Origin of the sequence: Leptolyngbya sp. FACHB-261 (assembly GCF_014696065.1) — a bacterium.
In the GTDB taxonomy this organism is placed as follows: domain Bacteria; phylum Cyanobacteriota; class Cyanobacteriia; order FACHB-261; family FACHB-261; genus FACHB-261.
This window is the reverse complement of the sequence record NZ_JACJPL010000027.1, coordinates 115,344-173,014: the sequence shown is the minus strand read 5'-3', so window position 1 is coordinate 173,014 and position 57,671 is coordinate 115,344. Positions and strand designations below refer to the sequence as shown.

Below are 57,671 nucleotides of genomic sequence, written 5' to 3'. Positions count from 1 at the left end.
GTATTGAGTTACTGGGGCGGGTTGATTTGGAGGCAACGGAGTACACGCTGGAGGGGCTCACCGAGGTGATTGTGGCTGGGGCCTCTGAGCCGAGGTCTGAAGCTCATGCCTGAGCGACCGGGCCGGATTATTGGCTTAACCGGCGGCGTGAGCACTGGCAAATCCACGGTTTCAGCCTATCTCAGCCAGAGGCACCAACTGCCGATTATTGATGCTGATTTGCTGGCTCGTGAGGCAGTGAGGCCTGGCAGCCCAGTCCTCCAGCAAATTGTTGAGCGCTACGGCAACAGTATCTTGCTCACTAATGGTGAACTGGACCGGCGACGCTTGGGCGAGATTGTGTTCGCGACGATGCCGGAGCGGACCTGGTTGGAGCAGCAGATTCATCCTTATGTGCGTGACCAGATGCAGACACAACTGGCGCGACTGGCAACCTGTCCACTGGCGGTGTTGGTGGTGCCGTTGTTGTTTGAAGCGCGTATGGATGATCTGGCAACCGAAACCTGGGTGGTGTTCTGCCCGGAGCCGATGCAACTCCAGCGCTTAATGAACCGAGATCAGCTTGATGCTGCCCAGGCCCAAGCCCGGATTGCCGCTCACATGCCTCTGGCTCAAAAAGTTGCCCATGCCGATGTGGTCTTGTGGAATCAAGGGGCGTTGGAAGATCTGTATAGCCAAGTTGATCGAGCCTTAGAGATCTAGCTCCCCTCTAACGATGACCTCCAGCCTATGCAGTATTGGTACTTTCACGGTTTTGCCTCTGGCCCTAAGTCGCAGAAGGCAGTGTTCTTTCAGCAACAGTTGGCAGCGTTGGGTTTGGAGCTGCATCTACCCGATTTGAATCTCGATGATTTTTCACGGATTAGCTTGAGCCGTCATCTTGCTTACGTGGAGCAACAGTTGGCTGGCTCTGAGGAGCCAGTGACGCTGATCGGTTCTAGCCTGGGAGGGCTGTTGTCTGCCCTCTACGCCGAGCGGGACCCACGAGTTGAGAAGATGATCTTGCTAGCTCCGGCCTTTAAGTTTGCCCGCTACTGGCAGGCGCGGTTGGGGCCAGAGGTGATCGCCCAGTGGCAACGGCAGGGCACCTACGAGGTGTTTCATTACAGCCAGGGGCGCAACCGACTACTGGAATATGGCTTTCTAGAAGATGCGCTGAGCTACGAAGATGCCGAGTTCACGCGCTCTGTCCCGACCTTGATCGTGCATGGCCGCACCGATGATGTGATCGATTATCGGGTGAGTGTGGACTATGCCCAGTCTCGACCCTGGGTGGATTTGAAGCTGCTGGACAGTGACCATGCTCTGACTGATTGCCTGGCTGAGATTTGGGCGTACAGTCGGTCGTTTCTGGAGTTGGCGTAGTGCAAGCGCCCTGCTTGCGTGAGATCTGTGCCTAGCCCTGAAATGCGACCTGGCACAACTTGGCGGCGTTGTCGCTCAAGTTGGTAGCGCTGTCTCTCAGGTTGGTAGCGCTGTCTCTCAGGTTGTGGGAATGTGCGCTCAGCCCGTAGGGAACTGCGCTCAAGTTGGTGGCCTTGTCGCTCGGGTTGGTAGGAATACTGCTCAGACTTGGAAAACTAGCGCTCAGCTTTGACAAACTTCTGCTCGCGAGGTTGGGGGCTTGGCGCTGGGCGGGGAAACCCCGCCTCTACCGGGAATGCATTGGGATTTGGGTAGAGAGGGACCCTGCCCCCACCCCACAAAACACACACGACTGGTAGGGGCGGGGTCTCCCCGCCCTTGTCCCCTTATCCCCGCTCTGTCCCCTTGTCCGCGCCTGTCTCCTCGCCCGCTCGAAAGCTCTAATCCTCGGCGTCTTGAGAGTGGTGGATGAAGTTCTGCACTAAGGTGCGGTATTTACGGTTATTTTCCTCAACCCAGGTGCGGTCAGCGCTGTTGGCATAGATGTGAACCAGAGGGTCGCCTGCATCAGGCAGGACCAGCAGCCAGCTATCCGCTAAGTAAGGGTCGAAAATCTTGACGCCATCCACTAGCTCTATTTGATCAGCTGAGTGAGTTTCGACTAAGTGGCGCATCAGGGCTCCCTTGGCGCTCCAAGGGCAACGAACCACCTGAGCCCGATGGTAGATCCGAGGCAAATCGGTGCGAATCTGGGCCAGAGTCCGCTCCTGCACAGTCAGGAACTCGATAATCTTGGCAACTCCAAACATCGCGTCATAGCCTGGGTGCAGCTCTGGGAAGATAAAGCCCATCTCTGCTGAACCACCCAGCACCACGTTAGCCGCCTCGTAGCAAGTTTCCATAATTGCCGTAGGACTGGCCTTGGTGCGGATTACTTGACCATCGTGGCGACGGGCAATCTGCTCTACCGCACCCGAAACATGAACCGGCACCACCACTGTACTGCGAGGGTTAGCCGTCAGGGCCATATCCACCATCAGCGCGGTCAGAATCTCACTGCGAACCAGCGCACCCGTATCGTCCACTAAGACAAACTGTTCGCCGTTGCCCGAAACCTGCACGCCAAAGGTTGCACCCAAGGCCTCTACCACCCGACCTAACTGATCTAGCAGCTTTTCGCGCTCTTCGACTGTCGGTGCAATCTGCGAGAGGCTGGCATTGAGCACCACCGCATCGCAGCCAAACTTACCCATCAATTGCGGTAGCACCGCTCCAGATAAGGCATAGGCATAGTCGATCACCACCCGTGCCTTGCTGGAGCGCACCGCCCGCACATTCAAGTGCCGCTCGAAACCTGTGCTGTAGTATTCCAACGTGCGCGAGGGATAGCTAATCTGGCCAATCTCCTCAACCCGACAGCGGCGGAAGTCTTCTTTGAAGTAAGCGCCTTCAATCTTTTTCTCTTTGGACTTGGAGAGATTAATGCCCTTGTCGTCGAAAAACTCGATCAGAACATGATCTGGACGGTCAGGATGGACCCGCACATGAATGCCGCCAGACACATTCAAAATCGGTGCCATTAGGCGGGCAATTGGAATTGAAGTCGCCTCCAGGTTTTGGACGTTCACTCCCACCGACATCAAGCCAGAGACTAGCGACCGAGACACCATCCGTGAAATGCTGCGCTGGTCGCGCGACACCATGACCTGAACTCCGGGTTTAAGGGTCGCGCCATAGGCTGCCCCCAACTTCACGGCAAACTCAGGCGTGATATCGACATTGGCCAAACCGGAGACACCCCGATGGCCAAACAGGTTGCGCTGGGCCATCGCGCCCCAGATCAAATTGATATTGAGAATTGCCCCCGATTCAATCTTCTTGCTAGGCCAAACCCTCACACCTGGGTTGACCTGAGCTTCTTCCCCCACGGTGGACAAAGGCCCGACCACAGCCCCTTCGAGGACATGAGCCCGTCGGTCTACCCGCGCCCCTCTTGCAATCGTGCAAGCCCGTAGATGAGCCTCTTCACCGGCAATTGCCCCGTTCCAGATAATTGGGCGCTTCAGATCCGCATCAGCACCAATCGTGACGTTGTCTCCGACCACCGTACCTGCGCTCAGCTGAGCCCGAGCCCCGATGCGACAGTTATCTCCGATCAAAACGGGTGGTTCTAGTAGAGCCTCCCCATGAATTGAGGTGTTAGAGCCGACATACACCCCCGGAGAACGCTCTGGATAGGCAAACTCGATCTTCACCTTGCCCATCAAGCCGTCGTACTGGGCCTGCCGATAGGTGTCTAAGCTGCCGACATCACACCAATAGCCTTCAGCTACATAGCCGTACATCGGCTCGTCCTTTGCCAGGAGCAAGGGAAACAAGTCCTTTGAGAAGTCAGACTCTTCGTTGGCCCGCAAGTAGCTCAACACCTCGGGCTCCAAAATGTAGGTGCCGGTGTTGACCGTGTCTGAAAAGATTTCGCTGCTAGAAGGCTTTTCTAAGAAGCGGGTGATTCGTCCCTCCACATCGGTAATCACCACGCCGAACTCCATCGGTTCGTTCACGCGCGTCAAGATCAAAGTTGCTTTAGAACCGCGCTCACGATGGAAGCGAATGGCTGCGGTCAGATCAAAATCAGTAATGCTATCGCCGCTAATCACCAGGAAGGTGTCGTCCAGCAAGCTGCCAATATTTTTCACACAGCCGGCGGTGCCTAGAGGCTTATCTTCCTCCACGGCATAGGTCATCTGCACGCCAAAGTCGGTGCCGTCTTGGAAGTAGTCCCGCATCACATCTGGTAGATAATGCAGGGTAGCGATCACCTCAGTAATACTGTGACGCTTGAGCAGATTAATAATGTGCTCGGCAATAGGGCGGTTGAGCACCGGCACCATTGGTTTGGGTAGGTCACAGGTGAGAGGACGCAGACGCGTTCCCGAGCCCCCCGCCATCAGCACTGCTCGCATTAGAGCCTCCTAGACATACAGAAATGCACCTGTAGACAAGCGTTCAGTCTCCCACAATCAAGGGTTCTGGCCCTCTCCCTGCGTAATGAGAGCGCCAGAGGCTAGACCTATCCAGCTTGTCTAGATTCACTGTACAGTGCTGCTGTTGAGGCAAGTGTATTCAAGACTCCGATAGAATGCCTATGCACGCCCCAATTATCGACTTCGTTTTCCATGTCCCCTGATGCTGCAACCAAGCCCTCTGGGTCTACTTCCTGGTCCGCCGTTTTAGGCAACTGGCTCAATACCTTTTTGATGCTGGACACCCTACTGGTATTCCTCAGCTTTGCCTGGTTAGTGGTAGCGGTGATCGGTGACCGTTCAGGCATTCCCCTGGGCTGGAACCTCTGGCAAAGTCTATGGCAGCCCTTGTTTACCCCAGCAATTGGCATTTTGATGGCCGGAGCACTAGTCAGCGGCATCCTCAGCTGGGCGCAACGTAAGTTGGCTGAATACCGCGAACGGACCTGAATTGAGCCCCAAAATTTGAACGACAAAACCCCAGAAATTTTAGGGTAATTGCCTCTGCTACAGGCTCTATTGCAGGGGGTTTACCCCGGTTGCAAGACTTAACCGCCGAATGTAGAGTATTGGGAGTGTGGATGGAGTCTCATGAGGAGTAATAATCACAGAATTGCCTTGCCCTATTTGACTCTGTATCGCGTTTTAGCCCCGTAGATCGCAGGGTTTTTAACTGAATAGCCTTGAACTTCTAGGTTGTTGGTGTTGAAGAGCTTCCAGATTGTCTAAGGCTTAATGTCTAAGGCATCAATGTAGTCAAACTGCTCGGTAAATATAGGTAGTTTGCTGACACAGCCTTTTTTACACAGTTGGTAGACTCGGAGCCTTGCATCAATAGTTACAGGGAAATTCGCAGTAGCTGACATCTAGGCTCTGCCGTTCTTCACCTGTCGCGAGGCGTTCTGCACAGTTGCGTCAAGTAACTGCTCAGACATCTCAAGCAACCTAAGCACCCAGTGCTGACCTGTTTTAGCGTGTTTTAGCGCCAAAAGGGCAAGAGGCCAAGGAAGAGTTAGGACAATGAATTCAGATTGCTAGCTCAGATTGCTAGCAACTCGGATCGCCAGAAGGTGCAGCCAGAGCAATTGAGTAGTCTAGTGTGAGTGGTCTGGTCTGAATGGTCCGGTGTGAGTTGATCAGTGTGTGGAGCGCCTTGAAGCTTTTATGACCCTGTCTCTGAAGATTCTGCCGGGTTGGCCGCAGGTTCACCGCTATTGGGAGCTGCTTTACGTACTGGCTGTACGCAATCTGAAAATTCGCTATCGAGGCTCGTTTTTAGGTGTCTACTGGTCGCTCTTAAACCCTCTGATCATGACGGGGGTCTATACGGCTATCTTTGGCGCTGCCTTTGCTTCTTACTATGGCAACTCAATTGCTAACTATGTCTTAGCTGCCTTCACAGGGCTGGTTGTCATTAACTTCTTCTCAGCTTCTACCTCTCAAGCTTTGGGTAGCGTAGTGAGTAATGGGTCTGTCCTAAATAAGATCCGTTTGCCTGTTAGTGTTTTTCCCGTGTCAATGGTTGCAGCCAACGTATTCCAACTCTCCGTTGGCGTTCTGCCGTTGCTCGCGATTGTCACGTTCATTAACTCAGAAAGCCTGGTCAATGTCCTGGCTCTGCTGCTGCCCTGTAGCGCTTTAGTTTTAGTCTCTTTAGGTATTGGCTTTTTAGTCAGCGCCTTATACGTATTCTTTAGAGATTTGTCTTACTTCTATGAGATGGTCGTGTTCGCTTTGTGGATTAGTAGCCCCGTTTTTTATCCCGCTGCCATTGTCCCGGAGCAAGTAAAACGTTTTTTGGGCTTGAACCCGCTCTCTGCGATCATCGAAAGTTTGCGCCAGATCTCTTTGTCGGGAACATCGCCAGATTTCCTGATCGCGTCCAAGGCACTTCTCAGTGGGGTGGTCGTCCTAGGATTAGGGTGGGTTTGCTTTCGCTGGTGGCGCCCTCAATTCATGGACCTGCTGTAGATGGAAATCGTTCGCCTAGACCAAGTCTCGCTGTGGCGGCGCACACAGGAAGAGTTTTCTTATGACCTGAAGAAAACCGTCCTGTCATTTCTGGAGGGCAAATATACAAAACCGGCTAGAAGATTGGTGCTCGACCAAATTGATCTAGTGGTAGGAACTGGCGAAAAACTTGGCATCATTGGTGCGAACGGAGCGGGTAAATCAACGCTCTTGAAAGTCATTTGCGGCATCCTCAAGCCAACTAGCGGTTCAGTGAGAGTTCGAGGGAGTATTGCCCCCCTGATCGAACTGGGCGCAGGTTTTGACCCAGGGATTTCAGCAATGGACAATATCGTCCTCTATGGAGTCATGCTGGGCTTCTCTCAAGCAGAGATGAAGCAGAGAGCCAAATCCATCTTGGAATTTGCAGATTTAGAAGATTACGCTCTGTCACCAGTCAAATCGCTATCCTCCGGTATGGTTGCCCGTTTGGGCTTCGCGATTGCCACGGATGTGCAGCCAAACATTCTAATTCTCGATGAAATTCTGTCGGTGGGGGATGAGAGTTTCAGGAATAAGTGTAAGCAGCGAATCCAACAGTTCTGGAATGCTGACGCAACCGTTCTAGTGGTCTCTCACGACTTGAGATTCATAAGGGAATCTTGTGAACGGGCCATTTGGTTGGAGAGAGGTAAGATTCGGTTTTCGGGTGAAACGAACGAGGCGGTAGACCGCTATCTCAGTGAAGTGAAAAGCAGGTCGCCCAAGCTGTAAGTGCTTTTCGGTTCGTTCCTCAGTTATTGAGATTGTGCGTCAAAGTGTCGGGCAATCAACGACCTGATGCTCTGTAGCTGTGTTCTGTTGCTATCCTGTTGTTGCACAGTGTAGTCAGGAAGACTATCTTGAGATGTCTATTAGGTTCACAATCAATTTCTAGGAACAAGACTCCAGAAGAGCCAGATAGAGATAAACAAAGACTATTAATAGAGGTCGGTTGCAATAGTGTAGCTTTCCAGTTCGAATGGCTCTGACTGCTCACTACAGAGCTACAGGGCTACAGGGCTACAGAGTAAATTGTCATTTGACAATCTAGAAATTCGAGTGAGTCGAGACACATGATCATCGTTGATATCGGTGCTAAAGACGGTCAAGCATTCTCAATACCGTTTGCGCAAGACGATAGTAGTAATATTGTCTATGCAACCGAACCGATATCGGAATTAGCAGAGCAGCTCCGCTCTCACCAGCTGCCTAACCTTAATGTTTTCTGTCTCGCTGTAGGGGATGGAGAGCAGGCCTTTGATTCTAAGTTTAGTCATCCAGACTCAGCCAAGACTCCGATCATTCGTCTCGATACTTTGCTTGAAAAGAACGCCATTGTAGAAATTGACTTCTTTAGAATAGATGGCAGAACCCACGATGCGCTGCAGGTTCTGAACAGTGCAGGCGAGTATGTGCATTGCATCAAGAAGATTTTCATCGAAGCCCAGACTGTGTCCTCAGCGGAAAGTCGAAAAGGCAAGGAACAAGTTATAGAGATCTTGACCAACAGAGGGTTTCGTTTAATCCATACTGCTTCATATAGTGCAGGCTCAGAAGAAAATTTAGAGTTCGACAGGATTAGTCGATATTCGATCAATAACCAGCAAGCAGAACATTTTGCAGTTGAAGTGCCTCATGTTGGTCTCTTGCAAATGCCAAAGAATGATCATGTGGGCCAGCTCCTAGAGGAGGGTACTTTTGAAGGGGCTGAGCAAGCTTTCTTGTGGTTGTACTTGAGACCTGGAGACACATTTTTTGACTGTGGGGCTCACGCCGGTTTATTCTCTTGCCTTGCCGCGAAACGACTGGGGAACAGTGGCAGGATTGTAGGGTTTGACCCCAATCCGCTGTGCTTCAGTCTGTATGAGCAAAATCTTACAGAGTTAGGCTACGAGTCCTTCACAGCCTTCAATCTCGGTCTAGCTGAAACAGGTGGCTACTCCAACCTGCTTTTGGGCAAGCCAGGTATGTCTGCGTTTAGTACCTTTGCGGAGGGGGCCAAGAGTAGCCCAACCGTGGGTGACGAAGTTTTCCGAGTGGAGCAGACCAGCTTAGATGATGTAATTCGCAATTTGGACATTGACAAGGTTGACTTTGTCAAACTGGATGTTGAAGGCTGGGAGAGCTTTGTGCTTAAGGGTGCGAGCCAATCAATCCGTGCTGGAAAACTCCCGCTCTGGATGATTGAGTTCACTGAAGCGAATGCGGCGGTAGCTGGCAGTAGCACGAGAGAGCTATATTCTCTGGTCGAGGGTTTTGGCTATACGCTGTGTCGTTTTGATGCCACTCGCTTACGAGTTGTACCTGAAGTACAGAAGCAACAATATCCTTACGATAATTTGTTTGCGGTTGCCGATATTGAAGCTGTCAATCAGCGTCTGGCGACTGCTGAAGCTGAGTTTCTAGACAAAGCCAAGGACATCATTGCTAAGTGGGATACGGCAGTGCGAGGAACTCGGTGGTGCTTTACAGCATTGCAGGAAAGGCAAACTGCTCAGACGTTACGTCAACGAGCGGAAGAAGCAGAGACAACTTTAGTTGAACAACAAGCAGCTCAACAAACAGCTCAACAAGCGGCACAACAAGCAGCTCAAAAAGCAGCTCAGGAGCTAGAGCAAAGAGTTCAGGCATTGGAAGCTTCTCTAGCAACGGCAGAGCAAACAACTACCCATTTGCAACAGGTGAATGATCGCCTTCGAGATGATTTTCGAGAAGCTGAGCTGACCCGCGCCCGCCTAAACAATGAGCTGTATCACCACAATCTCTTTCTGAAGCAAAAAGCTGACCAACTCTGGCAAACCAGAAACCACTTTCTGCAGGCAAACAGCGATTTACAGCGAGAAGTTGAATCTCTGGCAACGGGCAGAGCAGCCCTTAGAACCCTAATTAAGGTTTTGCTGAAAAAGCTCCGCGTGTATGATTTTGCGTACAGCAATTATGGGGTTTTTGTTCCTGTCTATAATGCTCTGTTCCGCGATCGCTGGCGTCCAGCAACGATCCCTCAAGCGGTTGTTGAGGCTGATACTCAAGGTGCTTTAGTCCCTACCTCATCCCCACAGGCTTCCAGCAGTCAACCAGACTTACGGACGGTTGGTGTCAACTCACCGACGGCAGAAGTCTTCGTCACGCTTAGAAATTTCGCTGAGGATGCCAGTCTTCAAGCGATAGAAACTTTTCAAGACTTCTTAGCGGGGGTTTCTAATGCTCTCTGCATTTATCCTGCGAAGGCTACCAAGCAGTTGTTGCCTCTGCTCTCCGACCTAGAGGTAAAGACAACTTGCGTGAGCTCTAAGGAGCAAAAGGTCGAAATTTCTGCTAGTAGCCACCTGGATCTTGTGGAGTTGGAATTAGGTGAGTACTTAGCGAAGACGAACAAACTGGATTTTCATACTCTGGATCTTCTAATCTTGGATGCTCAAGCGCCTCCTGAGGTATTCAAACTTCTGAAAGGTCGTTTGTCGCCCAACACTAAGGTTTTGTTCAGTGGCGCAAGCTCAAATGATCGTTTGTCTCAATTAAACTGGGGACCAGCATGGGCAGAGATTGGCAATTTATCTCTTTACAAGGCTCCTGACCTAACCTGGGTCGATCCGCTCTGGCAGGAGTCTCAGCGCAATGAACACTTGCAGTGGCCTTGGAACTACCGGCTTCCAAGGGTAGCAGCAACGATGCCCTCAGGTAAGCCTTGGCCCAAGATCTCTATAGTTACCGTTACGCTAAATCAAGGTGACTACCTTGAGGAGACTATCCGCTCTGTATTACTACAAGGCTATCCAAACCTTGAGTATATTGTGCTTGATGGTGGCTCTAGTGATAATACTTTGGAGATTTTAGAGCGCTATAGCTCTGAACTTACCTACTGGACCAGTGAGCCGGATAAAGGCCAATCTAATGCCTTGAATAAAGGCTTTAGTCGGGCGACAGGTGAGATTCTGGCGTGGCTAAATAGTGACGATAGGTATTTACCCGGTACTCTGTTCCGGGTAGCCCTGGCGTTTGAGAATTACGGCTCAGATATGGTGGCTGGTGGCTGCTCACTGGTTAAAGGCAATGCACAAAAACCTTTCCATACGCATCACAACGCTATGCCAATTGGTAAAGTTGTCCCCCTCCCCTTAGAACGCTTATTGGATATCGATGGTTGCTGGCAGAAGGGTGAGTTCTTCTATCAGCCAGAAGTATTCTGGACCAAGGAGCTATGGGAGCGTTCGGGCGCAGGACTTGATGAGAGTCTTTTCTACAGCATGGACTACGAGCTCTGGGTGCGTATGGCTTATCAAGAGGCAAAGATTGTCCACCTTCCAGATGCACTGACCCTGTTTCGTGTTCATGAAAAACAGAAAACCTACGGTGATAATATTCCATTTTTACCGGAATTGAGAAAAGTCAATGCTACGTTCAGGGAAAAAATCTGACGAGTTAATGGTCTTTTGAACCGGTCAACACTCCTCACAAAATAGGTAAAATTCTAATGAAACTTTCTGTTGTTATTCCTTGTTTCAACGAGCTTGGGACAATTTTTCGAGTTGTTGAAGCAGTGAAGGCCTCTCCTGTTAAGAATTTAGAAATCATCATCGTTGATGATTGCTCAACTGACGGCACACGAGAGATATTAAAGTCAAAGCTAGAAGCCCAAGTTGATCAAATAATCTACCATCGCAAGAATTGTGGCAAAGGGGCGGCTCTGCGCAGCGGCTTTGGGGCAGCCACAGGTGATGTTGTAATTGTTCAAGATGCTGACTTGGAGTATGACCCACAAGAGTACCCAGAAATAATCAAACCAATTCTGGACGACAAAGCTGATGTGGTTTTTGGTTCACGTTTTGTAGGGAGTCATCCTCATAGAGTTGTCTACTATTGGCATATGGTAGGAAATCGATTTCTGACGATGCTCTCTAACATGTTTACCAATATCAACCTCACAGATATGGAAACCTGCTATAAGGCATTCCGACGTGAGGTAATTCAGAGCATAGAGATACAGGAGAATCGTTTTGGATTCGAACCTGAAATTACTGCCAAGGTCGCGAAAGCAGGATGCCGGATTTATGAGGTTGGCATATCTTACTATGGTCGGACTTACAAGGAAGGCAAGAAGATAGGTTGGCGTGATGGCATTTGGGCTATTATTTGCATCGTCAAATATAATCTATTTTCTACGGTGAGGCCGTTTGAGAAGCAAGAGCTCAGAAGCGATGAGCTAGGTAGTGAGGGTGTGTTAGTACGCGGCCGGACAGAATAGCTGCTTTATGGCAATCCTTTTACTCTTTGCTTCATTTCTATTAATCCTCGCAATATTTTACTGGCAAGCGCAACCCGAGCAAAAGTTGTTTAGACTTGCCTTTGTAAAAGCTTCTGTTTTTTTGGGTTTACTGATTTCCATCTCAACTGAAAGCTTAAGCTTAGGAAGATCACTGGATTATGTTCATGTCACTCTATTCTGGGCAATTATCTCAATCATAAGCTTTGTTGTTCTGCTCCGCCTGAACCATGTTGGTTTTCAGCCGTATAGAAGCGCTAACTTCTTTTGGCCTTGGGCTGGTTTTTACCTAGAAAGACTCCCGAGACTTTCTGATCTTATTGTCATTGCTCCAATTGTTTTAATTTTAAGTGTTAGTTTGCTTATAGCTCTAGTTGCACCACCAAATAACTGGGACTCAATGGATTACCACATGCCCAGAGTGATGCACTGGATCCAAAATCGTAGCCTTGCTCACTACCCGACCTACGATTTACGCCAAATTTCATTTCCTCCAGGGGCTAGCTATATTGTTGCCCAGTTTCAAATACTCTCAGGTAGTGATCGTTTCGCTAATTGTGTGCAGTGGTTTGCTTTCTTAGGCAGTATTATAGCTGTTTCTCTGATCACTGATATTATTGCTGGCAAACGAGCATCTCTCATTAGCATGCTGGTTTGTGCTACAATCCCCATGGGAATCATGCAGTCCACTACTACGCAGACAGATTTAGTTGTATCCTTCTGGCTAGCCTGTTTTACCTATTTTATCTTTTCTACTAATAATTTCTCAGGGTCAGATGTATTCTGGCTGGCATCTTCACTTGGTCTAAGCTTAGTCACTAAACCTACAGCAATTATTTTTGGGGCACCGCTGTTTTTACTTCTTGCGTTCCGAATATTAAATGATGCTCTCGGTTTGAGAAACCGTTATCTGTTTGAGTTTTTACGCACACGTGCTGTAACGCTTCTTGTTGTTTTAGTGGGGGGGATTAGCCTCTCTATCCCAAGCTACTGGCGAAATTATCAAATTCTTGGTTCTTTCCTTGGCACAGATACAGGCACGAGGAGTACAGAGTTTGGGTTGCCACAATTTATTTCTAATGTTTTAAAAAATACGGCTTTAAACTTAACGGTCCCTGGCTTTAGGGAGTGGGTGGTTAACATTCACAAGAATCTGTTAGGAGTGTCCCTGTCGGATTCCGATTTAAGCCTTTCTTTCGCAACTGAGTTCTTTCAAGGACCAGCAGGAACTCCACTTACTCTGCTCGTTCCTCATGAAGACACCGTTGCTAATCCTATTCATTCTATTTTAATTATGCTATCCGTAATAGCTTTGCTGTTTAGACTCAGTAGCAAAGCATCAAAGGGATCCCGACGAGGAGATATGGCTCTATTTCAACTCTCGGTTGTGAACTTTTTAGGGATCGCCTTATTTTGCTTCTTGCTAAAGTGGCAGATATGGGGGAATCGTTTGCTGCTTCCAGAATTTATCCTATTCTCACCATTAATCGCTCACCATATTAGTACCTACATACAGAACAAAGTTTGGGAGGGTTTAGCTATTTTGATAGCTGGGGTCGCGATTTTCTATGCCCTAACTCCCATGAGACATCCTATACTTACTCTGCCTGCCAGTTTCACTGGGCGGATTAGTTTTGAACAATCTCAGTCCATTTTGTCTTTGGCACGGCAAGACATCTACTTTAGCGGTTCTCGCAAGGAACTAAAGGTGCCTTACCACGAAGTTGTTAATCTTATTACTACTAGAACTCGATGTAAATCCTGGGGTTTCCTCGTTCGTGGCTCTGCGATCTGGGAATATCCTCTTTGGGTTCTTCTAAAGCAGAAAATCGACTCATTCAAGTTCAAACACGTAGAAGTTCGAAATGAATCGGAGAGAGCTGAACCAGAGTTTTCAGACACAGAGATGTGTGGTGTTATAGCAGTCACAAACTCTGAAGATGTGAATAAACTACTACAGATTACAGGGAATTGGACAAATACAGTAGTTTCCTCTTCCCCTGCCATTGCGGTTTATATGAGAAAAGAGAGTAAGTGACGATAATTGGACTCCTCAGGGATTTATAGTATTTGAAGACTCAAGATGGTTAATTATCGTAGACTTAGAAATAAACTGGTAAAAAGAGAAAGATTGCGCGTTCTTTTTCTTAACGATCTAGGATTTCAATATGGGGCTGGAATTGCCTTTTTACGTCAAATTCAGTCTTTTCTGTTGATGGGGCAGGAAGTGGAAGCCCTTTGTTGGTGTCAGGGACCCATTGAAGGGGATATCCCTTTTGTTCCAGATGATGCGACAGGTCATTGGTTAGGTCTGACTCAACTGTCGTATTTAGATGCCAGGCAAAACCTAAGCCAATCCAGAATCATAGATAACATTGTTTTGGAGGTGAAACGTAAATCTCCGGATATCATCATCGTAGGTAATCTTCACGGGTCTAAATGGTCGCTTAAGTTACTACCTGCTCTTAAGAAATTAGACATAATGGTCATTGCCTTCATGCATGACTGTTACTTGTTTACGGGACGTTGTGCCTATACTGGTAATTGCTCTCTCTATGAGAAGGGTTGTAACTCTAGTTGTCCAACCTGGGATCAGTATCCAACTCTACCTCCAAACGAAATATTTGACGAATGGGCTTTACGCCGAGAAATTTTCTGTGGTTCTGAAGGCATTCCGCTAGTCGCCAATAGCTGCTGGACTCAAAGCATGGCTCAAAAAGCTCTGAAAGGGCTTTGCAATGTTGACCATATCTATTGTGGAGTAGACGAGCAACTTTTTAAGAAAGTTGACAAAGCCCTAGCTCGTCGCCTTCTAGGCATCCCCCAAGATAGCTTTGTCATTCTTGGTGGGGCAGTCAATATGGAGGACTATCGCAAAGGGGGACATATGTTCAAGGAAGTTGTCGCGGAGTTGGGTAAGGAGGCTTACTTTTTGGTGTTTGGTTCTGAATCTCAACAGCTCAAAGAGGTGCATGGAACCGGCTTTTTAAGAGATTATCGGAAGATGCCTCTGGTTTTTAGTGCTGCTGATATCTTCGTTGGAACTTCCCTAGAAGAAGCCTTCGGCCAAACTTTTTGTGAAGCGGCTGCCTGTTCACTACCTATTGCGGCCTTTAATGTTGGAGGTGTATCAGAGATTGCAAGACACAATGTCAATGCTCGCCTGTCTAATGAGACAAACACAAAAGGTTTATTGAGAGAAATCAAATTCTTAATGGCTAATCCAACTAAATGCCATGATTTTGGAGAAGCAGGCAGAACGATTGTAGAAGCAGAATTCACGCTTAAACGTCAAGGCGAGAATTGGATGAACTACATAGAGAACTCGGTATTGGCCACAAGTGGACAGCTTGTTTAGAACAGAATTCAATTCTTGGAAGATAAGGGAAGCTAGATATGGAGAGTACAATTGATTTTGGTAACTACACAGTTCGTCACGGGGCAGGGCAACAGAACCTTGGGGCTAACAGCTTTCCACTTTGCTCAGAGCAACAGCTTGAGAATATGGTTGCTGAGCTACGTAAGATGCTCCAGAATGATGGCTCTCCAGAGGTGCAATCAGCACTCAAGGGTAATGTAGCGAAAGGGATACAAGACTTTGGGGGCAATTGGTTTCAGCGGATTGATTATCCTGCGCACAACATCACTTCAACCTCTAATCACGATTGGGCTTATATTGATGAAGGTGGGTTAAATACTTTAGGTAAAAGGTTAACTAGCCGCGAAGCATCTATTCTTCGTCCGTGGCCTAAGTGGTTATACATTAAGCCGACTTTTCCAGAAGTGCAGGGTAAGTCGGTACTAGAGATTGGCAGTTCCAATGGTTTCTTTAGCTTTCGCTTCGCTGAATTAGGTGCAAAACAGGTGACTGGGGTAGAAGTGCTTAAACGTCAGCACGAAAGCTCAGTCTGGTCGAAAGAAGTGCTTGGCCATCAGAATGTTACTTTTGTAAATTCAGACATTCTGTTTGATCTCAGTATCCCAAAACACGACATTGTTTTCCTCTCAGAAGTTCATAACCACCTGTTGTTTCCCTTCTATGGGCTGCTTCGAATTATAAGCTTGGCCAAGGAGATGGTCATATTTGACACGGGTGTGATTGATACAGCTAGTCACACTATGAACTTGCACACAGGTTGGAGTAAAGAGGAGAATAGATTTATCTACCATAGCTTCCAGATTAGTGATGGTCTAATTACAGATTTCCTTGGCTTGATTGGCGTCGATTCCTCTAAAATCACTCGTTATAAGGGCATTAGCGGCGATCACATTCTCTATAAAATTGACGTTAGAGATTTGAATACAGAAGGAGCGAGGACTATCTATCCGGAATACCTGAAGCGCTCCCTGGAACTAGAATTCAGTGGTTTTGAACAACTGCAAAATCAGCTTAAGCAAACTCAGAGAGAACTAGACCGCTCACAGGCCGCAGTTCACCAAACCCAAGCAGAAGTGGCCGCAATGAAGACGAGCAAGTTCTGGAAGTTGCGCACCCAGTGGTTTAAAGTGAAAAAGTCTTTGGGCCTGAAAATTGATGACTAGCGTAGCAGAGTTCTAACTAGAGGCCTAATTCCGACAACCTTTGAGCCACTGAATTTCAAGATCCCGATCAGCTCTTAGTGGTGCATTACCTAGAAGGCATCAATGCGAATTGCAATTCATAATCCGTTCTACGGGGGCCTTTTTGCTGAAAAAGAGCTGTGTCGTCGCTTGGGCTTAGCGGCTAAAAGTCTGGGTTGGAAGGCAGTTGAGGTTGCAGGGAGAAGCGAGATCAATGAGCTTCAGCCGGATGCTGTTCTTGTGCTTCACCACTATGTGCCAAAAGTTACTGGTTACCCAACTTATGGCTGCATGTGGAATCCGATTGCTCATTTTGAGAGGTCAAACAAGTCTAACGAACTGATCAAAAATATCCTAAGTTACGACGGCTATCTTTGCGGTTCAAGTGTGGTCAAAACCTGGGTGCAAGATACTTTGTATTTCTTACCCAACAAAGTTGGTACTCTTCCCTTTTACCCTAGCAGTAATGAAACTCAATATCGAGAACCTGAACTCGCGGAGCCCAGGCTAGTTTATATCGGTTCCAATTGGGACACGGTGAGATTTAAAGACTTGTTCTTAGAGCTGGATAAAAAAGACTATGTAGATTTTTATGGCAGGCAAGAAGGCTGGCAGTATCTAGAATCCTCCTATCGAGGCTCGATTCCCTTCGATGGGGTTAGCCTGCTAGACAAGTTAAACCGGGCTGGAGTGGCTTTATGCTTGCACACTGAGGTGCATACTGAGTCTGAAGCGCCAACGATGCGTATCTTTGAAATTGCTGCGTCTGGTGCTCTAGCGATCTGCGGAGAACACGCCTTTATTCGAGAGAATTTTGGTGATTGTGTTCTATATCTGTCGCAAAATCTCAGCCTATCTGAGCAAGTAGAAGAGATCTCTAGTCACATTGCCTGGATTAAGAACAATCCCGAAACAGCTCTAGAGATGTCTAGGGAAGCACATCGCATTTTTGTTGAGCGTTTTTCCCTAGAGAATCTACTTCGATCTTTCAAAGATTATCACCAAGAAATAGTGCTTGAAAAGGGTTTCGCACCATCTCTGGGTGTCCAAGCTGCTGTAACTAAACAGCCCAAGCATGTCCAGCTTATTCTCAGAGCCAATAGCCACTCGGCTTCAGAATTTAAACAACACCTCGACAGTTTGGCAAATCAAAGTTATCAAGATTTTTCACTGGTTTTAGTGAAATCAGATGCAGATTCAGAGCTTGATGCTTTACTAGAGCTGTATAAAACCAGATTCGAGATAAAAATCATTGCTTTGGATAGCGTGCAGTGCCGATACGGTAGTAGTACCTTGTGGGCAGGATTGAGCGCAGTTACCTCAGAATACTTTGGTGTTCTAAGTAGCAGCCTGCTGCATAGAAACCATATTCATACTTTAGTCAAGCTTCTAGAGCGCTATGAGAACTTTGGCCTAGCCTACTCTGGTTCTGTTCTGGCTCAGGAGGTAAATACTGATGACTGTAATAGCTCTCAAAAGGATTTTGATGAACAGAATGGCGCGGATGTCACTTCACTTCGATTCTTTGAGCAGGCTGATTTGGTAGATGCAATAGAATCAGACAAGCTTTTAGGTTTAGGTAGCTTTATTGCTAAATCTTCGCTGCTTCAAGACAGTGACATTGCTATTGATCCCAAACTTGAGGTTGCTGAAGAGTTCTTCCTCTTGTTGTATTTGACTACAAAGACTCGTCTCGTCTTCAGTTATGATGTCACCCAATCTCATGACCAACCTGTCAGCGAAGATTCAACCCCTGAAGGCCAAATTTGGCAAAAAGCCATCCGTAGAATTGAGAAGATCATGAGTTCTCAGGGCTTTCCCTTTAGGATTAGCTTTGCCCGCTGGCACTCACTTCTAAAAGCTGAAGCTGAGCTTTTGGAGCGCGAGCAGGAATTGCAGAAACAAAAGGAAGAAGCAAAGCGCTTTTGGCAGAAATTTCGATCCTCGCAACAGGAGTTACAGCGTTGCCAGGAAGAATTGCAGAATTCTCAGGCGACTGTTGCTGAGCTGCAAAGCAGTAAGTTTTGGAAGCTGCGGGAAACCTGGCTTCGCCTCAAGCGAGTTAGGAGCTAGCAACCTAGGCAGCTCAAGTTGGGCGCTGCACATTTTTTGCTAAGGTTTTACTGACGTTGCTCTAGTCCAAGTCGAAGCTCGCCGATGCCTAATCCCAACAATGTAACAGCGCCTATTCTCTTGATTGGACCTGGGCGTTCAGGTTCTTCCTGGATGCTCGAAACCCTGGCCAAGCATCCTGATGTTCAGTGTGTCATTGAAACCAGTATCCTATCGACCCTACAACGGGAACTGTACGAGAGTTGGTGGGTTGAAAGCCATATCATCAGAGATTGTAACGAGCAGAGCCAGGAGCATGATCGTAAAGCTGCTGCTGCTGTCAGAGCATTTCTCTATGAACTTTTTCCATCTGACCAACCCCGCTGGTTTGCGAAAGCCATTGGTTATTTGCCAGTGGATTTTATGCGCAAAGTTTTTCCAGATGCCCGCTATATTCATTTAATTAGAAGCCCGCTCACGGCACTGCCATCAATTGTGGAGTACCTGGGTACTGTACCAATGTTTAGCACCATAGAATCGTCGGAGCGTCACTATATTGATGCACATCGCGATGCCTTAGCTATGCGGGATACTGGCGCGCCTTACCTTGCGATTCATCAAGAAGAAATTCAGAATAATCCGGTTGAAGTTTGGCAGAGATTTATAGAGTTCACAGGGCTAAGAGAGATTCCTCTATCTGTAGACGAGCTGAATCGGGAGTATAACGCTTCACGGTCAATGCGCGGTAAAGCTAAGAGTGGGCGACCACCGATGTTTTGGTCAGAGCTGTCGGAAGAGACCTTTGAACTCTGTCGAGAACTGGGTTATCAACCTCCTGATGATGCCCCAGCTAGAGCAACCCCGTCTCAGCTGACTTACAGCATGGATGAGTATGCGCAGCAGTGTGACCGCTTGCGGGTGCAGATGAAGCGATTAGAAGAGTCTTTGTCAACCACCAAGTCCAGGCTTGAGGCGATGGAGAGCAGCAAGTTTTGGAAGCTGAGAGCGGCCTGGTTTAAACTGAGACATGCAGTTGGCATTCAGGGAGATTGACTAACCTTCTCGCTCAGTTGCCCTCAGTATTTTGAGTGTCAGTGTTTTGAGTGTTGGTATGAAGCCTTATCCCAGCGTTGGGGAGTTTGTCCATTCTCTCCTACAGACTAAACAGCTCAATTTCTACAATCCCGTTGAGTCTGAGAATCCCTTCGTTTCGATTATCTCCTCGTTCTTCAACCAGCACCAATACCTTGAGGAAGCCTATCAGTGTGTCATCAATCAAACCTTTCAAAATTTTGAATGGATCATTGTTGATGACTGCTCTACAGATCCAGAGTCTATCGAATGTCTCAAGCTCTTACCCGAGCGCTCGGCCAAGATCAAGATCTATCACCATGAGAGTAACCGAGGGCCTTCAGCTGGTAGAAATACTGCGATTTCTAAGGCCAGCGGTAAGCACCTCTTTTTCATGGATTTGGATGATTTAATTGCCCTGACCTACATCGAAAAATGTGTTCTTTTTCTCGAAAGCCATCCTGATTTTTCTCTGGTTAATTCCTATTCGGTTGGTTTTCAAGCTCAGGAATATTGGTGGGAGTTTGGCTTTGATAAACCGATTCGATTTATCGAGCAAAATTGGGTTACAGGGAGGCTGCTCTACAGAAAAACGGACTTTGAACTGTTGGGAGGATACGACGAGCAACTGAGATGCTATGAAGACTGGGAACGATGGCTTAGGGCATTTACCAGCGGTCAAAAAGGTTGGACTATCCCAGAATACTTAGACTGTTATCGTCGCACCCAGTCGGGTCTTCTAGAAACTTCGAGAAAAAATACGCCTGAGGACAAACAAACTGCTGAACTAGTACGTTCACGCTACCAGCCTTTGTTTGCTCAAAATCTGGTGGAAGAAGAGACGTATTTGGTACGGCGTCCTTGCTTTGAGTGGAGTCTGAGACAAGTTGAACTGAAGATTGAAAACCAGATTGCTCGCAGCCCTGGATCTCGGCGTCTTCTCTGCTTTTTCCCCTGGTTAACAGTCGGGGGTGCTGATCGATTTAACTTAGATTTACTGACTTTATTATCTGAGCAGGGATATGACATCACCATCGTTACAACGATGAAGTCTGACCATCCCTGGTATAGATATTTCTATGCTCTGACGCCTGATATTTTTCATCTACCCAATATTCTGTCAGATGAATACTGGCTAGCTGCGACCCGATATCTAATTGAATCTCGTCGCATCGATTTGGTATTGATTTCTAACGCCTACGCAGCCTATTACCTTCTGCCTCTGCTCCGCTCAGAGTTTCCTCAAGTTGCGTTTGTTGACTATATTCACACCAAGGATATGGGCTGGCGGGGCAGTGGTTTTCCACGTATTTCCTGCCAATCCAGCCAGTTTTTGGATGCTCAAGTTGTTTCCTCCCAAGACTTGGCTCAGTTCTATTGGACGCTGAATCCTGAAACTAAAAAAAAGACGCAGGTTTGCTACACGAACATTGATGTCAATCAGTGGACTTTCGACCCAGAGCAACGCCGTGAAATTAGACAATCACTCAAGATTGCAGAGGATGCAATTGTCTTACTGTTTCCGGCGCGCATAGAGCCTCAAAAACGGCCACTGTTCTTGGTTGAAATTATCAAAGAATTAGTGCAACGTTCTCAGCCGGTAGTCCTTGTTTCTCTAGGAACAGGGCGTTTCATGGTTGACTATCAAACCCAAATTCAGGCTCTGGGTTTAGAATCAACTTTTCACCTTTTACCACCAGCCAGCCCTGAACAAATGCAAGGATTTTACTCAGCGGCGGACATTCTGCTGCTGCCTTCTGAATATGAGGGAGTCTCCCTGTCCATCTATGAGGCCATGGCGATGTCACTACCCGTTGTTGCTTCTGATGTCGGGGGGCAGAGAGAACTGGTCATACCGGGTACTGGTTATCTAATTGCTAAAGGAGGTAGTGATGCCCAAGAGGCTCACAGCTATGTGGAGGTTTTGGTAGAGCTGATTCAGAGCCCCGAACTGCGAAAAGCTATTGGTACAGCCGCTCGCCAACGAGTTGCGCAGGCGTTTTCCCTAGAGATCATGCGAGACCGAATGGAGGCAATCTTTACTGAGGCCCTAGAGCAACGTAGAAGTCAGCCTCAGCCCGCGATTGATCCTCACTTCGCTGAAGAGATCCTGACTTTGGGGCTGGAGTATCTCAACAAGGAGCGAGAATGTTCCGAGAGTGAGCAACGACGCCAGCAGCTTGAACAAGAACTCTACCGTGAGCTCTCGGATTTGAGATGGGAAAAGAAACTGGTTGAAGACCGAAAGCTGGCTATGGAATCTTCCAAATTCTGGAAAATTCGCACGGCTTGGATCGATCTTAAGCGTAAACTAGGTCTGGCTGACGAAGACTGACGAAAAAGTACAAGGAACTGCCCGGGTAAATGAAAATCTTTCTGATTGCTAGTGAATGCCCACCTGTCGCTGGTGGTATTGCTAGCTATGTCGGAAATACTGCCTCGATGTTTGCAGAGGCAGGGCATGAGGTAACCGTTTTTGCTCGTAGCCACAAAGCTGAAGTAGAGCAGCAAGGCAACTTGCGCTTCATTAAGATCGCAACCAAAGACATTAATCGCTTAGCCAGAGATGGGGCTCCCCCGCTCTCCGAGAAGCACTCATCATTTCCCTACAATGTGATGGGCTTCTGGGGGGCTTTGAGTTATCAGTTGGCTGATGAAGTAATTCGATATATTCGTAGCCACGGCAAGCCAGACGTTATTGAGAGTGAGGAATATAGCGGGTTAGCATACTTCTTACTACAACGGAAGTTGTTAGGATGCTCAGAACTCGCAGGCATTCCAATTGTGCTAACCCTGCACAGTTCTCAATACATGCTTTATCCAGCCAATAAGATGGCGAGCTATCAGCTCTCAAATTACTGGGTGGGCCGAATGGAGAAATTCTGCACCCTAGCTGCGGATGGTCTGGTTGCCCCCACTCGCTACATTGCTAAACAAGCAACTGATGCGCTAGGTCCGCAGTTAGACATTGAGATCATTCCACTGCCAGCCCCTAGAAATCTACTACAAGGCGATGAACTGCCCAAGTCCAGGCCGACGCCAAAGGATATTGTCTACTATGGCCGTTTGGAGGTCCGGAAGGGAATTATTCCTCTAGTCGAAGCCTGTCGTCAATTGTGGGATGAAGGGCTTGACTTTAACCTGACTGCTATTGGTGGCGATACCTGGTATTACTCACAGGGATGTCACGTCAAAGAGTACTTAAATCAGAAATATAGGCAATACATTAACAAAGGCCGATTAGTCCTTTCGCCGCCCATCCAATCGCCAAAACTCTTTGACCGAATTGCTCAGGCTTGGTGTGTTGTCATTCCTTCGCTATGGGAGAACTTCCCCAACACCTGCTTAGAGTCGATGTTTTTAGGCAAAGTTGTGCTGGCGTCGGCAGGCATGGGCCATGTTGAGATGCTCCAAGCGGAGGGGCAGCAAACAGGCTTTATCTTCGATTGGAACCTTCAGGGAGATTTCAGCAATCAGTTGAAGCAAATTCTGAGCTTATCTGAAGCTGAAAATCTAGCTCTGGGACAGAAATCCCAAGCTCTAATCGCTCGAATCTCTGGCCATAAAAATGTCTTGGAGAAGCGTATTAGCCACTTTCAACGCATGATTGAGGCTAAAAAGAGCGGCCAGAGAACTCTGTTTCCCTCTGTCAATTATCCCCCCCATGGCAAGATTGCTTATCCATCTGAGATTCAGACTTTGCCCGAAGAAAAAGGAATTGTTTCTGTTTGCATTCCTTTCTATAACAACGGCAACTATATTAGAGAAACTTTAGAGGCTGTATATGCTTCTAGTCATCCCAATCTAGAAGTTTTGATTCTAGACGATGGCAGCACCGATCCCAGTAGTTTGCAGACCTTAGCTGAGGTCGAGAAGCAATATCCAGGTCTCCGAGTTATTCATAGTAAGAATCAGGGAGTTGCCATTGCCCGCAATCAAATGGCTGAGCTGGCTAGAGGTGAGTACCTAGCTTTCCTCGATTCAGATGACAAGGTTTCAGCAAGTTTCTACCTAGAAGCTGCCAAGGTTTTGGATCAGTACACTAACGTTGGTTTCGTCGCGTCTTGGATCAAAGAGTTTGGCGATTCTCAGAAGGTCTGGGTTGCTTGGAATACCGAATTTCCCTACTTGCTGTGCCACAACACTCTGGGAGTGTGCACAGTCGTTCGTAAAGCGGCTTACCTGGCTTGTGGTGGTATGAACCCAGTGCTCGAAGAGAATCTAGAAGATTACGAATGCTGGATCAATCTATCGAAGCAGGGCTGGCTAGGCGTGATCATTCCTGAACCCCACTATTTCTATCGAATTCGCTCAGATTCCCGTCTCAGAAATAGCAATCGCGATCAACTGCTCTACCTCTACGATGTGATCGCTTCCTTGCATTCTGAGCTCTATGAAAAATACGCCACTGAGATTTACAATCTCTTGAACCAGAATGGGGCGTCCTGGTTGTGGGAAAATCCCTCTCTGGATTCAGGGTATGGCAGTACTGATATGACGGGCATGGAGATCGTAACCCTATTGGTGAACAAGCTGAAAAGGGTTTACAAGGACGGAGGCTCATCCCTAATTTTCAATCGGATTGCCAAGTTGACAAAATCGCTGCTGCCTAGCTCCGGGCCGAAGTGAACAGCAATTTACTTTCAGAGCCTTACCCTGTCTCTGTCGTCATTTGCACAGTCGACCGGTGTGAATCACTGCGTAGCGCTTTAGAAGCCGTCTCGAAGTGGCGTGCTTCTTTCCAAGAATTGATCGTTGTTCATGGCCCCTCTCAAGACACGACCGTAACCGTTCTTGACGCATTCCAACCGATCATCGACAAAATCATTTCTACTAGCAGTAGGAATGTTAGCGTTGCTAGAAACCTGGGACTCAAAGCGGCATCTCAGGAGATCGTTCTTTATTTAGATGATGACGTGGTGCCGCCACCCGATTGGTTAAGCGCCCATCTTGGGGTCTACACGGCTGAAGGAAAGCAATGTGGCTGTGTTGCTGGAGCGGTTAGAGACAAGACGAAGCCAACAGCCCCCTTGCAGTTTTGCCAAGGTGTTAACAGCCTCTTGAGTGAGTCTAGACCCATCCTAGATCAGCAAACGCAGAGCCAGTATTTGGCCAGTCCCTACTGGTTTAAGGGAGTGATGGGAGCCAATGCTTCTTATCGACGGCATGCCCTGTTAGAAGTTGGCGGCTTTGATGAGTTTTTTGAGTATTTTTTGGAAGAAACCGACGCCTGCCTACGCCTTATTCAATCTGGTTATGAAGTCTGCCATGTTGATACTGTTGTTGACCATTATCCGGCTAAGAGCCACAATCGCCAGGACCAGAAGCATTTAACCTGCTGGTATGAACTAGCTAAAAATACGAGCTATTTTGCTTTGAAACATGCTTCTAAGCAGCTGCCAACTGCTCTCTTAATGTCTCGCTTAACCTTGCTGCTTACGCGTCGCTGCTTGCTCAGAATTCTGCGACTCAAGCTCACCCACGGTCTATCAAATGCCGTCTTGACTCAGTACCTCCGGGAGGCTATGGCAGGTTTCCAGGTTGGGTATGCCGCAGGGCTAGCTCTGCACAAGGCTCTAGAAAAAGTTTAGAAAGTTTAGATAGATATTTAATAAAAATTCAATTGAGTGACGGATTCCTTGCTGGTCAACCTTTCCTTTCTGCTAGCCCAACCGACAGGCACCTCGACCTACGCGCTTAATCTCCTGCCCTGGCTGCGCCCGCTCAACCCTACCCTACTGAGTGCCCAGCCTTTACCAACTTACAACTGTTATTCTGTGCCTGCCAATCAGACTGCTGAGCAGGGTGCTAAGGGACATTTTCTGCGCTTGGCCTGGACTCAGTGGCAGTTGCCCAAAATTTATAGAAGCCTGGGGTCACCCCTCCTGTTCTCCCCGATTCCTGAAGCCCCTATTTTTTTAGGCTGCCGTTATATTGTTACGGTCCACGACTTAATTCCGATCCGATTTCCTAACCAGCGTTCTCCCCTCACCGCCTACTTTCGCTACTACGTTCCGCAACTGTTAGCGCAAGCTCAGCACATTCTCTGCAATTCGTTGGCAACTGCTAGAGACTTAAACGATTTCTTTCAAGTGTCTGCCCAAAAAATTACGCCAATTCTGCTGGCCCATGATAGCCAGCACTTCACTGATTTAAAGCTGCCTAAGCAAAACTATTTTCTTTATATTGGTCGCCACAATACCTACAAGAATTTAGGTCGGTTGGTTAGCGCCTTTGCCGCAGTTCAGCGACAGTTTGAGACTGAGCTTTGGATTGCTGGCCCCTTAGACCGGCGCTATACCCCCGAACTCATGGCTCAGATTCAGGAGCTAGGGGTGACTAACCAAGTCAAATTCTTAGAGTATGTTCCCTCCAACGAACTGCCAAAGCTGCTGAACCAGGCGCTGGCTTTGGTGTTCCCTAGCCTGTGGGAAGGCTTTGGTTTACCCGTTCTGGAAGCGATGGCTTGTGGCACCCCGGTTATCACCTCCAACTTGTCCTCGTTGCCAGAGGTGACTGGCGATGCGGCCTTGTTGATCGACCCCTACAACGTGGCTGAGCTCGTGGATGCGATGCGAGCGATTGCTAGTGATGCTACCCTGCGCTCACGCCTGCGCACGGCGGGTTTAGCGAGGGCCAGTCAATTTAGTTGGGCCAAAACTGGGCAGGCTACAAATGAGGTGCTTAAGCTATATCTTTAAAGTTTTTTTCTCAAGAGAAATTAAGTCTCAGACCAGGAAACATAGCAGACTTCTCAATCTAGTTACGGCGTGGGAATGAACAATTAATAGCAATTGCGGCGCTACAGAGCAGTATTAATTCCAAAGCTAGGAGGATTGCCAAGGACAGGGCCATAATAATAGTTCAGGTTGGATCTTGCCCAGCATAGGTAACGTTTGTAGCGTTGCTATGGTGTTTTTGCCACGTTGGTATGGCGTTTTAGCTATGCTACAACTGAACTCATTCGCTGAGACGGTTGTCTTGCAAGAGAGGTTTCTATGCTTCAGCCTCCCGGCTTTAGCCAGCGTTCGGTCCTGACCAAGCTTGGCTCTATGGTTTATTACACGGCAGAGGGAGAGTTATGGCCTGCGGCTGATAGCCTTGGCTCGGGCCAACAAAACCCAGACCAGCAAACCCTAGACCAACAAACCCTAAAGCAACAAACCTTAGTGTTTCTGCATGGCTTCGGCGGTGGTTCTTCGGCTTATGAGTGGTCCAAGGTTTATCCTGCTTTCGCCGCCGAATACCGGGTTTTAGCGCCGGATTTGATCGGCTGGGGACGGTCTGACCATCCAGTCCGCAATTATCAAATCAATGACTATACCGATACGATCATTGAGTTCCTGGAGAAAACTTGCGAGGGTCCCACGCCGGTAATTGCCTCTTCGCTGACGGCTGCGTTTAGCATCCGGGCTGCGATTCAGCGTCCTGAGTTGTTCAAATCCTTAATCTTGACTACGCCTGCGGGACTGTCTGATTTTGGCGAGAATTATACGCGCAGCCTCTTCGCCCAAGTGGTGAGCACGCCAATTTTAGATCGGCTGCTCTACAGTGCAGGCGTTGCCACTAGTTTCGGTATCCAGGGCTTTCTAGAACAACGCCAATTTGCTCGGCCTGAGCGTATTTATCCAGAAATTGTAGAAGCTTATTTGCAGTCAGCGCAGCAACCGAATGCCGAGTATGCAGCCCTGGCTTTTGTGCGCGGTGACTTGTGTTTCGATCTTGCGCAATACATGCCGCAATTGACTGTGCCAACTGCGATTATCTGGGGGCAAAAATCCCAGTTTACAGGGCCAGAAATCGGTCGGCGTCTCGCTAACCTGAATCCTCAAGCGGTTCGTTTTTTTCAGCAGCTTGAGGACGTTGGCTTAACCCCACAATTGGAACTGCCCGCCGTTACGATTGGCCTGATTCGGCGCTTCTTACTAGCTCTAGATGCTTAACTCAGCATGCTTAATGTGAGCCTGCTAAGCAGGCGCTAAGACAGGTTCTATCGTTCTGGGGATGCTAGCAAGCCAAACCAAGCGCAGATTAAGAAGTGACGTATCCTAAAACTCCATAATTATGAGCGACAAAGACAACAAGAAGTTTAATGTTCCTAGCATGGATGGGGCTGAAAGCGCAGAAGACATCGCAGACACGGTTAAGACCACTGACCCACAAGCCCAAGTGACTGCTGACCCCAAATCTAAGACAGTCGAAGTAAAGAGCGAAGATTCTGACGAGTCAATTGCCCAAGCAATCACAGCCACCGGTAATCCTGCTGACAAGGTGGAGTAGCGCAACGCTGCTCGCCCAATCTTCTGCTAAGCAAGTTCGCCACTTTGCAGCTGCTGGCTAGCTTTTAGCGCAGGTGCAACTTTAGACTTGTTCAAACTGCCCTTCAAGTAATCTGAAGGGCTTTTGGTTATTGGGAGGCGTGATAACTCAAAGATGACCAACGCACAGGGAACTAATGCACTGGGGTCCCGGATTCTGAAGCCGGGTCTGAGCGGCGATGATGTCAGAAGCCTACAGTACCTGCTCAACCACGCTACGCCGCCCGCCAACCCCCAACTCGTGCAGAACGGTCAGTTTGACTCCGCTACGACCCAAGCGCTCAATGCCTGGAAAACTGCTAACAACATTAGTAATCCTGGCGAGGCAGGCCCAACGACCCTAGCGACTCTGGCACGACAAATTCCCCGCATTCTCAGGCAGGGCTTGAGTGGGGATGATGTCAGACGCTTGCAGTATCTGCTGAATAACGCCACGCCGTCAGCGAACCCGAAGCTAGCCGAAAGCGGCCAATTTGACGCTGCCACCACCCGAGCCCTCAGCGCCTGGAAGACGGCCAACAAACTAACTAGCCCTAACGAGGCAGGTCCCACGACCTTGGCCGCTCTAGAACAGCAGGTCCGCAATAAACCGCCTGCCACCGGGACCACTCGCATCTTGAGACAGGGCCTCAGTGGCGATGATGTTAAACGCCTGCAGTACTTGCTCAATCGAGCGGTTCCCCCGGCTACCCCCCGCCTGACTGAGGACGGCAAGTTCGGTCCGACCACAACCCAAGCGCTCAACCGCTGGAAAGCAGCTTATGGGCTTACGGGTCCGGGCGAGGCTGGACCAACCACCTTGGTCGCTCTGGAGCAAAACGTCAGAAATCGGCCTGCATCCCGGCCCCTCTCGGCAGCCCAGCTTAAGGCGATTATGCCGAGCGCCAGGACCTCAGATATCAACACCTATCTGTCACCCCTGAACCAGGCTATGCAGGAGTTTGGCATCACGACGCCGAACCGACAACGGGCTTTTATTGCGCAACTAGCCCATGAGAGTGGCGCCTTTCGTTATAAGCAAGAGATTGCCTCAGGCGCTGCTTATGAAGGTCGTCGCGACTTGGGCAATGTCTACGCCGGCGATGGTCGTCGCTACAAGGGCCGGGGCCTCATTCAGATTACGGGTAGGAGCAATTACCGCGAAGTTGGGCGAGCCTTGGGGGTGAATCTAGAGGCCAATCCGCTCAAACTGCTCGACCCAGTGATTTCAGCTCGCTCGGCTGCTTACTTTTGGAAAAGCCGGGGCCTGAATCCGCTTGCCGATATTGGTAAGTTCCGAGAGATTACCCGCCGGATCAATGGTGGCTACAACGGCTACAGCGACCGGGTCTCTTACTACAACCGGGCAAAGGCGGTGATTGTCTGACGGTCACGGGTCTCACCTGAGGTCAGGCTTCAAGTCCCAAACACCAAGCTCCTTCGTTGCAGGATGTCACGGCATACAGTAATTTTGGGACTGTTCACCCTGATACTAATTTGCGCGTTCTGTGACTCGAACTCTGTACTACGCTCAGCGCTCTCCCTACGCCCGCAAGGTGCGCATCGTACTGGCAGAGAAGGCGTTGGCCTGTGACCTGAAGGAAACCGACATTGTCAATAAACCAGCGGAACTGCTTAACCTGTCTCCCATCGGCAGGGTTCCAGTTTTAGTTGATGAGGATGGCACCAGCCTCTGGGACTCAACCCTAATTGTGGAGTACCTGGACGAAACCTATCCAGCACCGCGCTTTTACCCAGAGGAGTCGCGTCTACGCTTGCGTTGTCGCCAGTGGGAAGACCTGGCTGATACTCTGGGCGATACTGCTGTGGCGCTCTGGCAGCAGAAGCGTAAGGGTAATGCTGCTGACCCTGCTGAGGTTGCTAAATCTCAAGCAATGCTTGACCGTTTGCTCCCGGCTCTAGAGCGCCAACTGAACTCAGCAGCCTGTCTCCTTGGGGACGCTTGGACAGCTGCCGATGTCGCGGCTGTCTCGGCCTTAGGCTACTACAGCTTGCGCTTTGGGCAAGACTGGCAGCAACGGTATCCCCGGGTGGGGCAATGGTATGAGACTTTGCACCAGCGCGAGTCAGTGCGCTCAACCGTTCCTCAAGCTTGAATTTCTAGCGCTAGAAGTCTAAAGCTAGAAGTCTGTAGGGCAGGGAAAACCTGCCCCTACCAGGGTTCAGATCAGAAGGGTCAAAGCTGAGTTAGCCCAGGCCCAAATCGGTCACAGCGCCCAGGCTGCTGGAAGACACCAACTTGGCATACTTCGCCAGGACACCCGCTGTGTAGCGAGGTTTGGGCGGTTGCCATTTGGCACGACGCTGCTCTAGTTCGTCCTCGGGAACGTTGAGCTGTAAGAGGCGAGCGTGGGCATCGATGGTGATCGAATCGCCCTCCTGGACCAGGCCAATCGTGCCGCCAACCGCAGCTTCAGGTGCGACGTGGCCGACGACCATGCCGTAGGTACCGCCGGAGAAGCGCCCGTCTGTGATCAGTCCCACCGAATCACCGAGGCCAGCCCCAATCAGTGCTGAGGTGGGTGAGAGCATTTCGCGCATGCCTGGGCCACCTTTGGGACCTTCATAGCGAACCACGACCACATCACCCGCCTGGATCTTGTTAGCCAGGATGGCCTCCAAACAGGCTTCTTCCGATTCGAAGACACGCGCTGGGCCGGTGATCTTGGGGTTTTTGACACCCGTGATTTTGGCAACGGCGCCCTCAGTTGCCAGGTTGCCACGCAGAACGGCCAGGTGTCCCTGTGCATACATCGGGTTGCTCCAGGGCCGAATCACATCCTGGTCAGCGCGGGGCTCCTCAGGAATATCGGCCAGGAGTTCGGCAATGGTCTGCCCAGTGATCGTCAGGGCATCGCCATGCAGCAGGCCATGCGCCAGCAGCATTTTCATCACCTGGGGAATCCCGCCCGCTTGGTGCAGATCGGTGGCTACATAGCGGCCACTGGGCTTGAGGTCGCAGAGCACCGGCACCCGGCCGCGAATCGTTTCAAAGTCGTCGAGGGTCAGAGGCACGCCCACCGTATGGGCAATGGCCAGCAGGTGCAGCACGGCGTTGGTTGAGCCACCTACGGCCATGATCACGGAGATGCCGTTCTCGAAGGCTTGGCGCGTGAGGATCTGGCGAGGCAAGATTTGCTTGCGCACGGCTTCGACCAGTACCTTGGCAGACTGCTCGGCACTCTGAGCCTTTTCTTCGTCTTCTGCGGCCATCGTGGACGAGTAGATCAGGCTCATGCCCATCGCCTCGAAAGCCGAGGACATGGTGTTAGCGGTGAACATGCCGCCACAGGAACCAGCACCGGGGCAGGCTTTGTGCTCAACGGCCAGCAACTCGTCTTCGCCAATTTTGCCAGCGCTATATTGGCCTACGGCTTCAAAAGCGCTCACTACGGTCAGGTCACGCCCGTTGTAGTGACCGGGTTTGATTGTGCCGCCGTAGACAAAGATGGCGGGGATATTCATGCGGGCCATGGCGATCATGGCGCCGGGCATGTTCTTGTCGCAGCCGCCAATCGCTAGTACGCCATCCATGCTTTGACCCATGCAGGCGGTTTCAATCGAATCAGCGATCACATCGCGGGATACCAGTGAGTACTTCATGCCCTCGGTGCCCATCGAGATGCCGTCACTGATCGTGATCGTGCCGAACATCTGGGGCATGGCTCCAGCGACTTTCATTGCCGTTTCTGCCCGCACTGCCAAGTCGTTGATGCCCATGTTGCAGGGCGTGATCGTGCTGTAGGCGTTGGCTAGGCCAATAATCGGTTTGGTGAAGTCTTCATCTCCAAACCCGACCGCCCGCAGCATGGCTCGATTGGGAGAGCGCTGCACGCCCTGTGTGACGACTTGACTCTTGAGGTTGTCCGGCATTCTCGATTCCTTTCCATGCAAGCAGTGAGGAGTGGGGTCATCCCTCTTCCGATTGTCTCAGAACCGTGAGACTTACTTAATCTCTGGTCTGATTGTCGGCCTGATTGCTGGTCGGAACTTTTGCCTTTGTGTGCCGGTGATGAGCCGCTGTATCCTGAGCAAGCTACTTCAGCGGGTCGTGGCCCCAGTTCATCAGAGAGTGACGCCAGCGGCTGTTTTCAATGTTTCCGCCGGGGCGCTGGGCCATGTGGCGATGCACATAGCTAACCACTCGTTTCATCTGGGATAGGTCATCGTCGTTGTAGTCAGTTTTGCCTTTGTGCAATAACTCAACGATGGATTCGCCCGATTGATGACCAATTGATTCTGCGCCTTCTTTAAGCTTCTGGCCGACTTCCTTGGACTCGTCGGTTTTGAGCCAGGATTCAAGTTCCTTGGGCGTCATGTTCACCGCGTCGCGGAACTCTTGAATCACGGTTTGAGGATCGTCGTGCTTGCTACTCATGGCACCGCCTCAATCCTTGACCTTCTTGAGCGACTCTGGCTTGTGAGCCGCTTCTTTGCCAGTCTTGTCGCTCTTGACTAGATACTCCGGGTTGTCAGGGGAAGCGGCGACATGATGCCCTTTGATTTCAATGGGCTCTTCTAGTTTCTTTTCGACTTCGCCTGTGGTCTTGCCTTGGGAAGTTTTCCACTCGACGTGGTCGCCTTTTTTCAATTCTTCAGACATTGCTTTGCTCTCATCTCAGCTGGTATTACTGCCACGATGGCTGAGAGAATCGTTACAAAAATCAATCAATGGACAGAAAGGCTTTAGGGCTTGGTTTCATCCTCACTCTGTTGCAAACCAGGGGTTGGCGCATCGGGCACAAACACCGATAGTGCGCCTGGCACGACGCGGAAGTGCGCGGGGGTCTCGACCAGCAGTTCACCATCAGTGTTGATCGGACGGGGACGAGTGGTATAAATCTTGATTTCCTGAGCTTGCAAGGTGCGCACGTTGGGCCAGTTGCCATGTCGGCCTCGGCTCATGGCGGGTAGCAGCGGCAGCATCTGCCACCAGTGTTTCAGCTCCAAGCTGTAGAGGTCCAAGCGCTGGTCGTCAATCGTGGCATCGTGTGCCACGGCTAGGCCGCCACCATAGTAGCGACCATTGCCGATAGCGATCTGCACGGTGCGCACCCGTGTGCTCTCGCCGTTAATTTGAATCAGCGCACTAAAGGGTCGGGTTTGCCAGAGTACCTGGCCAGCGGTCATGGCGTAGGCCAGCACACCCCAGCGCCGTTTGATTTCTTTGGTTAATTGCCGTGTAATCTGAGCGCTGAGCCCAAGACTGGCCACGTTGAAGAAATGAGTGCCGTTGACCCAGCCCAGGTCAATTTTCTGGGTGCGACCGGCAGCGATGATGTTGCAAGCCTGGTTCAGAGCGTTGGGGATGCCCAGGGTCCGAGCCAGATCGTTGGCCGTGCCTAGCGGCAAAATCCCTAGGGGCAAACCGGCATCCACCAGCCCATCGACTGCGGCATTGAGTGTACCGTCGCCACCGCCAATGATCGCTAGATCCACCTTGTCCCGATAGCCCCGCACTACGTCACTCAGATGTTGGGGATGAGCCGTGGACTCTTCCATCAGCTCAAATCCCAGTTTCTGCAACTGCTGAATAGCATTATCTAGGCTTTGCTGACCGCGACGGGCATGACGATTGACCAACAACAGTGCGCGTTGACCCATGCTGTCCTCCAGGCTGGGGCGATGGTTGCATCGTACCGTCACTTATCTAGATAGTGGTCTAGGTAGTAGTGAAGCAAGACAGTAGAGAGGTTGATTGGACTTGCACCCTAGCCCCTGGCAATCGCCGCTTGATGCCCAGACCGTTCGTCGAACCTACGCTGAGGTGGGTTTATCGTACTTGCCTCGGGTGTTAACGCTGCTGGACACCGACCCCTTCAGCCCGACCTATGGCTGCTTTGACCGCAGCTTCTGGCACTACAAGACGATGGACTTTCCTAGCGGCATGTATCAGGAGGCAGTCCTGGCACTGGCGATTGCCTATGCCGAGCGGCTGGACGAGGGCATCGTGAACCCCTATTACCAGCAGTCACGCCTGCGTGAACTGGTTCTGGCTGGCATTCGCTACGCGGCGCGCAGTAGCCACAAAGACGGCAGTTGCGATGACTATTACCCTGGCGAGCGGGCCTTGGGGGCGGTGGTCTATGCGCTTCATGCCTGCACTGAGGCCTATTTGCTGTTGCAGGCCCAGGATCCAGAGCCTCAGCCAGACCTGGAGCAGTTCTTCAAGTTGCGCGGCATTTGGCTGCTGGAGTGCGACGAAACTGGGCAGCTCTCGAACCACCAGGCCCTGGCTGCTAGTGCGCTCTACAACGTCTACCGGATCACGGGTGAAGAGCGCTTTGCTAAAGGAGCGAGTGAGCGCATCGACCGGGCTCTCGACTGGCAGTCGCCAGAGGGCTGGTTCCAGGAGTACGAAGGCTGCGATCCGGGTTATCTCACCGCCACTATCAACTTTCTGGCTCAGTATCAGCGCCATACCCAGGACGTGCGCTTGCAAGCACCGCTGCAACGCGCAGTACGCTTTGCCCGCTACTTTTTGCACCCGGATGGCAGCTTTGGTGGCGAATATGGCAGCCGCAACACGGGCAACTTTTATCCGCTAGGGCTGGAACTGCTGGGCGAAGCGATTCCCGAGGCGGTTGAGATTGCTGATGGCTATGTGCGGGCGATGAAAGCTGGAACGCGCATGTATTGGGAAGACGACCGCATTTACTGCCACTTCGTTAACAGTTGCCTGCAAGCAGCGCTTCAGGTTTGTCCTGTGCGTTCGCAGCCTCAGCCGCCCCAGCAGCAGCGGCTCTATTTTCCGCTGGCTCAGATGTGGGTGTTTCAAGAAGGGGAACTGTATGGCGTTGCTGGTCTAGCCAAGGGCGGCGTTTGCAAGCTGTTCCAGGGGCACGAACTGGCGCTAAGTGACACGGGGTTGACAGGTAAACTCAGCGATGGCCGGGTGTTTGTCTGCAACCTGATTGACCCAGCAGCCAAGGTCGATGTCTCGTCTGACCAGCGGCAGGTCACGGTGCAGGGACGTGCCCAAGTCAAGAGCTTCAAATACGCCACACCCTTGAAGCAAATTCTGTTTCGCTTGGGGCTGCTGGTTCTGGCCCGCAGCCATGCCGGGAGCCAGCGGGTGCGCAAGCTGCTCCAGAAGATTTTGATTACCCGCAAAGACCCTTTGCCAATCCGCTACGAGCGCACGTTTCATCTGCGCGAGGAGGGGCTATATCTGCGCGACCATCTGACCCTGGAGGGCGAGGTCACAGTGACGGATTTGGCGGTGGGCAGTGACCAGACTTCGATCTATGTGGCCACTAGCAATTGCTATCAGCAGGCGCGGCTTCAGGGCTGGCTGAATTTGAATGCCTGCGTTCCCACGCTCAATCGTGACCGGCAGCTGATGCTGGAGCGGCGAATTCCCAGCGATCCTGAAGACTAGCCCCAAAGCACGAGCCCCAAAACCCCACCGCCTACGGTACCTTTCCGTGGCAAGGGCAGGTTGGGAGGGGTCAAATGTGTAGCGATATGACTCCTCACTGCTTAGCAGTCGAGCCTGGATGGGTTGGGTCAATACGCCTTTGTCTGGGCTTGATGCTTTTGGGCTTGAGCTGGGTTGGCTCGGAGGCGAGGGTGCTTGTTGGGGAAGGGTTGGTCCCTTTGGTGGGAAGGGTTAGACCCTTCCGTGGAGGGGTTGGTCCCTTTGGTGGGAAGGGTTGAACCCTTCCGTGGAGGGGTCAGGTGCTAGGCGGGGAAGGGTTAGACCCCTCCGGGGAGGGGTGGGAGGCATAGCAAAGAAGCATCAATGCCTAGCGGAGAAGGGTGAGTTGGCTTGAGGTTGAAGAAACTGCCTGATTTGCTTGGGTTGTAGGGGGACTGGTGGTCAGTGAGTACACTGGGGCTTAAGCTGCCTGGGTTCTACCAGTAGATGAGCGTTGAAGTTTTTATTGCCTTTGCCCGCAAGGATGAAGAACTGGGGCAGGAGCTAGAGAACCACCTGTCGATTCTGAGGCGGCAGGGTGTCATTCAGGCATGGCACAGCCACTTGATTCAGGCAGGGCAGGACACGCAAGCTGAGATTGAAACCCGTCTGGATGCAGCTCAGGTCATTCTGCTGCTGGTCAGTTCTGACTTTTTGGCTTCTGATGATTGCTACGACGTGCAGTTGCAACGAGCCATAGAACGGCATGAGGCAGGCACAGCACGAGTGATTCCGGTGATTTTGCGTTCGGTGGATTGGCGAGGTGCCCCATTTGCAAGGTTGCAAGCGTTGCCCAAGGATGGCAGACCAGTTATGAGCTGGGCTAACCGGGATGAGGCGTTTACAGATATTGCTCAGGGGATTCGTGAGGCGATTGAGGGACTGAGGGGCGAAGGGGAGAGGGACTTCTCTCCCGGCCCCTCCCCTGCGAGGGGAGGGGGGACGGATTTTTCTTCTTCCCTTGTAGGGAAGGGGGTTGGGGGGTTAGGTCCCGGAGCGTTTGAGGGTCTGGGCAAGTTTTTGACCGCTGTACCCACTTTGCCTCCTCACTTTTTGCCGCGTCCTGATAACCTGAGAGCGCTCAAAGACAAAGTTCTGGCGCAGGCCAAAAAGCCTGTTGCGGTGATTGGGCAGGGGCAGCGGCTGGGCGTGCAAGGCATGGGTGGTATTGGCAAGACGGTGCTAACAACTGCTCTGGCACGGGATGAAGAGATTCGGCGGCAGTTTCCCGATGGGGTGTTGTGGTTGACGTTGGGGCAAGAGCCTGTGCTCACATCCTTGCAGTTAGAAGCAGTAAGGACGCTAGGTGGCAGTGCTCAGACGCTAGCGTCTGAGCGAGAAGGCAAAGCTCGGTTGAGTGAGTTGCTGGCAGAGCGGGCTTGTCTACTGGTGCTGGATGATGTGTGGGAAGCCAGACATGCGGCGGCATTTGAGGTGGTGGGACCGCGTTGCCAACTGGTGATCACGACGCGCAACTTGGAGCCGATTACGCTGCTGGGGGCAACGGAGCATCGGTTGGATCTGCTGAGCGAGGAGCAAGCGCTGACGTTGCTGGCGGATTGGTCAGGGTTGGGGTTGGCAGGGTTACCTGAGCAGGCCCAAGCGGTGGCGCGGGAGTGTGGCTATTTGCCGCTGGCACTGGCGATGGTGGGCGCAATGGTGCGGGGCAAGCTGAATCGCTGGGGGGCTGCGCTGCACCGGTTGCAGAGTGCGGATCTGGCGAAGCTGCGGCAGGAGTTTCCCGGTTATGCCTATCCAGACTTGCTGAAGGCGATGGCGGTGAGTGTGGAGGTGTTGGAGCCACAAGAGCGGCAGTGCTATCTAGACTTTGCGGTGTTTCCAGAAGATGTGTTGCTGCCGGAGGCGGTGTTGCGGACGCTTTGGCAGCCGCAAGGGCTGGATGAGTATGACACGCAGGATGTGTTGGAGCGGCTGGTGGATCGTTCGCTTCTGCGGCGAGATGAGCAGGGGCGGCTGAGTCTGCACGACCTTCAGCGGGATTATGTGCGCTCATTAGCAGGGGATTTAGCGGCTCTGCACGAACGGTTGGTGAATACCTATGCTGCTCGATGCCCGCAGGGTTGGTCTTCTGGCCCTAACGATGGCTATTTCTTTGAGCATTTGGCCCATCACCTGAAAGCAGCAGGACGGAGTGAGGAGCTTTATCGGTTGCTCACCGAGTCGCCGGATTGGATGGAAGCCAAGTTCGCAGCTTGCACTGGAGACAGTGCTTATGTTGCCGACCTGGAACTGGCAATAGGCGACTTTGCTGACCCACTAAAGCCCAATCAACTCCTAACGCTCAGCCAACTGTACACAGCACGGCAGGTTGTACAGCAACGCGTCAGCCGTTACACAAATACTGATTTAGCAACGCTGGTCTGGCTGGGACGAGAAGCAGAAGCCCTCAGCCATGCCCGCCTGAAAGCAGATGCAAATAGCAGATTTAATAGCTTACTGGCGGTTTACCAAGCGCTTTGCCAGAAAGGAGAGCCTAACTCTAGCCTTCTCCAAGAAGCTCACAAAGTGGCTCAAGGTATTGAGGACAGTTACTGGCGGGTAGAGGCATTCAGGGAGCTTGCCAAAGCCCTGTCTCAATCGGGTCAAGCGCAAGATGCAGCAGCAGTCCTTCGCCAAGCTCAGGAAGTGGCTCAAAGCATTGAGGGCAGTGACAATCAGGCAAGGGCATTCATTGAGATCGCTAAAGCCCTGGCTCAAGCTGGGCAGTTGCGAGTTCAGGAAGTGATTCAAGGCATTGAGGACAGTCGCAGGCGGGAAGAGGCATTCATTGAGATCGCTAAAGCCCTGGCTCAAGCGGGACAGTTTCGCCAAGCTCAGGAAGTAGCTCAAGGCATTGAGGACAGGGACAGTCAGGCAAGGGCATTCAGGGATCTCGCTAAGGCCCTGGCTCAAGCGGGACAGTTTCGTCAAGCTCAAGAAGTGGCTCAAGGCATTGAGGACAGTAGCAGTCGGGCAGGGGCATTCAGGGAGCTTGCCAAAGCCCTGGCTCAAGTGAGTCAAGCGCAGGAGGCAGCGGGACAGTTTCGCCAAGCTCAAGAAATGGCTCAAGGCATTGAGGACAGTAGCAGTCGGGCATGGGCATTCAGGGAGCTTGTTACAGCCCTGGCTCAAGCGGGACAGTTTCGCCAAGCTCAAGAAGTGGCTCAAGGCATTGAGGTGAGGGACTGGCAGGCATGGGCATTCAGGGAGCTTGTTACAGCCCTGGCTCAAGCGGGACAGTTTCGCCAAGCTCAAGAAGTGGCTCAAGGCATTGAGGACAGTAGCAGTCGGGCAGGGGCATTCGGGGAGCTTGCCAAAGCCCTGGCTCAAGTGAGTCAAGCGCAGGAGGCAGCGGGACAGTTTCGCCAAGCTCAAGAAATGGCTCAAGGCATTGAGGACAGTAGCAGTCGGGCATGGGCGTTCAGGGAGCTCGTTACAGCCCTGGCTCAAGCGGGACAGTTTCGCCAAGCTCAAGAAATGGCTCAGGGCATTAAGGACAGCGACAGTCGGGCAAGGGCATTCAGTGAGCTCGCTACAGCCCTGGCCCAAGCCGGGCAGTTTCGCCAAGCTCAGGAAGTAGCTCAAAGCATTGAGGACAGTCACAGTCGGGCAAGGGCATTCAGTGAGCTCGCTACAGCCCTGGCTCAAGCGGGTCAAGCGCAAGATGCAGCAGCAATCCTTCGCCAAGCTCAGGAAGTAGCTCAAAGCATTGAGGACAGTGACAGGCGGGCAAGGGCATTCAGTAAGCTCGCTACAGCCCTGGCTCAAGCGGGTCAAGCGCAGGAGGCAGCAGCAGTCTTTCGCCAAGCTCAGGAAGTAGCTCAAAGCATTGAGGGCAGTGGCAGGCGGGAAGAGGTATTCAGGGAGATCGCTACAGCTCTATCTCAAGCCGGGCAGTTTAACCAAGCTCAGGAAGTAGCTCAAAGCATTGAGGAGAGTTACAGGCGGGAAGATACATTCAGTGAGCTCGCCAAGGCCCTGGCTCAAGCCGGGCAGTTTAACCAAGCCCAGGAAGTAGCTCAAAGCATTGAGGACAGTCACAGGCGGGCAAGGGCATTCAGTAAGCTCGCTACAGCCCTGGCTCAAGCGGGTCAAGCGCAAGATGCAGCAGCAGTCCTTCGCCAAGCTCAGGAAGTAGCTCAAAGCATTGAGGAGAGTTACAGGCGGGAAGATGCATTCAGTGAGCTTGCTACAGCTCTATCTCAAGCCGGGCAGTTTAACCAAGCTCAGGAAGTAGCTCAAGGCATTGAGGACAGTCACAGTCGGGAAGAGGCATTCAGGGATCTCGCTAAGGCCCTGGCTCAAGTGGGACAGTTTCGCCAAGCTCAGGAAGTGGCTGTAGGCATTGAGGACAGTGACTGGCGGGCAGGGGCATTCAGGGAGCTAGCTCAATCTCTGGCAACGACAATGAAGTTTGTAGATGCTTTTCCTACGCTAAGACTGCGAGAGTTAAGCGAGCTATTGTCTGCGTTGGCAAAGTGGGTGTCTGCCTTCGAGAAGGTCGAGCCAAGGCTATCGGCAAAAGTTCTGCGAGAGGCTGTTCGCATTGCTGGCTGGGTGAGTCCAAACTGGCAGAAGATTCATGAGCTGCTCAATCCTGCAAGTGACGCTTAAGCCGCCAAGCATAAACTTGATCGGTAGCCTGAACTTCATGGCTTAGGGAGTCAGCACCGTGATTGCTAGCCAAAGCAGCTCCTTCCTTTCTCCAGAAGCATATTTAGAAGCTGAAAAGACCAGTCCCCTCAAGCACAAGTACAGTCGAGGGCAGGTCTATGCAATGGCTGGGGCTAGCGATGCCCACGTAACCATCACGCTCAATCTGGCTTTTGCCCTGCGCAACCAGGTTTGGGGAGGCGTCTGCCGTGTTTGCGGTAGCGGGACGAGCGGTCGGCTGCCCCACCGGAATCCGCAGGTCAAGATCCCCGCTCAGACCCGCCCATAGGACAGATACCATGCGCATTCTGTTCACCACCTGGCCCGCCCACGGCCACCTCCTCCCGATGCTGCCGCTGATCCGGACGGCTCAGCGTGCCGGACACGAGATCGTGGTCGCCTCCGGCCGCGAGGGTGTAGCCGAAGCGCAGCGCCGGAGCCTGCCGACCTGGAATGTCGGTCCGAGCCGCGCCGAGGCCAATGCAGCGTTCCGGTTGCTCGTTCCGGACCTGGGCATGATTCCGCCTGCCGAGCGCTTACCCACCGTCGTCTCCGGGGTGTTCGGGGCGGCTGCGGCGCGGCGGATCGTGGAACTCCTGCCCCTGACCGATCAGTGGAGGCCCGATCTGGTCGTCCATCCCATCACCGAGTTGGCTGGGGCAGTCGTCGCGGCGCGCACGGGTGCCCGTCATGTCGTCCACGGCCTCGGTCCGCTGCCCGTCGAGGCATGGGAATGGTTCGGTTCCCGGTTCGGCGACCTTTGCCGGGACTGGGATGTGCCCGACCTGACCGAGCATATCCTCGACCGCGTCTACCTGGACAACTGCCCACCGATGCTGCAGGCCGACGCGGTTAACGATTTCCGTAACCGCCGCGCGCTCAGGCCGACATCCGGAGAGGTCCTGCCCGGCGAAGGACTGCCGTGGGCCGAGGACGTGCTGGCAGCGCTGCCGTACGAGCACACCGTGCACCTGACTCTTGGAACGCTGTTCAACGGGGCGACCGAAGTGTTCGTGACCGCTCTGGCCGGACTCCGTCAACTGCCGGTCAACGTTCTGGTCACTGTCGGGCCGGGGGCCGACCCCCACTGCCTTGGGCCGCAGCCGGACCACGTTCTGGTCACTGACTTCGCACCGCACGCACTTTTGCTGCCACGCTGCGACGCACTCGTGACCCAGGGTGGCGCGGGTACGATAGTCGCCGCCCTCTGCCACGGGCTGCCCCACCTGATCCTGCCGCAGGGGGCCGACCAGTTCCACAATGCCGCAACCGCCGAGCGCGCGGGGATGGCGCTCGTACTGCCCCCGCCACAGTTCACGCCAGACACCGTAACAACCGCGGTTGACCAGCTTCTGAAGGACCCGGCTCTCCGCCAGCGGTGTCGAGCTGCTCAGGGCGAGATAGCAACAATGCCGGATGAGGACGCGGTCCTCGCGACCCTTACCGCCTAGTGCCTTGGCTACCGGACACCGAATCGAAGTGCTTTCTGCTTCTACAGAAGGCTTCGACCGAGGCGAGAAACTGGCAGATTATCGACAGCTCGATTCTCTTCAAGAATACGTGCCGATCAGTTCAGAAAAACAGCGAGTCGAATGCTTCCGTCGCAACGCTGCAAGCGATTGAGTTCTCCACGATTACACTCACACCAACGAGCTGCATCTAACAAGCCTTGACTTTCGCATTCCCTCGCAGCAGTTTACGAAGATGTGGACTTGAGCAAGCTTGCCTCTATTGGCCTTAGTGCAGAAGACTCAAGCGAAACAGACAAGAGCCTTTAACATCTCAGCGAGTCAGGTATTGCACAGCGCCATCGCTTCTGATACCTTGATTCAATCGACAATGCAGGAGGTTTCGCCTATTCAAAAAAAGCCCGAACAACTTAAGCGCTACCTAGAAGCTGAACCAACTTCTAGATAGCTAACCCCCTAACTGCAAAGTGCGCAGTCCGGCGGCTGACAGGTGATTTTAACACCTACCTAGCCACCCCGGCTTGCTATGAAAAAGCTCTCTGGGGTGGCTAACTCCTTGGCGGTCCGGTAAGGGCGAGGTTGCCTCGCCCTTACCCACGGGCCGTGTTTTAGAGGCGCATTTTGAGGCCTCCCTGAAGGGCAGGGAAACCCTGCCCCTACCCACGACCGTGAATGGTAAACCCCTCAATTTTCAATGACCAATTTCGTAGGGGCAGGGTCTCCCTGCGCGGTGCAACATACCCGCAAACGCGAGCAATTAGCCCCTAACAATTCCCATTTCCCCATCAGGCATTCGCGCTTTTTTCCCTTCTTTCCTACAACCCATCCTAATGAATACCTCTCACCTTTCTCCCTCCCAAATTCGCCTCATGCTGTGGGACTACATCAGCCGCGAAATCAAATTACCCGCCTCCAGCAAAAGCATCTTGCAAGTCATTGCTAACCTCACCGACCCGCGCAGCCTCAGAGCCCGCATTCCCATCTCGCTAATTGTGGTTCATGGTGGCTTGAGCCAATCCGATATCAGCCGTTTATTAGTCAACCTCGAAGCTAATCAATGGGTCGAAAAGAGCCTGGTTCCTGCCGAAGTCGCCGGTCGTCCGCCGGTCACGCTCTACAACCTATCGGAATCTCTACTGCGCCATGCCCTAAACCTGAGGCGAGCCTAGCGCTAGAACATAAAGTCAACTCACTTTTGAATCGCTACATGACCCCTCCCGACCTCCCCTTAGCAAGGGGAGAGCCGTAGGCGGTGGGGTAGGGCCAAAACTAAAGGGTGAAGCTATTAGCTCCACCCTCTATAAGACCTTCGGTAAAACGAAGCAACTAGGCAATCGTCACTTCAGGCGAGAGATAAACCTCTTGGATCGCGCGGAACAACTCAACGCCTTCATCGAAAGGACGTTGGAACGCCTTGCGACCCGAAATCAAACCAGTACCACCCGCTCGCTTATTGATCACGGCAGTTCGGACTGCTTCAGCAAAATCATTCTTGCCCGAAGCCCCACCCGAATTGATCAAACCAGCGCGACCGGCATAGCAATTGAGCACTTGATAGCGCGTCAAATCAATTGGATGATCGGTAGTGAGTTCTGAATAAACTCTGGGGTCAGTTTTGCCGTAGCTGTGGCCCGTGGCTTGGGCAACTGCTGCGTAGCCATTGTTAACTTCAGGCAGTTTCTGCTTGATGATATCGGCTTCAATCGTCACGCCTAGGTGATTGGCCTGCCCGGTTAGATCCGCTGCCAAGTGGTAGTCTTTATCCTGCTTAAAGGCATTATTGCGCGTATAGCACCAGAGAATCGTTGCCAACCCTAACTCATGGGCACGGGCAAAGGCAGCACTGACCTCTTGAATCTGACGCGTAGACTCAGGCGAACCAAAGTAAATAGTTGCGCCCACGGCAACTGCGCCCAGGTTCCAGGCCTGCTCGACCGAGGCGAACATAATCTGGTCAAACTGATTGGGTGCGGTCAGCAGCTCATTATGATTGAGCTTCATAATGAAGGGGATTTTATGGGCGTATTTGCGTGACACACTGCCCAACACGCCTAGCGTGGTAGCGACGGCATTACAGCCCGCTTCAATCGCTAACTTGAGAATATTTTCGCTATCAAAATAGATTGGGTTCGGCGCAAAAGAGGCGCCTGCCGAGTGTTCAATGCCCTGATCCACCGGCAGAATCGAGAGATAGCCGGTATTAGCCAAACGCCCAGTACTATACAGCTGTTGCAGACTGCGCAACACTTGAGGCGGTCGGTCGGTTAGGGCAAAACTGCGGTCGATCCAATCGGGACCGGGCAAATGGAGTAGGCTCTTGGGAACCTTGGCTGTATAGGACAGCAAATCTTCCGCTTCTGCACCGAGCGAAGACTCAATGGTGCGGCGGGCCGAGACGGTAGCAGTCATAGAGATGGCCTCAAGACTTGGATGAGAAGAAGATCACGGGATGCCAACTGCGACGCAGCAATTCCCCACAAACGCTCTGCACTGATAGCTCCCAAACTGTGCCTGCTCGGCTTGAAGAAACCGCCAGGGCTGAAATATCTTGCTCTTGACTAATTTTAAGAATTTCCAGCACTGGATTGCCTTGACGCGCATCAGTTCGCACTTGCAATCCCAATGTCTCTAGCTCAGCCTGAACCGGAGCCAGCGATTGCTCAGCCTGTGCGATGGCATCAGTGGGCAGAACGCCTCGCCGTCCCCCTGAGTCGACAACTCGAAATAATGTACAAGTCTCGACTGAACCCCGACCTCCGCTTTTGAGCCGTTCAGCAATCTGCTTCACCAATGACTGAGAAGGAGGACTGCCATCGAAGGGAATCAGTAGATGGCGAAACAGGTGACGACAGCGGAGATCCAGTTCCTCCAAGGTGAAAGCTGACAGCAGATGCGGACGCATCACAATCAAGGGTAGGCGCAGCCGTTGAGAGAGGCCAATCGTGGTGCTACCAAACAGTCTCTCCTCCAGCAAAGTGCGCATGGGTGTGCCCAGCATAATCGCCTGGGATTGATGCTCAGTTGCTGCCCGAGCGATCAGGTCTACCGGCTTGCCGGTCTCGATCACCAGATGGACCTTGCAGTCCGGTGGGGCTTTCTCCTGAGCAACTGCCAAACGGGATTGGGCGAAGGCCAAGCGAGCCTGGTCAGGACGTGGGATTTGACCTTCCTGCCAAGGAATAGCGCAGACAAAAACCAGTTCGCGAATGCCGCCTGCAGCTAGGCTTGGCACCAATTGGGCCAACCGGTCTAGGCCATCGCTCAGTTCAGTGGCAATCAGAAGCTTCTGAAACATACGGGTGCCCCGAACTCACTTTCTGGCAGCAGCATAGCAGAGCCCCCTTAAGGGCTACCTCTCTATAAAGTCTATAAAGGCTGACAGACTGTGCTTACATATCTGATCTTAGTACCGCACGTCATCCTCCTAGATGGGTAGGTAATCCATCTACTGATTGAGTATCTTGTTGTCGGACCACTGTGATAAACCAACTATTTTCTGTGTCCTGAGATCTCAGCTAGAGTTGAACGCTTTGAGTTCTGTTCAGGTTGAACGTATTGTGGTAAGCACTGCAGGTCTGGAAGCCCGGAGAAAGATTCGCTCCGCTGCTGTTCAAGCTTTTCTACTGCCCTAAAAAGTATCTGTGCGACTTGAGTTCCTATCACTGGATTCAGGTTGCTTCGGCCTGCCCGTTGGGATTAGGAGCTGAAACATCTCTGTAGTTTTGAATATGGTAAAGAGGCAATGGTGAGCCCAAGTTCAGGATTGAACCGAGTGTCTACTCGGTTATCAGAGAGCAGTGTGCTTCTTTTGCCTTGGTTCCGCATTTTCATTGTCATTCTGTTAGCGTTGGGAATCTTTTTTCGCTTCGTCAATCTAGACCGCAAGGTCTACTGGGGCGACGAGGCACTAACCTCTCTGCGCAGTTCTGGCTACACTGAGGCTGAACTGATCGAGAATGTCTTCAATGGTCGGGAAACGAGTATCAGCGAGTTGCGCCGCTATCAACAGGTCAATCCAGATAAAAACCTGGGGGACACGGTTCGAGCACTGTCTCTAGATGCACCGGAGCATCCTCCGCTTTATTTCGTGATGGCGCGGCTGTGGATGCAAGAGTTTGGCAACTCAATCGCTGTAAAGCGAGCCTTGCCTGCGGTCCTCAGCCTGCTCACGTTTCCCTGCCTCTACTGGCTTTGCCTAGAACTGTTTGGTTCGGCCTTGGTCAGTTGGATCGCTGTCGCCCTCTTTGCGGTCTCGCCCCTGCAAGTGTTGTATGCCCAAGAAGCACGGCATTACAGCCTCTGGACGGTGCTGACCCTACTGTCTAGCCTCGCCTTTTTACGCGCCCTGCGCTTGTCTGGCTCAAAGTCTGAGGCGATGTCCTGGGCAAGGTCCTGGGCAATGCCTTGGCCAATATATGGGGTAACGGTTGCGCTCCAGGTTTACACGGCTTTGTTGGCAGTACCCGTCATTTTGGGACATGGTCTGTACATTCTGCTCACTGAAGGCTTTCGCTGGAGTCAGAAGCTCAAGTCTTATCTGCTAGCTACGGGTGCTGGGCTGCTCTGTTTTGTGCCCTGGCTCCTGACTTTTTCCACGGCTTCCTCCAAGCCTGAGGTGTTAGCTACTGCACCTGAGGAAGCAATGGCCCCGCTGTCCCTGGCGAAATTGTTAGGTCGTGGTCTGAGCTACCTATTCTTCGATGTGCAGCTTGACTACGATAAGCCGTTTGCCTATCTGATGCCGCCCATTATTCTGCTGGTGGGTTATGCCATTTACTTTCTGCAGCGGCATGGTCCAAGGCGAGCCTCGTTCTTCGTTTGGATTCTGATTGCGAGTGTTGCCCTGCCCCTAATATTGCTCGATTTCGCAACTGGAACCGAGCGCTCCGCCAACGCCCGCTATCTGATGCCAAGTTTGCTAGGCATCCAAATTGCCGTTGCTTATCTCCTGGCCACTCAGCTCACGGCTAGAGAACCTTGGGCCTGGCGCACCTGGTCCTTGGTCATGGTGACCCTTCTCTCCTGTGGGATTGTTTCTTGTTCTGTTAGCACGCAAGCAGAAGCTTGGTGGAACAAGTATCACAGCTATTTCAACCCCGATGTCGCTGAGATTATCAACAAAGCGGAACGACCTTTGTTAGTTGGCGATGGTCTCTCGAATCTCGGCAATATTATGGCCTTGAGCCATCTGCTCGACTCCAAAGTACAGTTGCAGTTTTTTGTTAGGCCTGATATTCCGACAATTGCCTCTGCTGGCTATAGCGATGTTTTCGCCCTTAAACCGGGTGAAGATATTCGCAACAACCTAATGCAGCAAGGTTATGAGATCGAGCCTGTCTTCAGTGCCAAACATATGAAGCTTTGGCGCTTGCAGAAGTAGTAATGTTCATCAGGGTGTTTTTGCTCCGAGACCACAGATGGAGTTACCAATCCGTAACTTTCAGCTCACCTGCCTACGAGGTCTGGTAGTCGTCGCTTTGCTCTTGGGCTTATGCCTGCGTTTCGTCAATGTTGAGCACAAAGTCTACTGGTACGACGAGGTCTTTACCTCACTGCGCGCCGCTGGTTACACCGAAGCTGAAGCCGTTGAGCAATTCGTGGATGGGCGGGAGATTGAAGCGCAGAGACTTCAGCAGTACCAAAGCCCAGCACCTGAGCGAGACTTAACGGCGACTCTGCAATCTCTGGCTCAGGAGGATCCTCAGCATTCGCCGCTCTACTATGTGCTGGCGCACTTCTGGATGCGGCAGTTTGGTGATGGTGCTGCTGATATGCGACTCCTGCCCATCCTGTTCAGTCTGCTGGCGTTTCCCTGCCTCTATTGGCTGTGCCAGGAGCTGTTCGATTCGCCCTGGGTATCTGGGCTGGCAGTGGCGCTGATGGCGCTCTCGCCGTTCCAATTACTCCTGGCCCAGGAGTCGCGGCAGTACAGTCTGTGGGTGGCGACTATTTTGCTGTCGAGTGCAGCCCTGTTGCGAGCGCTCAGGTTGCAGACTTTGCTGGCTTGGGGGCTTTATGCTGCCACCTTAAGTTTGGCTCTTTACACCTATCTTTTCTCGGTGTTGGTTGCCGCAGGGCATGGCCTATATGTCCTGGCGACCCAGGGATTGCGCGGCAAAACGACACGGGCTTACTTGCTGGCTTCGCTGGCTGGGTCGCTGACGTTTCTACCCTGGTTGCTGGTCTTACTGGGCAATTGGTCCCAGGCTCTGGTTGCGACTGAAGCCCAGACTAAGAGTTTTGAATTGAGCTATTTGGTCAAGCGCTGGGCCTTAAATCTGAGCCTGATTTTTGTGGATTTTGATCTAGAACTGGGCCGGGATCCAGCTCTGAAATTCTTAATCCCGCTCGCTGTCCTGTTGGTGGGCTATTCGCTCTTCGTTCTAGTCCGAACTAGCCCTAAAACGACTTGGCTGTTTGTTCTAACCTTGATCGGCACAACCGCCCTAGCTCTAGCGTTGCCCGATCTGATTTTAGGTGGCAGACGCTCTAGCGTTGCCCGCTATTTAGCTCCCTGTTTTCTGGGCATTCGCTTGGCTGTGGCCTACTGTATTGCTGCTCACTTAACGACCTGGCATCAGTCGCCGTGGGGCCAATGGCAACAGCGGCTGGGTCAGCTCATGTTGGTGCTGGTTCTCAGCGGTGGCTTGCTCTCCTGTGTTGTCAACTCGCAATCCCAAACTTGGTGGAATAAAGGCAAGAGTTATGACAATCCTCAAGTGGCGCAACACGTGAATCAGGGTAGCAACCCCCTGATCTTGAGCGACGCTCGCATGGGCCAGTTGCTCTCGCTGAGCTACCTCCTAGACCCACATGTCCGCCTGCGCTTACAACCCACCTGTCATACCTGTACCTTAGAGTCTAGGCAGCTCCAACCGGATCTACTCGACGGTCTAGACACATTCAGCTCGGTGTTTCTATATCAGCCCTCTAAGCTGATGCGTTCGCAGTTGACTGAGCAGAATTATCAGCTCAAGCCTGTTGCCAAGCTGAAGGACCTCTGGCAGTTGGTTCCCTAGCTTTTCAAAGCTGAACAGCCTTGCTGCGCCTGGTTCGCAGAGGCACAGCCGCCAGTACGCCGTGTGAATACACCAGTACGCTGCGCTAATACAATAGAGGTATGCTCCAATCTTCCTCTGATGCTGCTCTGACGGCTGCGTCTACGGCACAGCCCCCCGTCACCCCTGCCGCAAACTCCGATGTTCTGCTGCTGGTGGATGGGCATTCCCTGGCCTTCCGCTCCTTCTTTGCCTTTGCCTATGGGCGAGAGGGGGGATTGCGCACCTCCACTGGCATTCCCACCAGCGTTTGCTTCGGCTTTCTCAAGGCTCTGTTGGAAGTGTTGGAGCGCGAGAAGCCCAAAGCGGTTGCGGTTGCCTTTGACCTGTCGACGCCCACGTTCCGTCACGAAGCGGACGCCACCTACAAAGAAGGGCGGGCTGAGACGCCTCAGGAGTTCATCAGTGACCTGGCCAATCTCAAGGAGTTGCTGAGGAGCTTGAACCTGGCCACCTGCTCGGCACCTGGCTTTGAAGCGGATGATGTGCTGGGCACTCTGTCGGCTCAAGGCAGCGCGGCGGGCTATCAGGTGAAGGTGCTGAGCGGCGACCAGGACATGTTCCAGTTAGTGGATCCTGATCGCCGGATTAGTGTGCTGCACCTCAGTAGCAAAGACCGAATTGCCGAATATGGTCCTGAGCAAGTGCAAGCCAAACTTGGCATCCGGCCCGACCAGGTTGTGGACTACAAAGCCCTGTGCGGCGATAGTTCAGACCGCATTCCCGGCGTCAAGGGCATTGGCGAAAAAACGGCGGTAAAGCTACTAAGTGAGTATGGCTCTCTAGACAATATTTTGGCAGCGCTGCCTGAGATGAAAGGGGCAGTCAAAAAGAAACTAGAGGAAGGCATCGAGAGCGCCCGTCACTCGCAGCACCTCGCCCGGATTGTGCAGGATGTGCCCCTGGCTTTGTCGCTGGATGAATGCAAGCTAACGGGTTTCAATGCCCAAGAAGTCATCGACAGTTTAGAGAAGCTAGAATTCCAGACCTTTGTCAATCAGATTCAGCGCCTGCAATCTGTATTTGGTGGGGCTGAGATACCGATTGAAGTTGCGCCTCGCCCCCAAGCCAAACGTCAGGCTCAGCCAGCCTTTGTGCCGCAGTTTGATGACGATGATTTGAGCTTCTTCAGTGCGGAAGAAACGGAGCAGTCACAGGCGGAGCCTGTGGTCAAAATTGAGCCGCAAATTATTGATACGCCTGAGAAATTAGCAGCGCTAAAAGCACGGTTACTCAAGCATCAAGATCCTGAGACGCCCATTGCCTGGGACACCGAAACGACAGCGCTGAGCCCTTTCGATGCCACCCTGGTTGGCTTAGGTTGCTGTTGGGGAGAGACAGCTACGGAGCTGGCCTATATTCCCATTGCCCATACTGCCGGTCAAACCCTAGATCTCGATCTAGTGCGCTCGGAACTGCGCGAGATTTTGGAGAGCGATGTTTATCCCAAAGTCTTGCAAAATGCCAAGTTCGACCGTTTGATTCTGCGCGGTCAGGGTATTGAACTACGCGGGGTGGTATTCGACCCGATGTTGGCGAGCTACCTGCTCGATCCAGAAACAGGCCACAGCTTGAGCGAGCTATCTCTGCGTTACTTGGGCATCCAAGCGCTGAGTTACAAAGATCTGGTCAAAGACAAAAAGCAAACCATTGCCGATATTTCTATTCCAGCCGTCGCTGACTACTGCGGCATGGATGTACATACGACCTACCGCTTGGTTCCCATCCTGCGCGAAAAGCTGGCAGAGTTTACAGAACTGAAGCAACTACTGAGCCAGGTCGAATTGCCGCTAGAGGCAGTTCTGGCAGACATGGAGTGGCAGGGCATCCGCATCGACAGTGCCTATCTGGCCGAGTTCTCTAAGGCGCTAGAAGAAGACCTCAAGAAAATTGAGATTCGGGCCTACGAGCAAGCTGGCGAGAGCTTCAATCTCAACTCGCCGCAGCAGCTCAGCAAACTGTTTTTTGAAAAGCTAAACCTAGACAAGAAAAAGTCGCGCCGCATGGCCAGTGGCTACTCAACCGATGCCGCTGTTCTGGACAAGCTGCAGGGTGACCATCCGCTGATCGACACGATTTTAGAGCACCGCACTCTGGCCAAGCTGAAATCAACCTATGTAGACACCTTACCAACCCTGGTGCGTCCAGATACGCATCGGGTTCACACTGACTTTAATCAGGCGATTACCGCAACTGGTCGGCTGTCCAGCTCCAATCCCAACTTACAAAACATTCCGATTCGAACGGCCTTTAGTCGCCAGATTCGCAAGGCTTTTATTCCTGAGCCGGGCTGGCTGCTAGTCGCAGCTGACTACTCACAAATCGAACTGCGAATTCTGGCCCACCTCACCCAGGAACCACTGCTGATTAAGACCTACAACCAGAATGAGGACGTTCACACCCTGACGGCCCAATTATTGCTGGGCAAGCAAGAAGTGAATTCCGAAGAACGGCGTCTGGCTAAGGTGATCAACTACGGTGTGATCTACGGGATTGGTGCTCAGCGCTTTGCCCGAGAGTCTGGCATTTCTATCCGGGATGCCAAAGCGTTTATTGATGCCTTCAAACTGCGCTATCCTGCCATCTTTGAATACATGAAGCGCATCGAAGATCAGGCGCAAGACCGTGGTTATGTCGAGACGATTTTGGGCCGCCGTCGCTATTTCCGTAACCTCAATTCCCTAGGGCCAGGGCAACGAGCAGCGCTACTGCGGGCAGCGGTTAACGCACCGATCCAAGGCACGAGTGCTGATATTGTCAAAATCGCCATGGTGAATTTGCACCGTTACCTCCAAGCCGAGGGTTGTCAGGCGCGGTTGCTCTTGCAGATTCACGACGAATTGGTTCTGGAAGTGCCCCGTGACGAGTGGCCGAGTTTAGAGCCGCAGATTAAGCAGATCATGGAATCAGCTGTGACTCTCTCTGTTCCCCTAGTAGCCGATGTCCACGCCGGTGACAATCTGATGGAGGCGAAATAGGTCGTTAAGTTAGGTCAGAGCTTTTGCCATCTTGTGCTTAGCTCGCTAACCGGCAGCTAGTAGGACGTTGAGCTCAGCGTTCCATACTAGCCTGCTCAGGGACCGGGACGATCCTACAGAGTGCCAGTTGTGCTCATACCTACTCAGCCGTCACTAGCTGGCGGATGCTCTAGCTTGGGACAATAGCAATTACAGGTCAGAAGACCCATCTAACCCTCAACCTTCAATCCCCAACACCTAATTCACCCCAATTCCACCCTGAAAAATAGCGCAACTCTTGTGTGAAAGCATTAGAGTGTCTTAAAGCAAGGTACGCCCAATTGTGGGGAAGGACCCGGCAGACAATGGTGGAAAAAGTGGTGGCTCGCAGCAGCCAGAACGGTGCTGCTCAGCGTGAGCTATTTGCAGTCGCAAGAACTGAGGCAGAACCCAAAACAGGTTCAATTCCTCCGGCCTCCCTAGCCACTGAGGCGGCTGAGCAGCAGGTGATTGGCACGGTCAAGGGGCCAGGGGAAAATGCCAGTCAGTATGTGTTTATCACCTCCAACAATCGGCTGGTCAAAATTGGTGAGTTTGTCTATTACTGTGTTCCCCAGCCTGGACAGGAACCATTAGAAATCCTGGGCAAGATTTCCGCCCTCAAACTCATTGAGCATCTGCCGGACCGTATTTTTGCTGACACCACAATCAGCCCCGAAGCCATTGCTGCTCTGATTGGCTTTCACTACTCCAATCCTGAAATCTACGAAGTAGTGGTGGATGTCATTGGCTACTTCAGCCCCAGCTTAGGGTTTATGAACCCTCGCAAAAGCCCAGACCCAGGGGCCAAAGTTTATCTCTGTAGTGACCTAACACTGCGACAAATTCTTTGCAAAAAACAGTCGGGAGAAGTCGGCTCCGCCACCATTGGCTCAATTTTGCTGCGTGAGTCTGGAGCTGTGCCTGTAGTGCTGGACGTTAAAGAACTGGTTAGCACCCACATGGCAATTCTGGCTGGAACTGGCTCGGGTAAGTCCTATACCGCTGGCGTACTCATTGAAGAACTGCTCCGTCCCTACAACCGCGCTGCCGTTCTAATTTTCGACCCACATGGTGAATATGGAACCCTCACAGAGTTGCGAGGACATCCCGCCTTTGCCACAGACGACGGCTACGCTCCGCTCGTGAAAGTGTTGGCTCCTAGCGAAGTCAAAATTCGCATTTCCTCGCTGGACTACTACGACTTGCTAACCCTGTTGCCGCCGATGAGCGACCGGCAGCAATCAATTTTGAGTAAAGCTCATGCTCAGTTGATCAAAAGTCGCGGTGGCTCCAAGCGTTGGGACATCCAGGATTTGATCGGCATGATCTTCGATGTCGACCGTTCGGTGGATGATGAGGGCAATGAAAAACCAGGCTCCTCGGCTCCCGCCCTGGAGTGGAAATTAGAAAAACTGGCTCGCTCATCCTACTTCCATGTCCAGGAGCACTTGGCTCCTAAAGACTTGTTTCAGCCGGGACAGGTTACCGTCCTGCAAATGAACGAAATCTCGCAAGAAGAGCAGCAGGTCATTTGTGCTGCAATTTTGCGGCAGACGAACCACGCTCGCATGAACACCCACAAAGGCAATCTGGAGGAGTCCGACGAGAACTTTTTGCCCTATCCAGTGTTCGTTTTGCTAGAGGAAGCTCATCGCTTCGCGCCAGCAGGCGAACCCTCCCGCTGTAAGCAAGTGTTACGCACAATTCTCAGCGAAGGGCGCAAGTTTGGTCTGGGCGTTGGTCTGATTACGCAGCGTCCCGGCAAGCTCGATTCTGATGTGCTGTCGCAGTGCATGAGCCAGTTCATCATGCGCATCGTCAACCCGGTGGACCAGGACAGCCTCAAATACGGCGTAGAAGCAGCGGGCCGCGACCTGCTTAAGGAGCTACCGGCCCTCACCAAAGGACAGGTGATTATCTCGGGACTCTGCGTGAACACGCCGGTTCTGTGCAAAGTCCGACAGCGAGCAACCAAGCACGGCGGCGAGACGCTAAACGCACCCGGTATGTGGCTGGAATACTTTCAAGGACATAACAAGCAAGAGCGCGAAGCTCGCACTGCTCCTGTGGCTAAGCGAGAACGCCCCAGGGTTGTCGGTGGCCTCAGTATCGACTAGCGCTGAAGGCTAAAGGGCATGCCAGACAGAGAAAGCCAATTAAGTCACTCACCCGGTCGGGTGATGCGGCTTAGCCTCATCGGGCGAAGTTGAAGCCTGAGCAAACAAATTAAGCTTTAGGAGCTTAACACTAAAGCCAAACTAACGTTCCCGGACGGATGCCTGCCATCCGGGTTTCCTCTTCCCAACCACCAAACATCGCTCCACCCGGTTCAGCTTGGCTGTCCGGGTTTTTGGATTTTTTAGACCTGCTCAAGTCTCAGCTTGATTTGGCGCTCAGTTCTATGCCTAAAGATAGAAGTTAAGGTTTGGCTGTACAGCAAGGCACGACTGGTTCGGCATTGAGCGCTTCTAGCCCGATGCTCCGCAGCAGGTCGGTCCAAGCCGTCAGTAGGCTGGGGTCAGTGGGGTTTGTACGGCGTAGTTCGGCAGCTATCGTGAGCGTGTCATACCAGAAGCCGTTGGCCCGGTAAAGAGCCAACTTCTGACGAGGCGGAGCAGTGGCGAGCTGCCTCTGCAGGGCAGAGCTGAGGTTGGAGCGTTGGATCCAGCCATCAACGAACACAGGCTCATTAGGGTTGCAGTACACCAGAAAGTACCAGTGATAAGGCTTATCTGGACTGAGTGGCGCCGCAGTCTCAGGCAACTGAACCCCAACCACACCGGGCAAAGTTCCTGCAAGCTCGGTCTTGTAGATAGTGTTGCCCTGGTCATCTTGCAGCACAAACTCAAGCGTTGGCTGAGGTTGCACCGCGTAGGGCACATAAAACCAAAAGCCGGGTCGCGCAGACGCCGTTGACCCCCAAACCAAGCTGGTGATTGATTCTGGATTGCTTTGAAGTATTGGATTACTTTGGCTTGGTATATTGCTCCGGCCTGGATTATTGCCTGAAAACAAAGGCACCAGCGCCGTCAGTGGCTTGGTTGTGCTTGGACACTGGCCGCGGCTGGCAGCACCCTGGCGTTGGCCGGGGGCCCCTTGTGGCGGCACTGGCGGCGGCACAAACTGCGCCAATCTTGTCGTGGGCGTTGGAGAACTTAGGGCAATCAAGGGCAGACCGGCCAATAGCCCTATAGCTAGGGCCAAGGTCAAGGGCGAGACTAAAAGAGTTTTCATATGACTGAGGCAGCTAAAGGGCCTAGAGAGAAGCGTTGAAGTAATTTGTGCAACCTATTCAAAAGACACTCATTCAAGAGATTGAGAAAGCTTCGTTGGTGAAAGGCGATGAGCCCTCGCACTACTGCTCCCTGCCAGCAGCGCCAGAGCTGACGGTACTAGGGGAACCCAAATGCCGCCAATTAAGAGCCCCCAGCAGGCGGTCAATAAGACACCGCCTGCTAGGCTGACAGCCAGAGCTAGATGTCGCACTGAACGGTGGCTACCCCAAACGGCTAGCCCACTGCCCAATAGCGACCAGCTCCAAATCCAGAGAATATCGCCCCAGAGTGGCCAGGTTCCTAATAGCGGTCGCTGGTCGAGAACGGCACTCAGCAGTTGGCTGACCATCTGCGCCTGAATTAACACACCTGGGATTTTTTGCTGGGGTCCCTGGCTGTAGGGTGTGGCCCAGTAGTCATTGAAACTTTGGGCAGTGACGCCAATTAGGACAATGCGGTCTTTCACCTGGTCCGGTCGAAGTTGCCCAGCCAAAATTTCGCTGAGGGTGACCTGGGGAGCAAAGTTTTGAGGGGACCGGTAGGAGCGGTAGTTGAGCAAAATCTGGTTGCCCCAAGCATCGATCTGCTGGTAGCCGCCTTGATGGGGCCGCAAGCGCTTCAGAACTGTGTTGCCCAACTGCAAGTTGCCCTCCGGCGTAAACTGGGGCAGTTTACCCTCAACCGCCAGGTAGCGAAAAGCCAACTGGGTGCTGAACGCGTAGGGTGTCGTGCAGGGTGAAGCGGGGTCGGGAGTCAGCGTGAGTAGGTGCCGGCGGAGAATGCCATCGTCATCGACCACCACATCACTGAAGCCTAACCGCTCTGATGGCACTTCTGGCGGCGGCGGCACCCCAGGGTTGCTACTGTCTGAATCGCTGACCTTACAAACGGCGATGAAATGCGGGTTGCGCTCCAGACGGTAAGCTAACTTCGTCATCTTGTCCGCCACCGGAAAGTCGCGATAGACATCCAAACCAATAGCTCGTGGCTGATACTGCTCAATCTTCTGCAATAACCGGTCGAGCGTTTGATCGGAGAGGGAACCGCGTCGCTGATCTGGATTCTGGGCCTGAACGTCGGCTTCGGTAATCGTGACCACGAGCAGGCGAGCGTCTGGAGCTTCGTCTGGACGCAACTGGATTAGTTGGTCAAAGGTTTTCAGTTCTAGGGATTGCAGCCAACCCCCATGCCGCAGACCTAACAAAACAGCAGTAATCCCCAGGCTGATGAGCAGAGCCGTGCGCCACTTGAGTTCTGGTTTTGGGGGTCTGAGCTGAGGTTTAGCGGGAGCCGAGCAGAGCGACTGCCAGGTGGGGGGAGCTTCTGCCGGATTCTGGTAAATGATTGGTAACCAGGTGGCACAGGGAAACTGGTCTTCCATGCCCTGCAAACGTTCCCGAGCCTCGCGCACGGCTAAATAGAAGGGTTGGCCGTCGGCAAAGGCTGCTAGAAAATACTTCAGAAAGGCTTGGGCGACTCGGTCTGGCACTGGCTCACGCATCACAATCAACTGCGGAATCTGTAGCTCCGCCAGTGCTTGCGCCAATCCCAGGCCATCACAGGAGTTGAAAATGGCAATTTTTAAGCCACGCTCGACCGCTTTTTTTAGCCCGTATTTGAGTTGGGCAATGGTTAAATGCTCGGTTGGGTTGATCGCAATGCAGCCATCCCCATTGGCAAGGCTTGAACTGTGGCCGGCAAAAAAGAGAATATCCCAGCCATCAGTTGCCCAGAGCTGATCGGTCAAATCTTGGCGTTGAGGTTCGACGAGAAAGTGCAGCTTCGCTTGAGGTAGCTGCTCTAATAAGGTGCGATCAGCTTGAGTATTGATGCCAATGCTATTGCCTAAAATCGCCAGGATTGTGGCTTGTTCTGTGGTTGCTGAGGGCCGTTGTAGCTGTTCATAAACGGGCGCACCCAAAGCCAATTCTGCCTTGGGATAACGCTCGATTAAATCCCAAAGATGCCAGGGCAAACGTTGAAGCCGCTGGTCTTCGGTTTGCAGAATAATGCGCACTTCATCCTGGGGCGTGAGCTTTTCTAGCCACTTCTCGCGCACTGGACGGAACGATTCGCTATTGAGCCAAATATTTAGATGCTCCAGCAGTTTCCCAGCGGCATTGGTGCAGTTTTCCAAGACAGAAACATTGGTGACTTGAGCTGCCGGTGCCTCTAAACGAGGTCGTAAATCTAAGCGACGGTAGGCGGCTTGCCACTGACCATAGAGCAAGAGCAACTCGGTGGCTGGTGGCAATTTGCCATTGATTTCTGAGGTAGGACGCTCGCCCTCCTCGCCAATTTGCAGTGTTACGGAAAAGCCCTGTTCAATCTTGCCGCCCAGCTTCAAAATGACTAACTTACCCACGGCTGTCTCCCTGAGCTAGTTAGAGCAAAAATGCTTCGGTGATACTGACTTCATCCAGTACCAGCTCAGCACTAAAGCGTTCGCCAGGACTACCCCGAAACTGCAATTGAATGTAGTTATCAGTGCTTCTGGATTGGGCCTCTAAAAAAACGGTGCCAAACTCGTCCAGCACAATCAGCCGCAGGTTAGTGGGTAGATAAGGATGCTCGCCAGTTGGATGAACCTGTAGGCGAACCTCTACCTTTAGGGTCTGAATTGAGGAATCTACAGGCGGTCGCAGTTCAACGACTAAAGCGAGGGGATGTTCTGCCAGTTGAATGCCAAAGTCAATCAATTTGGCGCGCCCAATCCAAAGCTCAGCCTGCTCTGGGTCCGGTTCAAAGGGTGGCTCAATGCTTCTAGATCTTCTAAAGGCTAAGTTGGCTGCTGAGGACTGAAAAATTGTCTCAATCGTTTGCCAACCCTCTTCAAAAGTATTTTGGATATTCTGCAACCACTGGCTCAAATTTACTGGACTCAAACTCACTGGGCTCAAATTGATCTGGTTCCCAGAAGTTAAGCGAGCCTGCTGAAGTCGATCGAGGTGAACCAAGAGAGCGTCGAGCGATTGCAACTGACTAATCGGTAGCGCAGCGACTGCCCTTGGCACAAAGCCTAATAGGGTTGCCTCCCGCAGTGAGTCCTGCATTTGAACAAATACATAACCGATGCGATCCTGCCAAACCTCCTCGGGAATCTGGCAGATTTGCTCCTGGGCTCGCAGCGGTCGGCATTCTAACCGTCCAGTGCCG

General features: G+C 51.9%; 42 protein-coding genes (2 of these 42 cut by a window edge). 31 read left to right on the top strand and 11 right to left on the bottom strand.

Going from position 1 to position 57,671, the window contains the following annotated elements; genetic code table 11:
* The 3 genes in view from cobA to H6F94_RS20390 are tightly spaced (at most 27 nt apart) and all read left to right on the top strand, a layout consistent with a single transcriptional unit that may run on beyond the window.
* Window positions 1–113, top strand: partial view of a uroporphyrinogen-III C-methyltransferase gene (cobA, locus tag H6F94_RS20400; protein WP_190804100.1) — the 3' portion only. Its footprint begins 1,453 nt before the window's first position; the window shows 113 of its 1,566 coding nt (coding positions 1,454–1,566); its start codon lies beyond the left edge, outside the window; the stop codon is at window positions 111–113.
* A complete protein-coding gene (coaE, locus tag H6F94_RS20395) occupies window positions 106–702 on the top strand; it encodes a dephospho-CoA kinase (RefSeq protein ID WP_190804099.1) in 597 nt (198 codons plus the stop codon). Before cobA ends, coaE begins: the two co-directional genes overlap by 8 nt.
* Window positions 703–729: 27 nt before the next feature.
* On the top strand, window positions 730–1,365 hold the full coding sequence (locus H6F94_RS20390) for a YqiA/YcfP family alpha/beta fold hydrolase (protein ID WP_190804098.1): 636 nt from the start codon (window positions 730–732) through the stop codon (window positions 1,363–1,365).
* A 31-nt stretch (window positions 1,366–1,396) separates the two neighbouring features.
* Here H6F94_RS20390 and H6F94_RS20385 read toward each other — a convergent pair whose 3' ends face one another.
* Both H6F94_RS20385 and H6F94_RS20380 read right to left on the bottom strand, forming a co-directional pair.
* On the bottom strand, window positions 1,397–1,600 hold the full coding sequence (locus tag H6F94_RS20385) for a hypothetical protein (RefSeq protein WP_190804097.1): 204 nt from the start codon (window positions 1,598–1,600) through the stop codon (window positions 1,397–1,399).
* 205 nt (window positions 1,601–1,805) lie between these two features.
* Window positions 1,806–4,328: a mannose-1-phosphate guanyltransferase gene (locus H6F94_RS20380; RefSeq protein ID WP_190804096.1), complete on the bottom strand. Its 2,523-nt coding sequence runs from the start codon at window positions 4,326–4,328 to the stop codon at window positions 1,806–1,808.
* 213 nt (window positions 4,329–4,541) lie between these two features.
* Here H6F94_RS20380 and H6F94_RS20375 point away from each other — a divergent pair, with 213 nt between their 5' ends.
* The 18 genes from H6F94_RS20375 to H6F94_RS20290 all read left to right on the top strand — a co-directional run bounded on the left by H6F94_RS20375 (window position 4,542) and on the right by H6F94_RS20290 (window position 29,737).
* Window positions 4,542–4,838, top strand: coding sequence for a DUF8620 family protein (locus tag H6F94_RS20375; protein ID WP_242041306.1), 297 nt, complete (start codon window positions 4,542–4,544; stop codon window positions 4,836–4,838).
* A 714-nt stretch (window positions 4,839–5,552) separates the two neighbouring features.
* On the top strand, window positions 5,553–6,359 hold the full coding sequence (locus H6F94_RS20370; RefSeq protein ID WP_190804095.1) for an ABC transporter permease: 807 nt from the start codon (window positions 5,553–5,555) through the stop codon (window positions 6,357–6,359).
* A complete protein-coding gene (locus H6F94_RS20365; protein ID WP_190804094.1) occupies window positions 6,360–7,112 on the top strand; it encodes an ABC transporter ATP-binding protein in 753 nt (250 codons plus the stop codon).
* A gap of 341 nt (window positions 7,113–7,453) precedes the next feature.
* Window positions 7,454–10,795, top strand: coding sequence for an FkbM family methyltransferase (locus H6F94_RS20360; protein ID WP_190804093.1), 3,342 nt, complete (start codon window positions 7,454–7,456; stop codon window positions 10,793–10,795).
* Window positions 10,796–10,851: 56 nt separating this feature from the next.
* A complete protein-coding gene (locus H6F94_RS20355; RefSeq protein WP_190804092.1) occupies window positions 10,852–11,622 on the top strand; it encodes a glycosyltransferase family 2 protein in 771 nt (256 codons plus the stop codon).
* A gap of 7 nt (window positions 11,623–11,629) precedes the next feature.
* The gene (locus tag H6F94_RS20350) at window positions 11,630–13,678 is read left to right on the top strand and encodes an ArnT family glycosyltransferase (protein WP_190804091.1); all 2,049 of its coding nucleotides are present in this window, start codon (window positions 11,630–11,632) and stop codon (window positions 13,676–13,678) included.
* 45 nt (window positions 13,679–13,723) lie between these two features.
* Complete coding sequence (locus H6F94_RS20345) at window positions 13,724–14,998, top strand: glycosyltransferase (protein ID WP_190804090.1); 1,275 nt, start codon at window positions 13,724–13,726, stop codon at window positions 14,996–14,998.
* Window positions 14,999–15,144: 146 nt separating this feature from the next.
* A complete protein-coding gene (locus H6F94_RS20340; RefSeq protein ID WP_190804089.1) occupies window positions 15,145–16,182 on the top strand; it encodes a class I SAM-dependent methyltransferase in 1,038 nt (345 codons plus the stop codon).
* Between the two features lie 102 nt (window positions 16,183–16,284).
* A complete protein-coding gene (locus H6F94_RS20335; protein WP_190804088.1) occupies window positions 16,285–18,273 on the top strand; it encodes a glycosyltransferase family protein in 1,989 nt (662 codons plus the stop codon).
* 84 nt (window positions 18,274–18,357) lie between these two features.
* Window positions 18,358–19,305, top strand: coding sequence for a sulfotransferase family protein (locus H6F94_RS20330; protein ID WP_190804087.1), 948 nt, complete (start codon window positions 18,358–18,360; stop codon window positions 19,303–19,305).
* Window positions 19,306–19,363: 58 nt separating this feature from the next.
* Complete coding sequence (locus H6F94_RS20325; RefSeq protein ID WP_190804086.1) at window positions 19,364–21,658, top strand: glycosyltransferase; 2,295 nt, start codon at window positions 19,364–19,366, stop codon at window positions 21,656–21,658.
* A 29-nt stretch (window positions 21,659–21,687) separates the two neighbouring features.
* Window positions 21,688–23,952, top strand: a complete 2,265-nt coding sequence (locus H6F94_RS20320) for a glycosyltransferase (RefSeq protein ID WP_190804085.1) — start codon at window positions 21,688–21,690, stop codon at window positions 23,950–23,952.
* Window positions 23,949–24,914: a glycosyltransferase family 2 protein gene (locus tag H6F94_RS20315; protein ID WP_190804084.1), complete on the top strand. Its 966-nt coding sequence runs from the start codon at window positions 23,949–23,951 to the stop codon at window positions 24,912–24,914. The genes H6F94_RS20320 and H6F94_RS20315 overlap by 4 nt, the downstream gene beginning before the upstream one ends.
* A 36-nt stretch (window positions 24,915–24,950) precedes the next feature.
* Window positions 24,951–26,024: a glycosyltransferase family 4 protein gene (locus H6F94_RS20310; RefSeq protein ID WP_190804083.1), complete on the top strand. Its 1,074-nt coding sequence runs from the start codon at window positions 24,951–24,953 to the stop codon at window positions 26,022–26,024.
* Between the two features lie 297 nt (window positions 26,025–26,321).
* Window positions 26,322–27,266, top strand: coding sequence for an alpha/beta fold hydrolase (locus H6F94_RS20305; protein WP_190804082.1), 945 nt, complete (start codon window positions 26,322–26,324; stop codon window positions 27,264–27,266).
* A gap of 121 nt (window positions 27,267–27,387) precedes the next feature.
* Window positions 27,388–27,603: a cation transporter gene (locus tag H6F94_RS20300; protein WP_190804081.1), complete on the top strand. Its 216-nt coding sequence runs from the start codon at window positions 27,388–27,390 to the stop codon at window positions 27,601–27,603.
* A 153-nt stretch (window positions 27,604–27,756) separates the two neighbouring features.
* Window positions 27,757–29,007 carry a peptidoglycan-binding protein gene (locus H6F94_RS20295; RefSeq protein ID WP_190804080.1) on the top strand — a complete coding sequence of 417 codons (1,251 nt, stop codon included), beginning with the start codon at window positions 27,757–27,759 and terminating at the stop codon, window positions 29,005–29,007.
* 121 nt (window positions 29,008–29,128) lie between these two features.
* Entirely contained in the window at window positions 29,129–29,737 is a 609-nt protein-coding gene (locus H6F94_RS20290; protein ID WP_190804079.1) for a glutathione S-transferase family protein, read from the top strand.
* A 91-nt stretch (window positions 29,738–29,828) separates the two neighbouring features.
* On the opposite strand, the gene ilvD is transcribed toward H6F94_RS20290, so the two are convergent.
* The 4 genes from ilvD to H6F94_RS20270 form a co-directional block, all read right to left on the bottom strand.
* Window positions 29,829–31,514: a dihydroxy-acid dehydratase gene (gene ilvD, locus H6F94_RS20285; protein ID WP_190804078.1), complete on the bottom strand. Its 1,686-nt coding sequence runs from the start codon at window positions 31,512–31,514 to the stop codon at window positions 29,829–29,831.
* 163 nt (window positions 31,515–31,677) lie between these two features.
* Window positions 31,678–32,019, bottom strand: coding sequence for a DUF3140 domain-containing protein (locus H6F94_RS20280; protein WP_190804077.1), 342 nt, complete (start codon window positions 32,017–32,019; stop codon window positions 31,678–31,680).
* A 9-nt stretch (window positions 32,020–32,028) separates the two neighbouring features.
* The gene (locus tag H6F94_RS20275; RefSeq protein WP_190804076.1) at window positions 32,029–32,244 is read right to left on the bottom strand and encodes a hypervirulence associated TUDOR domain-containing protein; all 216 of its coding nucleotides are present in this window, start codon (window positions 32,242–32,244) and stop codon (window positions 32,029–32,031) included.
* A gap of 83 nt (window positions 32,245–32,327) precedes the next feature.
* Window positions 32,328–33,245, bottom strand: coding sequence for a lipid kinase (locus H6F94_RS20270; protein ID WP_190804075.1), 918 nt, complete (start codon window positions 33,243–33,245; stop codon window positions 32,328–32,330).
* A gap of 100 nt (window positions 33,246–33,345) precedes the next feature.
* Here H6F94_RS20270 and H6F94_RS20265 point away from each other — a divergent pair, with 100 nt between their 5' ends.
* From H6F94_RS20265 to H6F94_RS20240, 6 genes are all read left to right on the top strand, one after another.
* Window positions 33,346–35,022: a hypothetical protein gene (locus H6F94_RS20265; protein ID WP_190804074.1), complete on the top strand. Its 1,677-nt coding sequence runs from the start codon at window positions 33,346–33,348 to the stop codon at window positions 35,020–35,022.
* Window positions 35,023–35,508: 486 nt separating this feature from the next.
* Window positions 35,509–39,675: a tetratricopeptide repeat protein gene (locus tag H6F94_RS20260; protein ID WP_190804073.1), complete on the top strand. Its 4,167-nt coding sequence runs from the start codon at window positions 35,509–35,511 to the stop codon at window positions 39,673–39,675.
* Between the two features lie 58 nt (window positions 39,676–39,733).
* Window positions 39,734–40,003: a Uma2 family endonuclease gene (locus H6F94_RS20255; RefSeq protein WP_190804072.1), complete on the top strand. Its 270-nt coding sequence runs from the start codon at window positions 39,734–39,736 to the stop codon at window positions 40,001–40,003.
* 10 nt (window positions 40,004–40,013) lie between these two features.
* Window positions 40,014–41,165 (top strand): glycosyltransferase, encoded by a 1,152-nt coding sequence (locus H6F94_RS20250; protein ID WP_190804071.1) that lies wholly within the window; start codon window positions 40,014–40,016, stop codon window positions 41,163–41,165.
* A gap of 4 nt (window positions 41,166–41,169) precedes the next feature.
* Entirely contained in the window at window positions 41,170–41,337 is a 168-nt protein-coding gene (locus H6F94_RS20245; RefSeq protein WP_242041305.1) for a Uma2 family endonuclease, read from the top strand.
* Between the two features lie 676 nt (window positions 41,338–42,013).
* Window positions 42,014–42,352 (top strand): hypothetical protein, encoded by a 339-nt coding sequence (locus H6F94_RS20240; protein WP_190804069.1) that lies wholly within the window; start codon window positions 42,014–42,016, stop codon window positions 42,350–42,352.
* A 157-nt stretch (window positions 42,353–42,509) separates the two neighbouring features.
* On the opposite strand, the gene H6F94_RS20235 is transcribed toward H6F94_RS20240, so the two are convergent.
* Together H6F94_RS20235 and H6F94_RS20230 are read right to left on the bottom strand one after the other, a co-directional pair.
* The gene (locus H6F94_RS20235) at window positions 42,510–43,592 is read right to left on the bottom strand and encodes a class I fructose-bisphosphate aldolase (RefSeq protein ID WP_190804068.1); all 1,083 of its coding nucleotides are present in this window, start codon (window positions 43,590–43,592) and stop codon (window positions 42,510–42,512) included.
* A 10-nt stretch (window positions 43,593–43,602) separates the two neighbouring features.
* Window positions 43,603–44,478: a universal stress protein gene (locus tag H6F94_RS20230; protein ID WP_190804067.1), complete on the bottom strand. Its 876-nt coding sequence runs from the start codon at window positions 44,476–44,478 to the stop codon at window positions 43,603–43,605.
* 477 nt (window positions 44,479–44,955) lie between these two features.
* Between H6F94_RS20230 and H6F94_RS20225 the strand changes: the two genes are divergently transcribed.
* From H6F94_RS20225 to H6F94_RS20210, 4 genes are all read left to right on the top strand, one after another.
* Complete coding sequence (locus H6F94_RS20225; RefSeq protein WP_190804066.1) at window positions 44,956–46,563, top strand: glycosyltransferase family 39 protein; 1,608 nt, start codon at window positions 44,956–44,958, stop codon at window positions 46,561–46,563.
* A 37-nt stretch (window positions 46,564–46,600) separates the two neighbouring features.
* Complete coding sequence (locus H6F94_RS20220) at window positions 46,601–48,202, top strand: glycosyltransferase family 39 protein (protein ID WP_190804065.1); 1,602 nt, start codon at window positions 46,601–46,603, stop codon at window positions 48,200–48,202.
* A gap of 101 nt (window positions 48,203–48,303) precedes the next feature.
* Window positions 48,304–51,219: a DNA polymerase I gene (gene polA / locus H6F94_RS20215; RefSeq protein WP_190804064.1), complete on the top strand. Its 2,916-nt coding sequence runs from the start codon at window positions 48,304–48,306 to the stop codon at window positions 51,217–51,219.
* A 344-nt stretch (window positions 51,220–51,563) separates the two neighbouring features.
* Window positions 51,564–53,357, top strand: coding sequence for an ATP-binding protein (locus tag H6F94_RS20210; RefSeq protein ID WP_190804063.1), 1,794 nt, complete (start codon window positions 51,564–51,566; stop codon window positions 53,355–53,357).
* 301 nt (window positions 53,358–53,658) lie between these two features.
* On the opposite strand, the gene H6F94_RS20205 is transcribed toward H6F94_RS20210, so the two are convergent.
* The 3 genes from H6F94_RS20205 to H6F94_RS20195 form a co-directional block, all read right to left on the bottom strand.
* The gene (locus H6F94_RS20205; RefSeq protein ID WP_190804062.1) at window positions 53,659–54,474 is read right to left on the bottom strand and encodes a DUF928 domain-containing protein; all 816 of its coding nucleotides are present in this window, start codon (window positions 54,472–54,474) and stop codon (window positions 53,659–53,661) included.
* Window positions 54,475–54,543: 69 nt separating this feature from the next.
* On the bottom strand, window positions 54,544–56,880 hold the full coding sequence (locus H6F94_RS20200) for a CHASE2 domain-containing protein (protein ID WP_190804061.1): 2,337 nt from the start codon (window positions 56,878–56,880) through the stop codon (window positions 54,544–54,546).
* Between the two features lie 19 nt (window positions 56,881–56,899).
* Window positions 56,900–57,671: the 3' portion of a DUF1822 family protein gene (locus H6F94_RS20195; RefSeq protein ID WP_199320560.1), read on the bottom strand. It continues 215 nt past the right edge of the window; 772 of the gene's 987 nt are visible here — the last part of the coding sequence; its start codon lies off the right edge, out of view; the stop codon is at window positions 56,900–56,902.

What these genes read in the sequence shown, in the direction of transcription:
- H6F94_RS20240 (WP_190804069.1), top strand. Translation starts at nt 42,014, where the DNA reads ATGAATACCTCTCACCTTTCTCCCTCCCAAATTCGCCTCATGCTGTGG.
- H6F94_RS20230 (WP_190804067.1), bottom strand. Translation starts at nt 44,478, where the DNA reads ATGTTTCAGAAGCTTCTGATTGCCACTGAACTGAGCGATGGCCTAGAC.
- H6F94_RS20275 (WP_190804076.1), bottom strand. Translation starts at nt 32,244, where the DNA reads ATGTCTGAAGAATTGAAAAAAGGCGACCACGTCGAGTGGAAAACTTCC.
- H6F94_RS20360 (WP_190804093.1), top strand. Translation starts at nt 7,454, where the DNA reads ATGATCATCGTTGATATCGGTGCTAAAGACGGTCAAGCATTCTCAATA.
- ilvD (WP_190804078.1), bottom strand. Translation starts at nt 31,514, where the DNA reads ATGCCGGACAACCTCAAGAGTCAAGTCGTCACACAGGGCGTGCAGCGC.
- H6F94_RS20355 (WP_190804092.1), top strand. Translation starts at nt 10,852, where the DNA reads ATGAAACTTTCTGTTGTTATTCCTTGTTTCAACGAGCTTGGGACAATT.
- H6F94_RS20335 (WP_190804088.1), top strand. Translation starts at nt 16,285, where the DNA reads ATGCGAATTGCAATTCATAATCCGTTCTACGGGGGCCTTTTTGCTGAA.
- H6F94_RS20260 (WP_190804073.1), top strand. Translation starts at nt 35,509, where the DNA reads ATGAGCGTTGAAGTTTTTATTGCCTTTGCCCGCAAGGATGAAGAACTG.
- H6F94_RS20380 (WP_190804096.1), bottom strand. Translation starts at nt 4,328, where the DNA reads ATGCGAGCAGTGCTGATGGCGGGGGGCTCGGGAACGCGTCTGCGTCCT.
- H6F94_RS20325 (WP_190804086.1), top strand. Translation starts at nt 19,364, where the DNA reads ATGAAGCCTTATCCCAGCGTTGGGGAGTTTGTCCATTCTCTCCTACAG.
- H6F94_RS20365 (WP_190804094.1), top strand. Translation starts at nt 6,360, where the DNA reads ATGGAAATCGTTCGCCTAGACCAAGTCTCGCTGTGGCGGCGCACACAG.
- H6F94_RS20250 (WP_190804071.1), top strand. Translation starts at nt 40,014, where the DNA reads ATGCGCATTCTGTTCACCACCTGGCCCGCCCACGGCCACCTCCTCCCG.
- polA (WP_190804064.1), top strand. Translation starts at nt 48,304, where the DNA reads ATGCTCCAATCTTCCTCTGATGCTGCTCTGACGGCTGCGTCTACGGCA.
- H6F94_RS20390 (WP_190804098.1), top strand. Translation starts at nt 730, where the DNA reads ATGCAGTATTGGTACTTTCACGGTTTTGCCTCTGGCCCTAAGTCGCAG.
- H6F94_RS20220 (WP_190804065.1), top strand. Translation starts at nt 46,601, where the DNA reads ATGGAGTTACCAATCCGTAACTTTCAGCTCACCTGCCTACGAGGTCTG.
- H6F94_RS20350 (WP_190804091.1), top strand. Translation starts at nt 11,630, where the DNA reads ATGGCAATCCTTTTACTCTTTGCTTCATTTCTATTAATCCTCGCAATA.
- H6F94_RS20235 (WP_190804068.1), bottom strand. Translation starts at nt 43,592, where the DNA reads ATGACTGCTACCGTCTCGGCCCGCCGCACCATTGAGTCTTCGCTCGGT.
- H6F94_RS20205 (WP_190804062.1), bottom strand. Translation starts at nt 54,474, where the DNA reads ATGAAAACTCTTTTAGTCTCGCCCTTGACCTTGGCCCTAGCTATAGGG.
- coaE (WP_190804099.1), top strand. Translation starts at nt 106, where the DNA reads ATGCCTGAGCGACCGGGCCGGATTATTGGCTTAACCGGCGGCGTGAGC.
- H6F94_RS20375 (WP_242041306.1), top strand. Translation starts at nt 4,542, where the DNA reads ATGTCCCCTGATGCTGCAACCAAGCCCTCTGGGTCTACTTCCTGGTCC.
- H6F94_RS20370 (WP_190804095.1), top strand. Translation starts at nt 5,553, where the DNA reads ATGACCCTGTCTCTGAAGATTCTGCCGGGTTGGCCGCAGGTTCACCGC.
- H6F94_RS20295 (WP_190804080.1), top strand. Translation starts at nt 27,757, where the DNA reads ATGACCAACGCACAGGGAACTAATGCACTGGGGTCCCGGATTCTGAAG.
- H6F94_RS20280 (WP_190804077.1), bottom strand. Translation starts at nt 32,019, where the DNA reads ATGAGTAGCAAGCACGACGATCCTCAAACCGTGATTCAAGAGTTCCGC.
- H6F94_RS20305 (WP_190804082.1), top strand. Translation starts at nt 26,322, where the DNA reads ATGCTTCAGCCTCCCGGCTTTAGCCAGCGTTCGGTCCTGACCAAGCTT.
- H6F94_RS20320 (WP_190804085.1), top strand. Translation starts at nt 21,688, where the DNA reads ATGAAAATCTTTCTGATTGCTAGTGAATGCCCACCTGTCGCTGGTGGT.
- H6F94_RS20270 (WP_190804075.1), bottom strand. Translation starts at nt 33,245, where the DNA reads ATGGGTCAACGCGCACTGTTGTTGGTCAATCGTCATGCCCGTCGCGGT.
- H6F94_RS20345 (WP_190804090.1), top strand. Translation starts at nt 13,724, where the DNA reads ATGGTTAATTATCGTAGACTTAGAAATAAACTGGTAAAAAGAGAAAGA.
- H6F94_RS20340 (WP_190804089.1), top strand. Translation starts at nt 15,145, where the DNA reads ATGGTTGCTGAGCTACGTAAGATGCTCCAGAATGATGGCTCTCCAGAG.
- H6F94_RS20300 (WP_190804081.1), top strand. Translation starts at nt 27,388, where the DNA reads ATGAGCGACAAAGACAACAAGAAGTTTAATGTTCCTAGCATGGATGGG.
- H6F94_RS20210 (WP_190804063.1), top strand. Translation starts at nt 51,564, where the DNA reads ATGGTGGAAAAAGTGGTGGCTCGCAGCAGCCAGAACGGTGCTGCTCAG.
- H6F94_RS20330 (WP_190804087.1), top strand. Translation starts at nt 18,358, where the DNA reads ATGCCTAATCCCAACAATGTAACAGCGCCTATTCTCTTGATTGGACCT.